Source organism: Streptomyces sp. NPDC002884 (assembly GCF_040295245.1).
Lineage (GTDB): Bacteria > Actinomycetota > Actinomycetes > Streptomycetales > Streptomycetaceae > Streptomyces.
Genome location: NZ_JBEOVB010000008.1, coordinates 226,203 through 283,299, shown reverse-complemented (window position 1 = coordinate 283,299; position 57,097 = coordinate 226,203). Strand labels below are relative to the sequence as shown.

At 68.5% G+C, this 57,097-nt stretch carries 54 protein-coding genes and 2 tRNA genes (2 of these 56 only partly in view); 29 read left to right on the top strand and 27 right to left on the bottom strand.

Annotated elements, in window-relative coordinates; translation table 11 throughout:
- Positions 1–15: the 5' portion of a class E sortase gene (locus ABT070_RS19635; RefSeq protein WP_351762209.1), read on the bottom strand. Its footprint begins 663 nt before the window's first position; the window shows 15 of its 678 coding nt (coding positions 1–15); it begins with the start codon at positions 13–15; the stop codon falls past the left edge of the window.
- Between the two features lie 33 nt (positions 16–48).
- Positions 49–756, bottom strand: coding sequence for a DUF881 domain-containing protein (locus tag ABT070_RS19630; RefSeq protein ID WP_451101129.1), 708 nt, complete (start codon positions 754–756; stop codon positions 49–51).
- Between the two features lie 317 nt (positions 757–1,073).
- Between ABT070_RS19630 and crgA the strand changes: the two genes are divergently transcribed.
- On the top strand, positions 1,074–1,328 hold the full coding sequence (crgA, locus tag ABT070_RS19625; RefSeq protein WP_054242100.1) for a cell division protein CrgA: 255 nt from the start codon (positions 1,074–1,076) through the stop codon (positions 1,326–1,328).
- 242 nt (positions 1,329–1,570) lie between these two features.
- Here crgA and ABT070_RS19620 read toward each other — a convergent pair whose 3' ends face one another.
- Together ABT070_RS19620 and ABT070_RS19615 are read right to left on the bottom strand one after the other, a co-directional pair.
- A complete protein-coding gene (locus tag ABT070_RS19620) occupies positions 1,571–2,461 on the bottom strand; it encodes a rhomboid family intramembrane serine protease (RefSeq protein WP_351762027.1) in 891 nt (296 codons plus the stop codon).
- A gap of 153 nt (positions 2,462–2,614) precedes the next feature.
- Positions 2,615–3,148, bottom strand: a complete 534-nt coding sequence (locus tag ABT070_RS19615) for a peptidylprolyl isomerase (protein WP_351762024.1) — start codon at positions 3,146–3,148, stop codon at positions 2,615–2,617.
- A gap of 332 nt (positions 3,149–3,480) precedes the next feature.
- Between ABT070_RS19615 and ABT070_RS19610 the strand changes: the two genes are divergently transcribed.
- Positions 3,481–4,185: a DUF5324 family protein gene (locus ABT070_RS19610; RefSeq protein WP_351762021.1), complete on the top strand. Its 705-nt coding sequence runs from the start codon at positions 3,481–3,483 to the stop codon at positions 4,183–4,185.
- A 77-nt stretch (positions 4,186–4,262) separates the two neighbouring features.
- Here ABT070_RS19610 and ABT070_RS19605 read toward each other — a convergent pair.
- Positions 4,263–4,335 (bottom strand) — tRNA-Ala (locus ABT070_RS19605).
- Positions 4,336–4,515: 180 nt separating this feature from the next.
- Between ABT070_RS19605 and ABT070_RS19600 the strand changes: the two genes are divergently transcribed.
- Entirely contained in the window at positions 4,516–5,064 is a 549-nt protein-coding gene (locus ABT070_RS19600) for a helix-turn-helix domain-containing protein (RefSeq protein WP_020130633.1), read from the top strand.
- A gap of 158 nt (positions 5,065–5,222) precedes the next feature.
- Positions 5,223–7,457, top strand: a complete 2,235-nt coding sequence (locus ABT070_RS19595) for a serine/threonine-protein kinase (RefSeq protein WP_351762018.1) — start codon at positions 5,223–5,225, stop codon at positions 7,455–7,457.
- Here the strand turns inward: ABT070_RS19595 and ABT070_RS19590 are convergent.
- Together ABT070_RS19590 and ABT070_RS19585 are read right to left on the bottom strand one after the other, a co-directional pair.
- Positions 7,421–8,842, bottom strand: a complete 1,422-nt coding sequence (locus ABT070_RS19590; protein WP_351762015.1) for a hypothetical protein — start codon at positions 8,840–8,842, stop codon at positions 7,421–7,423. The two genes, ABT070_RS19595 and ABT070_RS19590, sit on opposite strands and share 37 nt — an antisense overlap.
- A 182-nt stretch (positions 8,843–9,024) precedes the next feature.
- Positions 9,025–9,153 carry a DLW-39 family protein gene (locus tag ABT070_RS19585; protein ID WP_003999697.1) on the bottom strand — a complete coding sequence of 43 codons (129 nt, stop codon included), beginning with the start codon at positions 9,151–9,153 and terminating at the stop codon, positions 9,025–9,027.
- Positions 9,154–9,502: 349 nt separating this feature from the next.
- Here ABT070_RS19585 and ABT070_RS19580 point away from each other — a divergent pair, with 349 nt between their 5' ends.
- A complete protein-coding gene (locus ABT070_RS19580; protein WP_351762012.1) occupies positions 9,503–9,868 on the top strand; it encodes a DUF6344 domain-containing protein in 366 nt (121 codons plus the stop codon).
- Positions 9,869–10,073: 205 nt separating this feature from the next.
- Here ABT070_RS19580 and ABT070_RS19575 read toward each other — a convergent pair whose 3' ends face one another.
- From ABT070_RS19575 to ABT070_RS19560, 4 genes are all read right to left on the bottom strand, one after another.
- Entirely contained in the window at positions 10,074–10,871 is a 798-nt protein-coding gene (locus tag ABT070_RS19575; RefSeq protein WP_351762009.1) for a maleylpyruvate isomerase family mycothiol-dependent enzyme, read from the bottom strand.
- 446 nt (positions 10,872–11,317) lie between these two features.
- A complete protein-coding gene (locus tag ABT070_RS19570) occupies positions 11,318–12,361 on the bottom strand; it encodes a helix-turn-helix domain-containing protein (protein WP_351762006.1) in 1,044 nt (347 codons plus the stop codon).
- On the bottom strand, positions 12,358–13,026 hold the full coding sequence (locus ABT070_RS19565; protein ID WP_351762004.1) for a hypothetical protein: 669 nt from the start codon (positions 13,024–13,026) through the stop codon (positions 12,358–12,360). Before ABT070_RS19565 ends, ABT070_RS19570 begins: the two co-directional genes overlap by 4 nt.
- An 852-nt stretch (positions 13,027–13,878) precedes the next feature.
- A complete protein-coding gene (locus tag ABT070_RS19560) occupies positions 13,879–14,013 on the bottom strand; it encodes a hypothetical protein (RefSeq protein WP_351762001.1) in 135 nt (44 codons plus the stop codon).
- A gap of 221 nt (positions 14,014–14,234) precedes the next feature.
- Here ABT070_RS19560 and ABT070_RS19555 point away from each other — a divergent pair, with 221 nt between their 5' ends.
- The 14 genes from ABT070_RS19555 (at position 14,235) to ABT070_RS19490 (ending at position 25,182) form a co-directional block, all read left to right on the top strand.
- Positions 14,235–14,480, top strand: a complete 246-nt coding sequence (locus ABT070_RS19555; protein WP_351761998.1) for a hypothetical protein — start codon at positions 14,235–14,237, stop codon at positions 14,478–14,480.
- A 274-nt stretch (positions 14,481–14,754) separates the two neighbouring features.
- A complete protein-coding gene (locus tag ABT070_RS19550; protein WP_351761996.1) occupies positions 14,755–15,606 on the top strand; it encodes a helix-turn-helix domain-containing protein in 852 nt (283 codons plus the stop codon).
- Positions 15,607–15,703: 97 nt separating this feature from the next.
- Positions 15,704–16,105: an ATP-binding protein gene (locus ABT070_RS19545; RefSeq protein ID WP_351761993.1), complete on the top strand. Its 402-nt coding sequence runs from the start codon at positions 15,704–15,706 to the stop codon at positions 16,103–16,105.
- Between the two features lie 175 nt (positions 16,106–16,280).
- Positions 16,281–17,132 (top strand): sigma factor-like helix-turn-helix DNA-binding protein, encoded by an 852-nt coding sequence (locus ABT070_RS19540; protein WP_351761991.1) that lies wholly within the window; start codon positions 16,281–16,283, stop codon positions 17,130–17,132.
- Positions 17,129–17,950, top strand: coding sequence for an integrase (locus ABT070_RS19535; protein WP_351761989.1), 822 nt, complete (start codon positions 17,129–17,131; stop codon positions 17,948–17,950). The genes ABT070_RS19540 and ABT070_RS19535 overlap by 4 nt, the downstream gene beginning before the upstream one ends.
- Before the next feature lie 1,293 nt (positions 17,951–19,243).
- The gene (locus tag ABT070_RS19530) at positions 19,244–19,591 is read left to right on the top strand and encodes an SCO3933 family regulatory protein (protein WP_054239926.1); all 348 of its coding nucleotides are present in this window, start codon (positions 19,244–19,246) and stop codon (positions 19,589–19,591) included.
- Positions 19,592–19,596: 5 nt separating this feature from the next.
- A complete protein-coding gene (locus ABT070_RS19525; RefSeq protein WP_351761985.1) occupies positions 19,597–20,961 on the top strand; it encodes an FtsK/SpoIIIE domain-containing protein in 1,365 nt (454 codons plus the stop codon).
- 87 nt (positions 20,962–21,048) lie between these two features.
- Positions 21,049–21,762, top strand: a complete 714-nt coding sequence (locus ABT070_RS19520; protein ID WP_351761983.1) for a DUF2637 domain-containing protein — start codon at positions 21,049–21,051, stop codon at positions 21,760–21,762.
- A gap of 15 nt (positions 21,763–21,777) precedes the next feature.
- On the top strand, positions 21,778–21,957 hold the full coding sequence (locus tag ABT070_RS19515; RefSeq protein ID WP_030795965.1) for a mobile element transfer protein: 180 nt from the start codon (positions 21,778–21,780) through the stop codon (positions 21,955–21,957).
- A 15-nt stretch (positions 21,958–21,972) separates the two neighbouring features.
- Positions 21,973–22,128, top strand: a complete 156-nt coding sequence (locus ABT070_RS19510) for a hypothetical protein (RefSeq protein ID WP_167795700.1) — start codon at positions 21,973–21,975, stop codon at positions 22,126–22,128.
- A 24-nt stretch (positions 22,129–22,152) separates the two neighbouring features.
- Entirely contained in the window at positions 22,153–22,455 is a 303-nt protein-coding gene (locus ABT070_RS19505) for a SpdD protein (RefSeq protein WP_351761981.1), read from the top strand.
- Complete coding sequence (gene repSA / locus ABT070_RS19500) at positions 22,452–23,840, top strand: replication initiator protein RepSA (protein WP_351761978.1); 1,389 nt, start codon at positions 22,452–22,454, stop codon at positions 23,838–23,840. The genes ABT070_RS19505 and repSA overlap by 4 nt, the downstream gene beginning before the upstream one ends.
- Positions 23,837–24,025: a helix-turn-helix domain-containing protein gene (locus tag ABT070_RS19495; protein ID WP_351761975.1), complete on the top strand. Its 189-nt coding sequence runs from the start codon at positions 23,837–23,839 to the stop codon at positions 24,023–24,025. The genes repSA and ABT070_RS19495 overlap by 4 nt, the downstream gene beginning before the upstream one ends.
- Positions 24,025–25,182, top strand: coding sequence for a tyrosine-type recombinase/integrase (locus ABT070_RS19490; protein ID WP_351761972.1), 1,158 nt, complete (start codon positions 24,025–24,027; stop codon positions 25,180–25,182). The genes ABT070_RS19495 and ABT070_RS19490 overlap by 1 nt, the downstream gene beginning before the upstream one ends.
- A 78-nt stretch (positions 25,183–25,260) precedes the next feature.
- On the opposite strand, the gene ABT070_RS19485 is transcribed toward ABT070_RS19490, so the two are convergent.
- The 9 genes from ABT070_RS19485 to dnaA form a co-directional block, all read right to left on the bottom strand.
- A tRNA-Ile gene (locus ABT070_RS19485) sits at positions 25,261–25,337 on the bottom strand.
- Between the two features lie 123 nt (positions 25,338–25,460).
- On the bottom strand, positions 25,461–26,258 hold the full coding sequence (locus ABT070_RS19480; protein WP_351761970.1) for a DUF3566 domain-containing protein: 798 nt from the start codon (positions 26,256–26,258) through the stop codon (positions 25,461–25,463).
- An 18-nt stretch (positions 26,259–26,276) separates the two neighbouring features.
- The gene (gene gyrA, locus ABT070_RS19475; protein WP_351761968.1) at positions 26,277–28,871 is read right to left on the bottom strand and encodes a DNA gyrase subunit A; all 2,595 of its coding nucleotides are present in this window, start codon (positions 28,869–28,871) and stop codon (positions 26,277–26,279) included.
- 42 nt (positions 28,872–28,913) lie between these two features.
- Positions 28,914–30,998, bottom strand: a complete 2,085-nt coding sequence (gene gyrB, locus ABT070_RS19470; protein ID WP_351761965.1) for a DNA topoisomerase (ATP-hydrolyzing) subunit B — start codon at positions 30,996–30,998, stop codon at positions 28,914–28,916.
- 374 nt (positions 30,999–31,372) lie between these two features.
- Complete coding sequence (locus ABT070_RS19465; RefSeq protein ID WP_351761964.1) at positions 31,373–31,909, bottom strand: DciA family protein; 537 nt, start codon at positions 31,907–31,909, stop codon at positions 31,373–31,375.
- Positions 31,906–33,027 carry a DNA replication/repair protein RecF gene (gene recF, locus ABT070_RS19460; RefSeq protein ID WP_351761961.1) on the bottom strand — a complete coding sequence of 374 codons (1,122 nt, stop codon included), beginning with the start codon at positions 33,025–33,027 and terminating at the stop codon, positions 31,906–31,908. Before recF ends, ABT070_RS19465 begins: the two co-directional genes overlap by 4 nt.
- 52 nt (positions 33,028–33,079) lie before the next feature.
- Positions 33,080–33,955: a phosphogluconate dehydrogenase (NAD(+)-dependent, decarboxylating) gene (gnd, locus tag ABT070_RS19455; protein WP_351761959.1), complete on the bottom strand. Its 876-nt coding sequence runs from the start codon at positions 33,953–33,955 to the stop codon at positions 33,080–33,082.
- Between the two features lie 203 nt (positions 33,956–34,158).
- The gene (dnaN, locus tag ABT070_RS19450) at positions 34,159–35,289 is read right to left on the bottom strand and encodes a DNA polymerase III subunit beta (RefSeq protein WP_351761957.1); all 1,131 of its coding nucleotides are present in this window, start codon (positions 35,287–35,289) and stop codon (positions 34,159–34,161) included.
- Positions 35,290–36,545: 1,256 nt separating this feature from the next.
- Entirely contained in the window at positions 36,546–38,558 is a 2,013-nt protein-coding gene (dnaA, locus tag ABT070_RS19445; RefSeq protein WP_351761954.1) for a chromosomal replication initiator protein DnaA, read from the bottom strand.
- Positions 38,559–38,935: 377 nt separating this feature from the next.
- On the opposite strand from dnaA, the gene rpmH reads away from it, so the two are divergent.
- From rpmH to ABT070_RS19400, 9 genes are all read left to right on the top strand, one after another.
- The gene (rpmH, locus tag ABT070_RS19440) at positions 38,936–39,073 is read left to right on the top strand and encodes a 50S ribosomal protein L34 (RefSeq protein ID WP_020130646.1); all 138 of its coding nucleotides are present in this window, start codon (positions 38,936–38,938) and stop codon (positions 39,071–39,073) included.
- 21 nt (positions 39,074–39,094) lie between these two features.
- Positions 39,095–39,466: a ribonuclease P protein component gene (gene rnpA / locus ABT070_RS19435; protein WP_078615780.1), complete on the top strand. Its 372-nt coding sequence runs from the start codon at positions 39,095–39,097 to the stop codon at positions 39,464–39,466.
- A complete protein-coding gene (yidD, locus tag ABT070_RS19430; RefSeq protein ID WP_171398265.1) occupies positions 39,463–39,822 on the top strand; it encodes a membrane protein insertion efficiency factor YidD in 360 nt (119 codons plus the stop codon). Before rnpA ends, yidD begins: the two co-directional genes overlap by 4 nt.
- 3 nt (positions 39,823–39,825) lie before the next feature.
- The gene (gene yidC, locus ABT070_RS19425) at positions 39,826–41,109 is read left to right on the top strand and encodes a membrane protein insertase YidC (RefSeq protein WP_351761949.1); all 1,284 of its coding nucleotides are present in this window, start codon (positions 39,826–39,828) and stop codon (positions 41,107–41,109) included.
- 15 nt (positions 41,110–41,124) lie between these two features.
- On the top strand, positions 41,125–41,637 hold the full coding sequence (locus tag ABT070_RS19420; RefSeq protein ID WP_351761946.1) for a Jag family protein: 513 nt from the start codon (positions 41,125–41,127) through the stop codon (positions 41,635–41,637).
- A 118-nt stretch (positions 41,638–41,755) separates the two neighbouring features.
- The gene (rsmG, locus tag ABT070_RS19415) at positions 41,756–42,472 is read left to right on the top strand and encodes a 16S rRNA (guanine(527)-N(7))-methyltransferase RsmG (protein WP_351761944.1); all 717 of its coding nucleotides are present in this window, start codon (positions 41,756–41,758) and stop codon (positions 42,470–42,472) included.
- A 250-nt stretch (positions 42,473–42,722) separates the two neighbouring features.
- Positions 42,723–43,796: an AAA family ATPase gene (locus ABT070_RS19410; protein ID WP_171402114.1), complete on the top strand. Its 1,074-nt coding sequence runs from the start codon at positions 42,723–42,725 to the stop codon at positions 43,794–43,796.
- Complete coding sequence (locus tag ABT070_RS19405; protein WP_351761941.1) at positions 43,793–44,893, top strand: ParB/RepB/Spo0J family partition protein; 1,101 nt, start codon at positions 43,793–43,795, stop codon at positions 44,891–44,893. The genes ABT070_RS19410 and ABT070_RS19405 overlap by 4 nt, the downstream gene beginning before the upstream one ends.
- A 328-nt stretch (positions 44,894–45,221) precedes the next feature.
- The gene (locus ABT070_RS19400) at positions 45,222–45,839 is read left to right on the top strand and encodes a GNAT family N-acetyltransferase (protein WP_351761938.1); all 618 of its coding nucleotides are present in this window, start codon (positions 45,222–45,224) and stop codon (positions 45,837–45,839) included.
- 90 nt (positions 45,840–45,929) lie between these two features.
- Here the strand turns inward: ABT070_RS19400 and trxA are convergent, their stop codons facing one another.
- The 7 genes from trxA to ABT070_RS19365 form a co-directional block, all read right to left on the bottom strand.
- Positions 45,930–46,262 (bottom strand): thioredoxin, encoded by a 333-nt coding sequence (gene trxA, locus ABT070_RS19395; RefSeq protein ID WP_351761935.1) that lies wholly within the window; start codon positions 46,260–46,262, stop codon positions 45,930–45,932.
- 41 nt (positions 46,263–46,303) lie between these two features.
- Positions 46,304–47,272: a thioredoxin-disulfide reductase gene (gene trxB, locus ABT070_RS19390; RefSeq protein WP_351761933.1), complete on the bottom strand. Its 969-nt coding sequence runs from the start codon at positions 47,270–47,272 to the stop codon at positions 46,304–46,306.
- A 177-nt stretch (positions 47,273–47,449) separates the two neighbouring features.
- Positions 47,450–48,361 carry an anti-sigma factor family protein gene (locus tag ABT070_RS19385; RefSeq protein ID WP_351761931.1) on the bottom strand — a complete coding sequence of 304 codons (912 nt, stop codon included), beginning with the start codon at positions 48,359–48,361 and terminating at the stop codon, positions 47,450–47,452.
- Positions 48,358–49,083 (bottom strand): RNA polymerase sigma factor SigM, encoded by a 726-nt coding sequence (gene sigM / locus ABT070_RS19380; RefSeq protein ID WP_351761928.1) that lies wholly within the window; start codon positions 49,081–49,083, stop codon positions 48,358–48,360. The genes ABT070_RS19385 and sigM overlap by 4 nt, the downstream gene beginning before the upstream one ends.
- Positions 49,084–49,103: 20 nt before the next feature.
- On the bottom strand, positions 49,104–50,792 hold the full coding sequence (locus tag ABT070_RS19375) for a protein kinase family protein (RefSeq protein WP_351761925.1): 1,689 nt from the start codon (positions 50,790–50,792) through the stop codon (positions 49,104–49,106).
- A 138-nt stretch (positions 50,793–50,930) separates the two neighbouring features.
- Positions 50,931–53,204, bottom strand: a complete 2,274-nt coding sequence (gene murJ, locus ABT070_RS19370) for a murein biosynthesis integral membrane protein MurJ (protein ID WP_351761922.1) — start codon at positions 53,202–53,204, stop codon at positions 50,931–50,933.
- A gap of 44 nt (positions 53,205–53,248) precedes the next feature.
- Positions 53,249–55,681, bottom strand: a complete 2,433-nt coding sequence (locus ABT070_RS19365) for a DUF6049 family protein (protein ID WP_351761919.1) — start codon at positions 55,679–55,681, stop codon at positions 53,249–53,251.
- Between the two features lie 258 nt (positions 55,682–55,939).
- On the opposite strand from ABT070_RS19365, the gene ABT070_RS19360 reads away from it, so the two are divergent.
- Positions 55,940–57,097: the 5' portion of a CCA tRNA nucleotidyltransferase gene (locus ABT070_RS19360; protein WP_351761917.1), read on the top strand. The gene runs 309 nt beyond the window's last position; 1,158 of the gene's 1,467 nt are visible here — the first part of the coding sequence; its start codon is at positions 55,940–55,942; its stop codon lies beyond the right edge, outside the window.

Sequence of the window (57,097 nt, the reverse complement as noted above, 5' to 3'; positions counted from 1 at the left end):
GACGATCACCCGCACCGACACAGGCGCCCCCCGGCGGCCGCTGCTCCACTACTCCACAGGCTTGGCGTAGTGCAGATCCACTGTGCCCGAGTAGCCGGGCAGAGTCACCGCCCCGTCCTCGGTGACTTTCCAGCCGAGGCCGTAGACGTTCACGTAGACCATGTAGTTCTGGATCGCCGGAGCTTCGGCGAGCGCCTGCTGCAGCTTCTCCGGGTCGCCGACCGCCTGGATCTTGTACGGCGGAGAGTAGACACGGCCCTGGAGGATCAGGGTGTTGCCGACACAGCGCACGGCGCTGGTGGAGATCAGCCGCTGGTCCATGACCTTGATGCCCTGGGCACCGCCCTGCCAGAGCGCGTTCACCACGGCCTGGAGGTCCTGCTGGTGGATGACCAGGTAGTCGGGCTGCGGCTCCGGGTAGCCGGGGAGCTTCGCGGTGGCGTTCGGCGGGGCGTCGTTGAGGGTGACCGTGATGGCCTTGCCCTTGACCTTCTGGGTCCCGGCGTTCTTCTCCAGTCCCGCGAGCTTGTCGTCCTGGGCCTGGGTGCTGCCGTCGTCGGCCTCGGCCAGCGATTCCACGTCGTCGCGCAGGACCCCGTTCGTCTCGTCCAGCTCGCCGTTCTTCTGGCTGCGCTCCTGGATGAGGTCGGAGAGCTTCAGCAGCGAGGCGTCCGTACGGATGTTGGTGCCCTTGGCCGTGTTGAAGCTGGTGAAGAAGAGAAGGCCGGCGAGGGCGAAGACACCCACCGTGAGCACCCGTACGGGCCGGAATCCGCCCCGCCGGTCGGACGAGGAGACGGACGGCCCGGCCTCGGAAGAAGCCGGGGAACCGACCGGGGACGGCTCGGGCGCGGGGTCGGGAGCGGAAACACGGTCGGGATCGGGGGCGGAACCCGTTGTACCCGTGCGGGGGGAGTCGGCAGAATTGCTCAACGTACCCTTATCTCCTTCGGCGCCGTAGAAGCACTACGCTAACGGACGCCCGGGGGAGTCCCTCAGTCCCCTAGCACGCAGCCCCCGAGCCCGATCCAGCACCTGCGCGGCCACGCAGCGCATCGACAGGAGAGACCCTCGTGCCGAAGTCACGTATCCGCAAGAAGGCCGACTACACGCCGCCCCCGGCGAAGCAGGCGACCGCCATCAAGCTGAACAGCCGTGCCTGGGTCGCGCCGGTCATGCTGGCCATGTTCCTCATCGGGCTCGCCTGGATCGTGGTCTTCTACGTCACAGACGGCTCTCTGCCCATCGACAAGCTGGACAACTGGAACATCGTCGTGGGCTTCGGGTTCATCGCGGCCGGGTTCGGCGTCTCCACCCAGTGGAAGTAGCTCTGCCCAGGGCTATCCCCTGAGTTATCCACAGCAGTTTTCCACATGGGGAAAAGAAAGACGATCTGTGGATAACTCATCGAAGGTTGACGCCGGTGTGACGTAACTACCGGCTGTCACCTTCACTCGAAAGACTGTTCGCCCCCTGCCTGACCTGTGCAAACGCAGGTCGATGGCAGGGGGCGCAGCTGTTCCCGCACGTTGTGCACAAGATTCGCCACAGACTGTGGACAACGGCGTGCTCAGGTGAGCTGGAGGGTCCTCAGGAGCGTCGCCACGACGACGATCACCAGCACCACCGCGCAGGTCCCGAACTGGACGAGGGCCCGGCGCTCGCGGGGGGCGTGGACCATACCGATGCCCATGACGACACCGGCGACCAGGCCGCCGATGTGGGCCTGCCAGGAGATACCGCCCCACCCGAACGTGATGACCAGGTTGATCACCAACAGGGCGATGATCGGCCGCATGTCCTGTCGCAGCCGGCGCATGAGGACCGCCGTCGCGCCGAACAGACCGAAGATCGCGCCCGAGGCGCCCAGGGTCGCGGTGGACGGCGAGCCGGCCAGATAGCACAGGGCGCTGCCCGCCAGGCCGGAGACCATGTAGAGCGACAGATAGCGGGCCCGGCCGAGCGCCTGTTCCAGCGGGCCGCCGAGCCACCACAGGCTCAGCATGTTGAAGGCGAGGTGCCAGGGAGCCTCGTGCGCGAACATCGAGGTGACCATGCGGTACCACTCGCCCTCGGCCACGCCCTCCGTCGGGTTGAAGGGGGCCGGGGGCCACTGGCCGATCAGCACCAGGCTGTCCAGCAGCGAGGACCGCACCTGCACGGCGAGGAACACCGCCACGTTGATCCCGATGAGGATCTTGGTGAGCAGCCGGGGATCGGCGGTGACGACACCCCCCGCGAGCGTGCGGGGCTGCGAGGCGCCGGGCGCGTGACCGGTGCCGGAGCCCTCGCGGACGCAGTTGGGGCACTGGAAACCGACCGAGGCGCTGACCATGCACTCCGGGCAGATCGGGCGCTCGCAGCGGGTGCAGCGAATGCCGGTCTCCCGGTCGGGATGGCGGTAGCAGACGGGCAGACCGCTCTGCGCGTCGTCCTGCCGGCTGCCAGGCGCCTGGTCCATGGGCTCCCCCAAGTAAGTCGTCCGAGTCGTCGTTCTCGGAGTGTCCGAGTATCCGAGTGTTCGAGGAGTCGGCGTAGTCGGAAAGGAACCGCCCTGCTCATCCTTACGGACGAGCAGGGCGTTTGGTTCCCGATGGTTCGCCGGGGCGTCGCCTCAGCTTTTGCGGCTCTCGACGACGACCGACTCGATGACGACGTCCTTCAGCGGACGGTCGGTGCGCGGGTTGGTCTGGGTGGCCACGATGGCGTCCACCACCTTCTGGCCGGCCGGGTCGACGACCTCACCGAAGATGGTGTGCTTGCGGGTCAGCCAGGCCGTGGGGGAGACGGTGATGAAGAACTGCGAGCCGTTGGTACCCGGGCCGGCGTTCGCCATGGCCAGCAGGTAGGGCCTGTCGAAGCGCAGGTCCGGGTGGAACTCGTCCTCGAACTGGTAGCCGGGGCCGCCGGTCCCGTTGCCCAGCGGATCGCCGCCCTGGATCATGAATCCGCTGATCACCCGGTGGAAGACCGTGCCGTCGTACAGCTTCTCCGTGGACCGCACGCCGGTCTCCGGGTTGACCCACTCACGCCCGCCGGTGGCGAGGTCGACGAAGTTCTTGACCGTCTTCGGGGCGTGGTCCGGGAACAGCCGGATCTCGATGTCGCCGTGGTTGGTCTTCAGGGTGGCGTACAGGTGCTCGGCCACGGTCTGCCTTCCGTTGTCTCTCTGTGACCCCCAGATCCTCGCACGGCCCGGGCCACGCACAGCCCGACGGCTCGTTCCGGCATCGGATCCGACAACAGGGGTACAGAAAAGCATCCGACTCGTCCGGGACGGGAGCGGGCGACGCCGATCCGTGGCATCGTCGGCTTTGTCGCCCTGTCGACCCTCTATTGCTATTGCCCCCGATCCGTCCCCTATCGCATGTGATCAGCACCCGTATGCCCGTCCACGCATGCCGGGACGGCCATTGACAGGCATGATCCGTAAAAGGGTGGAAAGTCGAAATACCGTACGCCACCGAGGAGGAGGAACCCGTGACCCGCATCGACAGCGTGCGCGCCGCGACCGGCTCGGCGAAGGACAGCGTGCTGCACGCCGCGGAAGTGGTGGCGCCCTACGCCGACACGGCCAAGGAACGGGCCGCGCTCTACGCGCATGAGGCCCGTGTACGGCTCGCGCCCAAGGTGTCGCTGGCCGCAGAACAGGCCCGCGTGCAGTACGACGCCCACGTCGCCCCGCGTCTGGAGCAGGCGAAGACACATGTCCCGCCGAAGGTAGACCTGGCCGCGCAGGAAGCGGCCGCCCGCACCCGGCTGGTCGCACGACAGGCCGCCGACTACTCCCGGCCGAGGATCGAGCAGGCGGTGGCCGCGGCCGGGCCCGTGAAGGACGAGGCCGCGGCCCGAGGTGTCGCCGCGCTGGCCGCTCTGCGCGGCCAGGTGACGCCGAAGGAGATCGAGAAGCTGACGCGCAAGCACCGGCGGCGGGCCAAGGCGGGCAAGCTCGCCAAGGCGCTGATCGTCCTCGGTGCCGTCGCCGGCGGTGCCTACGCGGCCTGGAAGTGGTGGGACAAGCAGGCGAACCCGGACTGGCTGGTCGAGCCGCCGGCGGCCACGGAGGTACCCGCCTCGGGCGGCCTGGCCTCGGTGGACGGCAGCGGCGACCCGTCGGTCCTCGACCCCGAGGTACAGGCCAAGGAAGCCGAGGAGGAGGCCGCGAACCGCGACGACCGCAGCTGAGCGGCCGACCTGCGCCCGTATCTCACCAAAAAGACCCCGCCCACCTGCGAAAACGCAGGTGGGCGGGGTCTTGTAGGTGGAGCCTAGGGGAGTCGAACCCCTGACATCTGCCATGCAAAGACAGCGCTCTACCAACTGAGCTAAGGCCCCGCAAGAGACGTCCGGCCGGAAAACCTCGTACCGGCGGGCGCCGCAGACCAGAGTACCGGGTCACCCGGGGTATCTCGCAAAAAGATTGGGGGTCCCCGCGGATGACCACTCTCCGTAAGATGCTCGGACGCGGTTCGCTGGAGCGAACCGCGGTTTCTGGGGAAGCGATGGGGAGACGCAATGGACGCCGCACAGCAGGAAGCGACCGCGAGAGCGCGGGAACTCCAGCGGAACTGGTACGGGGAGCCGCTGGGGGCGCTCTTCCGTAAGCTCATCGACGATCTTGGCCTCAACCAGGCTCGTCTCGCTGGGGTACTGGGACTCTCGGCGCCGATGCTGTCGCAGCTGATGAGCGGTCAGCGGGCGAAGATCGGCAACCCGGCGGTGGTGCAGCGGGTGCAGCTGCTCCAGGAGTTGGCGGCACAGGTCGCGGACGGCAGCGTCAGCGCCGCCGAGGCGACCGAGCGCATGGACGAGATCAAGCGGTCGCAGGGGGGCTCGGTGCTCAGCAACACCACACAGACGACGAGCGGTTCGGGAGCGCCCACGGTCAAGCGGGTCGTCCGCGAGATCCAGTCCCTGCTGCGCTCGGTGGCCGCCGCCGGCGACATCATCGACGCCGCCGACACTCTCGCCCCGACCCACCCGGAACTGGCAGAGTTCCTCCGGGTGTACGGCGCCGGACGTACCTCCGACGCGGTCACGCACTACCAGTCCCACCAGAACTGAGCCCTCGGCCCGGTCGCCGAAGGGGGTTCGGCAGCCGGGCGGTCGGCGGTTCGGGGGGCATCACGACACAGCGGGGCACACGGGGGTCGTATCGCTCATCGCGGGGGAAGCAGAGGGGGAGACCCGAGCGGGACCAGGGGGAGGAGCGACGCACAGCCATGGGTGAGGTCTTCGCCGGACGGTACGAACTGGCCGACCCGATCGGTCGCGGAGGGGTCGGCGCGGTCTGGCGTGCCTGGGACCACCGCCGCCGCCGCTACGTGGCCGCCAAGGTGCTCCAGCAGAGCGACGCGCACGCGCTGCTGCGTTTCGTCCGCGAGCAGGCGCTGCGGATCGACCACCCGCATGTGCTCGCGCCCGCCAGCTGGGCCGCCGACGACGACAAGGTCCTGTTCACCATGGACCTGGTGGCCGGCGGTTCGCTGGTCCATCTCGTCGGCGACTACGGCCCGCTGCCCCCGGTCTTCGTGTGCACACTGCTCGACCAGCTGCTCTCCGGACTCACCGCGGTCCACGCGGAGGGTGTCGTGCACCGCGACATCAAACCCGCCAACATCCTGCTGGAAGCCACCGGTACGGCCCGGCCGCGCCTCAGGCTCTCCGACTTCGGCATCGCCATGCGGCTGGGCGAACCCCGGCTGACCGAGACCAACCTCGTGGTCGGAACGCCCGGTTACCTCGCGCCCGAGCAGATGATGGGCGCCGAACCCGACTTCCCCGCCGACCTGTTCGCCGTCGGCCTGGTCGCGCTGTATCTGCTGGAGGGCGCCAAGCCGGACGCCAAGGCACTCGTCCAGTACTTCGCCGAGCACGGCACCCCGGGCGCCCCCAAGAGCGTTCCCGAGCCGTTGTGGCAGGTCGTCGCCACCCTGCTCCAGCCGGACCCGCAGGCGCGCTTCCGTACGGCCACGGGGGCGCGCAAGGCGCTCGCGGCGGCGACCGAGCTCCTCCCCGAACCCGGCCCGGACGACGAGCTGATCGAGATCTTCGACCAACTCGGCCCCCTGCCCCCGGGTTTCGGCCCCGACGGACCGCCGAAGCGGCCGAGGCCCCCCAACTCCCCGACCGCCCGCCCGCACACCGCCCCCGAAGAGGGCGGCCCAGCTGCCACACCCCACCCGCCCCTCCCACACCCCACCTCCGACCCGGCCCACCCGAGCACCACACCCGCCCCGGCCGACCGGGACCGGGGCCTGACTTCCGGTCCGGGGGGTCCGGGCACCGCTTCCGTTGCGGGAGGCATGAGCACCGCTGCCCGCCAGGAAGGCCCGGTCATCACTCCCAGCCCGGGAGGCTCAGGTACCGCTCCCGGCCCGGAAGGCCTGGGCGTCACTCCGGCTCCCGGTGGCCTGGGCTCCCCACCTCACCCGGGCCGCCCGCACACGCCTCCCGAGGCGGCCGGTCTCGGCGCCGCACCCCACTCGGGCCCACCGGACAGCGCGCCCCGGCCGGACGGACGGGGAACCGTTTCGCCACCCGCCCGCCCGGGAGTGGCCCCGGGTGCCGTCCCCGCGGGCAGCGGATACCTGCCCTCAGGTCCAGCGGCGTCGGCCGCCGCTGCCCACCCGGGCACAGACAGCCTGCCCTCCTGGCCGGACGGAGCGCCTGATCCGTCCCGTCCAGGCACGGAAACGGGCACTGGTGAGGGCACCGGTACTGACACTGGCACGGGCACCGGTACAGGCACTGGTACGGGCACCGGTACAAGCGTGGGGGCGGAGACCGACCCGGGCTCGGGCACGGACGGCGGTGCAGGTACCGGCGCCGGCGTAGGTACTGGCGCCGGTGCCGGTGCCGAATCGGGGTGGTCGGCGTGGTCGGGCAGGGATGCCGTACCGTCCGCGCCAGGGCACGCCCCGGGCTCCCGCCCGGGCTCCGTACCGAACGATCCACGGCAGCACCCGGACTCGGTGCCTACCGATCCGCGTCGGCCCACGCACCCGACGCCGCGGTCGGCCACCTCCGCCCCGGCGCCCTCTCCCTCCATGTCGGACACCGGCAGCTTCCATCTGCCGCCCCCGCAGCCGGCGTTCGGCCCCCTCTCCGACCCCGTACCGCCGGAGCCCTCCGTTCCCGGTCCCCCCGCCTACGCGCCGACGCCCGCTCCCATGACCGCGCCCCCGTACGAGCCCACGTTCGTACTGCCCACCCGGGGACAGCACGGTGACGTGTCGACCGCCTCGTACACCGCTCACGACCCTCAGAACCCTCACGCCCCGCAAGCACCGCAGGTCCCGCCTTCCCCGCAGGTCGTCTCGGCGCACGGCCGTCGCCGAGGGCATCGCGCCGCCCGCCGGGGGCGTCCCGGTCCGCCTGCCAAGGTCGCTCTGCCGCTGCTGTTGCTCGCTCTGGCCTGCTACGCCGTGGGGTTCTGGGCGTTGACGCGCATCTGAGCCGCGGCCCGGCGCCGGGCGGTCAGCGTCCATACCCCGAGCACCATCAGCAGCGCGCTTCCGGTGCCGATGCCACCCACGGCGACCGCCTTCATCGCCGGGTCGCCACCCGGCGAACCGCCGCCCGACGTGTCGGCGCCCGCCACGCCCACGCCCGCCGAGGGCTCGGGGTCGGGCGCGCCCACGTCGAAGAACCCGCGCGGCGCCGACTGCCGCGCGTACCCCGGAGCGGCCTCGGTGCTGCCCCCGAGACGGACACGCAGGGTCAGCCCGTAGGGCCCCTCGCCGAAACTCTCCGCGACCTGCGCGGCGAGGTGCACCACGAGGTAGTACGAGCCGGCGAACCGCAGCGACTTCGTCGGGTCGGTCGGGGCGTACCGGTTGACGTACCGGACCGGTGGGACCGGTGGCAGCGAGGCCGACTTCTGGCTGCCGCCGTAACCGGTGCCGGTCTCCTTGACCGAGGCGCGCACCGGGTTGTAGAGCGTCAGGTCCAGGGCGTCGACCACGTACCCGGAGTTCTTGTCCGCGCTGCCCAGGTCGACGGTGGCGGACAGCTGCCGCCCCCAGTCGACGGGCACCTTGTAGAAGAGGGTCTGCCCGGGGACGATCTCGTCGCTCCGGACGCCCTGCTCCACGGCGGCCGCCTCGGCGAAGCCGGCCCCGCCCCGGACGGGGACCGGCTCGTCCCCGGGCGGCGTGGGCGTAGCGGAGTCCCAGGCCTCGGGCACGCTCGTGGCGGCCGCCTTCGCCAGGGGCGATTCGGAGACGGGCGCGAGCTCCAGGTCCCAGGGCCGGTCGGCGGAGAGGTCCGTCTCCTCTTCACCGGTATTGGTACCGGTAGTGCTGCCGGTGCCGGTGCCCGTGTGCTCGACGACGACGTAGTACGTACCGGCCTTCTGGCACAGCCCCTTGCCCGGCAGGAGTTCACGCGCTCCCCAGGCGGTGAGCGGCTGCGGGCTCCTGGCGGTTCCGACGGTCACGGAGTCGGAGGAGCACGTGGTGCTGTCGGCGTCCTGCACGGAGACGCTGATCCCGTCCCCGGCCGGGAGCGTGGCTCCCGCGCGCGGGATCGCCGTGACGGAGACGTACACGTTCGACGTGCCGTCGAGTTCGAGGCGGTAGTAGGCCTTGTCCTCGGCCTGGAGGGAACTCCGGTACGTCGCGCCGGGTTCCAGACGTGCGGCGCCGGTGGTGCCCGTCGCGGCGGGGGCGCTGCGGACGTCGTCGGCGAAGGCGTACGAAGGGACGTCCGGCTCGGCCACGGCGACCTGTAAGGGCGGCACCGCCGACGCCACGCACAACACCGCTCCTACGACGGCACTCCGCTCGACCGCCCGCCACACGGCCGCTCCGCGCCCCGTACGCCCCGTACGCCGGGTCATCGACCCCGCCCCCTCGCCTTCGACCGAACGTGGGCCATCCTCCCCCGCACGCGCGCGTGCCACCCCCGCATTCCGTACGAGCGTCCGAAAAACCCGCCTGTAACCGGGAGCCCGGGGATCCGCAACACAAAACCCCGACCGCAAGCGGCGGCCGGGGTCTGTTCAGTCTTCGGTATCGATACTCACGAACCCGTGGGCACGGAGTCAGTCGCCTCCGTCCACAGATCCTGCTCGGCGCGATCCGCCTGGATCTGGCGGTACACGAGGAGCCCGCCGATGGCGGCCAGTGCGACCAGGAGAAGCTTCTTCACCGCGCGACCTCGTCTTTCCTTGACGTAGGGGACCTCTGGCGCCCGACTATACACACCGACCGATACCGATCGGTGACCTGCGTCCGCCCCTCAACTCCCGCCCTCGGCAGCGCAGTAGAAGCGGATCACACCACTCCGATCGGAGGGTGATCACACCCGCACGGACGGTGACGTTTGCCCGTCCTCATCCCATCTGATCCTCACTTCTCCGCTTTTAGGGCCCCTTGCGCCCATCCGGGTGGTGTTCATCAGAACAACGCCACGCCGCGAGCGTCGGTCCACCACTTCGCGCCGCCCATACACATCATGAGGAAAGTACGCAAATCGCCCAACCCGAAAGTGAGGGGCCATGCCCGAGAACCGGGTCATGAAGCTGTGGACCGCCATCGTCACCGCCTTCCTCGCGCTGTGCACGGCGCTCGGACTCATCACGACGACCGCCGGCACGGCGGCGGCGCTGACCGCTCCGACACGCAGCAGCGAGAGCGTGGCCACCACGGACACGACGGCGTGGCCGGCGGTCGCGGCTCCCTGGGTCTGGGCCCAAGCCCGCTCCCTGCCCCCCACGATGAAGCAGCGCATCCGTGCCGAGGCGCACGGCAAGTCGCCCAGCTGCCGCCACCGCGGCCTCCCGGACACGGAAGCGGCCGAGCACACCACGGCCTCCTGTGACTCCGCGGACCCGGCCGAGCCGGCCATCCCGCTCCAGCGCTGAGCCCCCCGGCACACCACGTGCCGCTTCCCCCGACGTGACGGCGAACTTGCGTACAGCCCGCACGAGCAGGCCCGGCAGCTCCCCCAGGAGCCACCGGGCCTTCGCCGTGCCCCCACCGCCCCACACAGCCGTGGTGTCAGCCACTGGTGTCAGACGCCGCACGCAGTCCTGACAAGGCTTGCTTCGCCGCTCGCCGGCACCCGTCCTACTCCTCCGGCTCCCAAGCGCGGAGCAGGTCGAACAAACCCGCGTCTCCCTCGATCTGCAGGGAGTCCGCCGTGATGCGGTCGTACACGAAGAGGACCAGCTCACTGGCCGTGCCGTGGACGGAGACGCCGGCCGCGTTCAGGCCCTCGTCGACAGCGGCGACAGGCGTCGTGCCGGGCGCGGGTATACGGGTGGAGCGTGCGCCGTCGCCGTCGACCGTGAGGCGCCAGGAGTGGCCCTCGGTGGCGTGGAAGTCGAAGGCAGTGGGCTTGTGCGGCCAGGCACTCGTCGTCGCGACGCAGGTGAACAGGAACTCCTCGACACCGTCGAGTGCCACCTCAGCCGGCAGCGGCTCCGGGGCACCCACGGTGACCTGGGCGTCGTAGGTGTGCACCGCGATCTGCTGGAGCTGGTGCCGGGCGACGGCACCACAGGTCTGCGGCGACTGGGACGCGCCCCACCACGTCCAGCAGCCGCGATCCGGGCCGGCCTCCCGCAGCGCGTCCACCAACTCCTGCGTCGACGCGGCCAACCAGGCCGGCACGGCCTCGCGCTCCCGAGGCACGGCCGGGGCGCCCTCCGCTGCGGACTTGGCCGGAGCAGGCCCTGCGGCGACGGTGGCGGCCCAGGCGCGGCGCCCCTCGCCGATGTGCTGCGCCAGATCGAACAGCGTCCACTCGGGGCAGGTCGGCACCTGCACGTCGAGGCCGGGCGCGGAGGCGACCACGGCGCGGAAGGCGCTCGACCGTTCGTCGATCAGTCGCAACAGAACGGGGAACGTAAGGGTCGTTGTCACATGGACTCCCTATCACCGTGTTCCGACAATCGGACAGCGATTTTCACAGCCGAGCACGGGGCGCGGGAGGAAAGGTCGCTCAGGCGATCCTGCGGCACAGCCAGACCAGCTCCTGGAGGCCCCCTCATCGGCTGACTGGCTGATCGCAGCCGTTCGCGGCCGTTGACGTCAGCCGTGGATGCCAAAGACCCCCAACCATGATCGGTTGGGGGTCTTTGTGGTGCTGGTGGGGCTAACAGGATTTGAACCTGTGGCCTCATCCTTATCAGGTCGATCACCACGGGGGCTCGACGCCGACCAACCCAGTCTGCGCTTGGTTCGTTCGTCCGCCGACGTCCGCCGCCGACCGCCGCGGACCGCCGCGGTTGGTGTCAGCTGGTGGTGTCAGCCTTCATCTCGGTTCTTGACAGGGCTGAAGCGCCTCGCAGCCCGGCCTGAGGTGACGATCAAAGTGCACGCAAGCGTCGAAGCTTCGGGACAAAGATCGTGTTCTGCGCGGCTTCAGAGAAGCCAGCCATCTGGGCAATCTCTTCGGGCGTGAGCCCCTTGTCCGCCATAGCCTCACCAATGGACTGAGCCAGTGCCGGCGTCTCCGGCGGCAGCTCATCGCTCAGAGGCTCACGCGTTCGCCAGCCTCGGCTGCTGAGCTGCTTGTACAGGTACTCACGCTTACTCGGTGTAATGGTGTTTAGCCTGTAGGCATGCTCAATGAGAGCTTGCATGGAGGTCCCCCACTCGCGCTTCAAGTCATGCAAGCGCCCCAGGTTGAGGTTCCTCAACTGCGGACGAATCACTTCTTCGGGCATCAAGAACTCGGCAGCGAACCGGTTTGCTTGATCCTCCATGTCAGGGGTGACCTCGTAGGCATGCAGACAAAGATGGCCCAACTCATGCCCCAAGGTGAGGCGGAGCCTATCGGTCGGGGCCAGCAGGTTGATCATGACGACTGGGTAGTCATCTACCCATTGTGAAAGGCCATCGACACGAGACGTTCCGAAGTCCTCAGCCAGGATCATGCAGCCCGCTGCTTCCATCCATCGCGCAACTGATCGCACGGGGCCGATGGGCATCCGCCACTGCATACGTACCATCCGGGCAGCGTCAGCAGGGTCCGTCTCTACTGGGTCGAAGCGCGGCACCTGCTGACTGGCCTTTAGTGAGATCTCCTCCATCAGATGCCGTACATGCATCCGGTACATGTTGAGCCGGGCCTCAAGCTGTCGCCAGGTAGTGGCTTTGGCAGTAGCCCTACGCCTCATATGTGCGTCAACTGCCATAGCCCCTCGAACCGCCACTGCCATCCTCAGGAAGGCTTCAGTCACCCCGAGGGCCCCAGCCAGGCGCGCCAGAACATCGCTCTCCGGCTCCCGCATACCGTTCTCGTACCGGGACAGGGCGGCTTGCGTCACGCCAGCCGCTGTCGCCAACTGTTCCTGGGTCAGTCCTTGTGCCCGGCGAGCAGTAGTGATCGCTTCGCCGAGGGCGGTCATGTACCCACTTCTCCCTTGGTGTCGCCAGAACCCGTTGCGGGCAGATCAATGATGGGCAATGCAGGCTCGGGCTCGGTGGGACGAATCGGGCGCGCAGGCACTCCAGCCATGCCAGTGTCCGCCTCTGGCAACGTGATGAGCCAGATCACGTCCTCTTCGCCGTCACGCAACGACAGAACCGCATCTCCCATGGAACGCGCGTCAGCATCCCACTCGTAGCCCGCGATCAGGCGAACCTCTTCCAAACCAGGGAACGCCTCCTGCACTCCCTGAGCGTAAAACTCGAGTGCAGTCTGCGTAGCGTAACTGCTGACCTTGCCGTCAAGACGGTGCCGCTTCACGCGCAAGCGATAGTTGACACCGACCGTGATCTCCCGCGTCGGCTCACGATCACTGAGCCCGATTCCAGAGTGACCGTCGAACTCGGCACAAACGTGCCTCCAGAGACGGTCGTGGATCCAGTTCGCCAGGCCGCGTTCGCTGCTGTCAGACACCCACGAGAGGTGACTCTCACGGTACGCAGCGAGGTCCTCGCGAGTCCTGGCGACAGCACGGGCCAGGCCAGCGATGACCTTGTCGCCCAGGCCAGACAAGACATCCCCTGGATCCAGATAGGATTTCATGCCGGAAAATATACCGCCCACCCTGACCTGCATGTCCAGCATTTGCCGAGTTGATCATGGCGAATCGTGCAGCTGATCGACCGTACAAGGCACCACTGACAAGCTCCCGAAGATCGGTCCGGCGGTGCCCAAGTCGGCCGCTGCGCTTCCGTACGCGGCCAGCAGTGAAACTTTGGGCTGGAGCCCCTGGGGCGTTAGTGATCATGGCCCGTCTGCGGCAGGGTCCACCCGCCAGACCCGATCCGGAACCCGCCTGAAGCTCAGCCCACGACAGTCAGCCACGACGGCGGGTGCGCCGACTGATCAGGCGCGCGTGTGCTTCGCTACACCCCAACCGGCCTCAGCCACGCTAGAGGCACTTGGCGTCGACAGGAGCAAGCCACGACGGCGGAGGCGTGGCCGGGAGGCGCTAGTCCGCGGCTTCAAGCGGGTAGACACTGACGGTTGCTGGTCACCTACCAGGCTTGAGACCTGGCGCACGACGCGTATCAACGGAAATGACATCAGATTCTCCGACGACTGACCGAGCAAGCGCGCCGGCGCTGTTCTTGGACTTCCCCGCCCTGTCAGGCACCCGTGACATGTAGACGAACCCCACGACGACCATGATCACCAGAGCGGACAGGCCGGCCGTGGTGGTCACAGTGCCACTCATTTCCCCAAGAGTGCATATGCCCGCCGCCGCAAGGCCGGCGAGTGTTCCGCCTGCGATCACGACAGTGAGACATGAGGCTCGATCCGCCCGTGTACCCGGCGAGCTCTCGGTGCTGAGCTCAAGCCCTTGGAACGCGATCGCCACCTTTTGCAACGTCCCGTCAACCTGCATTTGCGGTGACGGGTCAGATGGTGCTTCGTCCCGGAGGTCATCGGACTGCCGGCCCTGGCCACTGGCGCTCACTTCGCGACCTCTACAGCCGCAACAATGATCTTCAATGGCGTCGCCTCTTCTCCTGGGCGTTCTTCCGAGAGGTCTTCATCACTAACGATCAAGAATTCTTCGGAATGCCAAAGATCGACGTGGGGATCCATACCTGCCTCCAGTTGGCCCCTTATGTCATATTTTGCATTTTTCTCGGAGGCCCTGCATCCTGAGTGCGGTCATCTGATGACCATCGGATGTGCGGCTATTGACCATACGATGTATGCATGATCGCCATACGTCGGGGTACTATTACGTAGCTGGGTAAGCGGATCGAGGGAGTCGCAAGCCTTCATCCTGAAGCCCACAGAGATCATCGAAGGAGGCTGTGATGGCCACTGAGTCGCGAAGTCCAACAGACGACAAGGTCACGAAGCTGCACCGCCTAACCGTGAACCTCACGGAGCGGGCGCATGAGGCACTGGAGATCACAGCCAGCCTTACCCGCCGATCCAAGACGGACACGGTCAACCGGGCACTGATCGTTAACCAGTGGCTCGAAGAGCTGACCCACAACGGCGGATCCATCTACGTTGAGGAAAAGCCAGGCGAGCTCCAGAAGATCAAGATCGTCTAGCATCGCTCAACAGGTTTCGTGGTAGCCGCGAGATCCCGCCGGGGTCGGGCCAGTTCTATTCCTCAGGGGCCGCAGCTTGCTGCGGCCCCTTGGGTTTGACCCTGGGCGCCGAAGGCGCGGAAGGGCCAAACCCAAGGGGCCAGCCCGCGCTTGCGCGGGCCCTTGATGAGGTAGAGAAACCTGTAACAGGTGACCCTCTCTTGGTGTCTGATACTGACGATCATCCCCGTTCAGGCATCCAGCCTCAGCTGCGCCGTGGTGTAGAACCCTGGGTATGGGGAGTGAGCGGCGGGAGCGCATGAAGACGCTCGGGGCACGTCTTCGGGGTCTCCGTGCGGAGGCCGGCCTGACAGGTGCCGTCTTGGCACAGCGGGCCGGCGTGGGACAACCGACCGTGTCCAAGGTCGAGAACGGGCGCATGGTTCCCAGCCTCGACGTCCTGCGGCGCTTGGCGCTTGCCCTCGAACTCGACGAGCCGATCACCCGTGAGGTGCGCGACCTCCTGGCCGCCATCGAGGCTGCGTCAGACACCGACGAGACAAGCGGCAGCAACGCACCAGCCGGGACGACCCTCGACAACGCGGTCCGGTCCGCACGGCTGGTGCGCTCGTTCCAATGCGTAGTCCTGCCCGCCATGATCCAGAGCGCGGAATACGCCCGCCACGTCTTCGACAGCGCGCCAAGCATGACCCCTGAAACTGTCGGTCGTGCCGTGGCTGCCCGAGTGGAACGGCAGAGCCTCCTGTATGAGCCTGGGCGAGAATCGGTATTCGTCCTGACGGAAGCCGTGTTGCGGACCTGGCCCGGGAATCCCTCCCTGATGCTCGCCCAGCTCGACAGGCTGCTGGCCGTCGAGAGTCTGAGCACGGTACGCCTCGGGGTCATCCCCTGGCGCCGGGCTGTACCGGTCATGCCTCGTAACGGGTTCACTCTGTGCGACCGGCGAATCGTTGTGGTTGAGACCTTCCGTGGCGAGCGACTGTTGGACGACTCCGCCGAGATCGCCGCGCACGAGGAGACCTTCGCCCGGTTCGAAGACGCCGCGATCTTCGGGGGCGACGCACGGGAGCTCCTGCTCCGGGTGATGCAGGAGTTCCGGGAGTTGGAGGACTTCACCACTCGTTAGAGGAATAATTCCTCTACATGCCTGGCTCATCGGTTGCATGCAGGAATACTCTGCTCGCTGTGTCGTCTAGCCCCCTAGACACAGAGGGAGTGTTCTCATGCTCAAACAGTGGTGCCGCATGTTCCCCGGCCTGGCCTGGCAGGTGGCCGAAGCCCGTCACTTCGTCGCCGCCTTGCTCGAGGAGGAGCAATCGAACCTCATTGAAGACGCCGTCCTGGTGGTCGGCGAGCTCGCGGCCAACGCTGTCCAACACTCACGGAGCGGCTGGTATCGCGGGTGGTTCCTCGTGGTCATCGGCTTCAGTGACGACCTGGTGCGTATCGAGGTGATCGACCAGGGCGGCGACGAGGAGCCCATGCTTCGCAGCGTGACCAGCCCCGTAGAGGAAGGCGGCCGCGGGCTGATGATCATCGCCGCCTGCGCCAAGGACTGGGGAGTGAAGGACAGGCCTTCCGGAGCACGCTGCATCTGGGCCGATCTTGCTCGGGTGGGCGCGTGAGAGCGGCCTTCTCGGCAGTACTGCGCGGATGCTTCACGGGCGGTGGAGGGTGAGCCCTCGTGGCGTGCCCCGGCGGCGGGCCAGGTTCTACGTGGTTGGGGTGCATTCGGGACGGCGACTCCCGCCGATTCCGTCTAGGGCCCTAGACTCCTGGGTACTTCTAGGAGGTGTGGTCATGTCGGACGAGTTGCAGCGGATCACGGCGATCGATGATCCGTACCTGCTCCTGCGCGAGGTCACGACCCGGTTGGCTGACGCGCAGCAAGAGGTGACCGAACTCGCCCGGCTCCGTCGGCGCGTCGTTCAGGATCTCCATGCGCAAGGGCTCTCGTATGCTCAGATCGCCGAAAAGGCTGGCCTGAGCCGCGGGCGTATCCACCAGATCCGCCACACTGGGCCGGCGCCCGAGGGTGCGTTCCTCGGACGCGGTTCGGTCACTGTCGCAACTCCACTGCGACGGGACGACGAACGCGGGCGCACGGTCGTCGCAGTGGACGACGTGAGTTCCGGCAAGCGGCTGGAAGACCTCGCGCGCTCCTACGGGCTCGAAGTCACCTCGGAGCACGTGCCGGTGAGCGGGGACCTGGACCTCAACCGTGACGGCCTGATTGTCGTCTGTGGTCCGCGCATGTCTCAGCAGATGTGGGACACCTACGCCCAGGATCCCGTACTCCAATGGGAGCGCGTGGAAGGCGGTCCCTGGACGGTCGTCGACCAACGAACCGGCACCGTCCACCGGTCGGGACAGGACGGCGATCCCACCCGCTCCTACGACGTCGGATACGTCGGCAGACTGCCGCGCCCCGACGGCAACGGCTCACTGCTTGCCATCGCCGGCATCCACACGCAAGGCTCCCTCGGCGTAGTGCAACTGCTCGCCTCCGACCTCAACGCGCTCTGGGGCCAGGTGGGTGACAGTCGCTTCTCCACGCTGGTCGGCGTCGAGTACGACCCGGAGACCAGCGAACCGCAGTCCGTCGAGCTACTCACTCCTCTCTACCGGCACGACGAGGAGACGTCGGCGTGAGAGTCACCCTCGCCTCGCTGCCCGCTGAACCAGGGCAGGAGAACGAGGATTTCGCCGCCGCCGCTCCCGGCGCTGCCGTGCTCCTGGACGGCGCGGGCGTGGCTGGGGCAGAGACGGGATGTACGCATGGCGTCGCTTGGTTCTCCGCCACGCTGGGCGGGCTGCTGCTGAGCACGATCACGGCGCATCCCGCCCGGCCGCTGGCAGACTGCCTGGCAGACACGATCACGACCGTCCGATCCCTCCACGAAGACAGTTGCGACCTGACCTATCGGGCCAGTCCCACCAGTACAGTCGTCGCGGTCCGGGCTGGTGCGAAAGCTCTCGAATACCTGGTACTCGGTGACTCGTCGCTACTTCTAACCGACAAGGCGGACGAAATCGTCGTCGTCACCGACCGGCGCCTAGACGAGGTCGGCAAGCGACTGCGGGGGCGGGTCGATGCCTTGCCCACCGGCTCACCCGAACACGCAGTGGCTCTGGCCGAGTACCGGGAGGCCCTAACCGGCTTCCGCAACCGGCCGGGCGGCTTCTGGATCGCCGGACCAGAGCCGCAAGCAGCGCACGAGTCGCTTACCGGGTCGGTGCCGCTGGAATCGCTAGCGTCCGTGACGTTGCTGAGCGATGGCGCCGCGCGACTTGTCGATCGCTTCGAACTAGCTACTTGGCAAGGGGCATCGGCTTTGCTCGACTCTTCCGGGCCGGACGAACTGATCCGCCGCGTACGAGAAGCCGAGACTGACGACCCCGACGGTCGGCGCTGGCCACGCGGTAAGAGACGGGACGACGCAACCATCCTTCACTGCGCGCTGCACTAGCCCTCGCCAAGCCCCCGAGCCGTTGTGACTGGCGTCACATTTCACGTGGTCCAGTCATGCGCCTCGCTCTACGGGCTTCAGGGTGCCTGATTGCGCGGTTTGGATCTGACCTGCGGTTCCGCGATTCAGATCCTCACAATTATCGGTTGTCAATCCAACCCCGAAAACAATGCCACCTTTAAGCCGGGTCGCACGCCTCGACTGGACGCCCTATCAGGCGATCCCCGAGTGATACCTTATTCCTTGCTCCCAAGTTGGCTGCCTCCGTGTCGTGAGGCCCGGCTATGAAAGGGGGTGAAGAACGGATGACCGCTGGAGAAGAGCCCAACGAGGGCTTGAGGCCGGCGGAGCGGCAGCGTCAAAGCCTCGGAGCACGTATCAGATGTGCCCTGAAGCCTGTGGTCTTGGTCGCACAGCTCATCTACTACGCGCTCTGCGTGTGGCGGGAGCTGTAGGTACCTGACCTCGAACAACGCAAAGGGGCCCCGCCTGGCAGGGCGGAGCCCCCGTCAGTCCACTCCGTTTGATGGGCCCTGCCGCTGAGCTAGCAACCCGTGGCGGGGCCCACCCCTCATGTGAACTGCTAACCGATACGGTAGCACGTTAGTAAATCCAATTAAGCAATACTCGACGTAATTGACCGGCGCCCCCTTAGCGTCACATCACAACACAGGTGATTGCGCCCCGGAATAAGCATCACCGATAGCTAAGCCCACAAACGTCCACCGTAAACAAGCAGCGAAACCATCAGACGTTTACGCACGCAGATTAGACTGCGGATTAGACGCCAAAATTTAGCTATTGCGGCACACGCATCGCCCGGCAAGCCATCACGGCAGGTCAGAGCCGGTGCGGGGCACTCAAGCCAAGCCTGCGAACCACATCACCCCTGCTCCTACGCAGTGGCTGAGGGCCAACGTTGCCGAGCGTCCCGCCATCGTGAGAGTACGACGTTCCTCGGCGGTAATTAAGCGTTCAACGGACTCCTGACCTGCGGTTTCTCAGGATGCGCAGAGGTAGCAGCGTCAAGGGCATGCGGGAACTTCACGGCCGGACTGCACACCACCTCGCCAGCCGGCCCTACACGAGAGCAGTCGCCGGTAGCAGCGCGCGCGAGTCACGCCTCACCGCCAACCTGCCTACCCCCCTAGACAGTTGGCGGACTTCCGGTCTACTGTCGTCGTTAACCCCCCTAGACAGGCAAGGCGGGGCCGCCCTCTTGCTGTCTAGGGGGGTACTCAGTTCGATGCGGCGCGCTGGGTAAGTCGCCGCCGACCAAGTGAGGTTCACGAAATGCGTGTCATTCCCGTAGACGTCTCCGCTGCGACGCTCCTCGTCACCAAGCTGCCCGAGGTCAAGGTGAAGGACCGTCAGACCGGTGAGATCGCCGTCGACCCGGTCACCAACGACCGGCTCATGGTGCTGGAGCTGGTGTTCATCGCGGCGGGCGGTTCAGACATGATCAAGGTCACCGTTCCCGAGAAGGGCATCGGTGAGGGCCTGGTGATGGGAGCTCCGGTCATCCTGCCCGGCCTCATTGCCCGGCCGTGGGAGAGCGAGTTCGGCGGACGGATGCGTCACGGCATCGCCTACCGGGCGGACGCCGTCATGGTCAACGCTCCGGCTCCGGTGCAGGGCTGAACGCCATGACGGACACCGTCTGGACGCTGGCCCTGTGCCTGCTGGCACTCGCCGCCCTGCTGGTCCTGCGCCGTCGCGCACCGGTCGCGTTCTGGTGGCTGGTCGGCTACCCCTTCGTCGCGCTGCGCGTGCTCACCACCTACCGGGCCACGATGGACGCGTGCGGCCTGACGGTCCCGGCCTCGGCCGTCCGTCGGGCCACGGCCCGGATGATCGGGCGGGAGGCGGCCCCCGTTCCGCCTCGGCGGTCGCTGCCGTGGCCGACCGGGTCCGGGCTCGTGATGCGGCTGCGCATGGCGACCGGGCAGGCACCCGAGGACTTCTTGGCCTCGGCCGACCGGCTGCGCCACGCTTGGGCCGCGCACGCCGTACACATCCGTCCGACCAAGCCGGGCTGGCTCGAACTGCGCCTGATCGGCTGGGACGTTCTCTCTGACGTGCAGCCCGCACGGCGGTGGAAGCAGCGCGGGCCGCTCACCCTTCCGCTGGCGCTTCGGGATGACGGACGGTGGCACGTACGGGACTTCCGCGCCGTGCCGCATGAACTCATCCTCGGAGCGACGCAGTCAGGCAAGTCCGTGTACCTGCGGAACCTGGTGTGCGGCCTGGCCCGGCAACGGGTCGTACTCGTCGGGGTCGACTGCAAATGGGGCGTAGAACTGGCCCCGTTCGCACCTCGGTTGTCTGCGCTCGCCGACACTCCGGACCGGGCGAACGAACTTCTTGACGTCTTGCTGGAAGAGATGGAGGCACGGTTCCGTCTGATCGGTCTGTCGTCCGCTGCGGGCCCGGACGCCGTGCTCACCTCGGACGTGTGGGGGCTGCCGGATGCGGTACGGCCGGTGCCGGTCGTGGTCGTCGTCGACGAGGTCGCGGAACTCTTCCTCGCCGCGAGCCGCGACGATGAGAAGCGACGCGACGCCATGGTCACCAAGCTGATCCGCATCGCCCAGCTTGGCCGTGCGGCCGGCATCTACCTCGAAGTGTGCGGGCAGCGCTTCGGCTCCGAACTCGGCAAGGGCGCGACCATGCTCCGCGCCCAGCTCACCGGCCGCATCTGCCACCGCGTCAATGACGAGTCCTCGGCGAACATGGCGCTCGCCGACATCGCCCCGGAAGCGGCCCTCGCCGCCACCTCCATCCCGGCCGAACGGCCCGGCGTCGCCATCGTCGGCGACTCCTCCGGCGGTTGGTCCCGCGCCCGCTCACCGCACCTGTCCCTCGACGAGGCGGCGGCCATCTGCCGCGACACGGCCGCACTGGTGCCGGAACTGCCCCGCCTCGACTCCTTCCGGCCCGTCGTCGCCGTGGAGTCCTCCAAGGCGTTCGTCCCGGCCGGCGTGCCTACCGCCCGCCCGGTGACCGAGTAGCCGCACCACCCTCCCCACGGTCGGCGTGACCGCCTCGCGCCAACTCCCTACCCCTCCCATGCCTCGAACAGGAAGGAACCCGAGCCGATGCGCGCCCAGTTGGCCCGTGTGGACGCCGTGATCGTCCAAGCCGTCATCGCGGGCGCCCTGTCCTTCTCGCACCTCCACGACCTCGCCGACGCGGCCGGACAAGGCGGCTGGAAGGCATGGGCCTATCCCGTCTCCGTCGACCTGCTGCTCGTCGCCGCCTGGCGCCGGATGCGCGAACAGCAGCGCGCCGGACAACCGTCCGGGGGACCGCGGCTGTGGTTCCTCATCGCCCTGGCCGCATCCCTCGGGGCCAACATCGCCACCGCCGGGCTCCTCGACCTGGACGACGTCCCCGCGTCGCTCCGCGTCGTGGTGGCCGGCTGGCCCGCCGTCGCCTTCTTCGGCGGAACCCTGCTCGCCCACACACCGCGCACTCCGGACGCACCGACGGCCACGGCTACGCCCGAGACGGACACCGAACCGGCCCACGTCCCGGCTGCGGTCGACGTTCCCGAACGTGACGCGCTTCCGGCCCTGGTCACCGGCCCGGACTCGGATTCGGAGCCGGCCGCAACCCCCGATCCAGTCGCAGCTGTCCCCGCCCTGACGCCTGCCCCGGCTGTCACCCTCCCGCCCGCCCTCGTCGACCGCGCCCAAGCCCTGGCCGAAGAACACCGCGCCACCACCGGTCTCGCCGCCGACCCTGACGCCGTCCGCGTCCGCCTTGGCCTGCCCCCGTCCATGACGCCCGCTGTCGCCGCCCACCTCTGAGAAGGGACGAACACCGTGAACCCGCGCTTCCGCAACGTCCGCCGCATCGGCCCCGTACAGGTCGCCTCCTACATCGCCCGCGGCCGCAACCGCCACCTCGCCGCCTGCACCGCGCCCCGCTGCGACTTCTCCACCGAGTACGACAGCCGCGCCGCCGCCGAACTCGCCGCCCGCACCCACCGCTGCAAGGCCTGAGAAGGAGATCCCGCCATGGACGTCCCGCTGTGGTTCGCCGTGCTCGTCGTCGCCGTCCTCGGCATCCAGCTCGCCCGCCCGCCGTGGTGGCTGGTCGCCCTGCTCCTCCTCGGCGGCTACCTCGTCGCCAACAGCGTCCTCGCCCCCGCCGTCGCCACGCTCCTCGACTGACCGCCCTCAGAAGGGATCACCCGCGTGTTCACGCCGAAGTACCCGCCGCAGGTCACCGCCCCGGTCCCCACCACCACAACCGTCTACACCCCGGCTCCTTACGTCCCGGCTCCCGCCCCGGTTCCGGCCGCACCGCCTTCCACCCGGCCGACGGTTCAGCTCACGCCCGGAAGCGCGCTCGCCCTCGTCGCCGGTGGCAGCGCCGCCGTCCTGGTCGTCGGCGCGGTTCTGGTCTCCATGCTCCTCGCGGTCGCCGTCACCGCCGCCTCGGTGGCTGTCTGCGCGGTCGTCATCCGCTCCATCCTGCTGAAGGGGAACAGGGCGTGACCGACTCCGCCACCATGGCGGGCCTGGACCCGGCCACCCTCGCCGACGTGCTGAGGCTGGCCGGGTCCCCCGGCTTCGACCGCATCCAAGACCAGATCCGCCGCACTGGCGGCTGCACCGACCCGATCCACCTGCAAGGCACCACTGTTACCCGCGACAAGGCCACCGGACAGGTCCTTCACACCTACAGCACCGACACCGAACCCGGTGGCCGACTCCGAATCGCCTGTGGCAACCGCCGTGCCTCCCGCTGTCCTTCCTGCGCCTGGACCTACGCGGGCGACACCTACCACCTCATCCGCGCCGGACTCGTCGGCGACCCCGCCAAGGGCACCCCGCACACCATCCGCGATCACCCCCGCGTCTTCGCCACCCTGACCGCCCCGTCCTTCGGCCCGGTCCACAACCGCCCCGGAAACCGGCCCTGCCGCTGCGGAACCCGCCACACCGAGGACGCCCCCGAACTCGGCACCCCCCTCGACCCGGACACCTACGACTACGTCGGCGCCGTGCTGTGGAACAACCACGCATCCGACCTGTGGCGCTACTTCACGATCTACCTCCGCCGCGAGATCGCCAAGAGGGCCGGCCTCACACAACGCGAGTGCGCAGAGGCCTGCCAGGTGTCCTACGGCAAGGTCGCTGAGTACCAGAAACGCGGTGCCGTGCACTTCCATGCAGTGATCCGCTTGGACGGGTTGTACGAGCAGGCTCCGCCGCCCGCCTGGGCCACCCTCGACCTGCTCACCGAAGCGATCCAAGCCGCCGCCGCCCGCGTCGCGGTCGACGTCAACCCGGCCGGTGACCAGCCCGCCCGAACCCTGCGCTGGGGCACCCAACTCGACGTACAGCCGATCGGTGCCTTCGGCGACGGCGAAGAGATCACCGAAAAAGCCGTCGCCTCCTACGTCGCGAAGTACGCCACGAAAGCAGCCGAGACCACCGGGACCGTCGACCGCCGCGTCGGCAACAAAGAGGCCCTGGTCCTGCTCGACGTGCCCGAACATCCCGCCCGGTTGATCGCGGCCTGCCTCGACCTCCACTCGCTTTACCCGGAACGGAAGCTCCGGGACTGGGCTCACATGCTCGGCTTTCGCGGCCACTTCTCCACCAAATCGCGCCGGTACTCGACCACCCTCAGCTCCCTCCGCCAGGCCCGCGCCAACTACCGCGCCGCCCAGCAGCGCGAAGCCCTCGGTCTGCCTGACCCCAAAGCCTCGGAGGCAACCACTCTGACCCTCGCCCACTGGTCCTACGCCGGTCACGGCCACACCCCCGGGGAATCCTGGCTCGCCGCCAACATCCGCCGGGATATCGAACTCAATCGCGAAACCGCCCGCGAAGCTCTGCGCGACCAACCCGCCCCGGAAGGAGCCGCAGCATGACCACCGCCGCCCCCGAACTGCTCACCGTGCCGGAGGTCATGACCCGGCTCAAGGTCGGCCGCACCAAGGTCTACGACCTCATCCGCACTCGCCGCCTGGTCTCCATCAAGGTGGATGGATGCCGTCGCATCCCGGACGACGCCGTACGCGACTTCGTCCGCCACCAGATGGGGGAGGCCGCCTGATGGCTAAGAAACGGCCCAACGGCGGGGGCACGATCTCAAGGCGGGCGGACGGCCGCTATATGGGACGGGCGTACGTCACCGACACGGACGGCAACCGTGTCCGGAAGACCGTGTACGGGGTCACGTGGGACGACGCCAACGAAAAGCTCGGCAAGCTCCAGGACCAGGAGCGCAACGGCGTCCCGGTTCCGTCCCGTTCCTGGTCGCTCGGCGAGTGGCTGAACTACTGGCTTGAGCACATCGTGGAGCCGGAATGCGAGCACAACACGTACGTGAAGTACGAGTCCAAGGTCAGGCTCTACCTGCTGCCCCACCTCGGCAAGAAGCCCTTGATCAAGCTCACCCCGGCCCAGCTCCGTGCCTTCATGGCCGTGTTGAAGCGGGAGAAGGTCGGCGCGGCCACCCGCTTCGAGGTGCTCCGCGTCCTCCGCAACGCGCTCAACCGGGCCATGCGTGAGGAGCTGCTGACGCGCAACGTCGCCCTCCTGGTCGACATGCCCAAGGTCTCCAAGGACAAGGGCACGGCGTGGAACGCACGCGAGGCGATCGCCTTCCTTCGCTCCGTCCGGGCTCACCGCCTCTACGCGGCCTGCGTCCTGGTCCTGGTGCTCGGTCTCCGCCGCAGTGAGGTCCTCGGGCTCCGCTGGCAGGACATCGACTTCGAGGCCGGCCGGTTCACCCCGGTCAAGCAGGTGCAGCGAGAGAAGGGCGTCGGCCTGGTCCTCAAGGACCTCAAGACCGAGTCCTCACAGGCAGTGCTTCCGCTGCCCGAGTTCTGCGCCCGCGTCCTCGAGGAACGGCGGGAGCTCCAGGAGCTGGAACAGAAGATCGCCGGTGCCCACTGGGCCCAGCAGGACGGCCAAGACCTGATCTTCTCCTCGGAGCACGGCGGCATGATCGACCCCACGGGCTTCTCCCGCACCTTCGATCGCCTCGTGAAGCGGGCCCGCGTGCGGCGCATCACGGTCCGTCTCGCCCGCCACACCTGCGGCACCCTCCTGGCCTTCCTGAAGGTGCATCCCAAGGTCGCTCAGGCGATCCTCCGGCACAGCCAGATCAGCATGACCATGGACGTCTACACGCACGTCGTGGGGGACAGCGAGAGGGAGGCTGTGACGATGCTCGCAGAGCTGCTGGAGGACCCGCTCATCGGCTGACCGCAGCCGTCCGCCCCCGTTGGTGTCAACCATGGGTGTCAAAAGACCCCCGGACCTATGGTCCGGGGGTCTTTTGGCTGGTGGGGCTAACAGGATTTGAACCTGTGGCCTCATCCTTATCAGGGATGCGCTCTAACCAACTGAGCTATAGCCCCGCCGCGCTCTGCGGTGTGTGTCCCGCGCGCTGACTCCTGAAGATTAGCGCACGACGCGGGCAGTCCCAAAATCGATAGTCGCGGGACGCACAGCAGGGTTTGGAACCGCTACGACCGCAGAGGTCACTCGTCCTCGGCCAGCGTCAGCTCGACGCCGCCGACGAAGCCCGCGGACAGGTTGTAGATGAACGCGCCGAGCGTCGCGAGCGCGGTCGCGAGGACCACGTCGATGACCGCGATGATCGCCGTGAACATCAGGACGTGGGAGAGCGACAGGAACGACTGGAGGTCGAAGCCGTTCGACTCGTTCGAGCCGGTCGCCTCCGAGACCGCGCCGCCGACCGTCGAGAAGACGCCCATCGCGTCCATGACCATCCACAGCACGGCCGCCGCGACGATCGTGCAGATGCCCAGGGCGATGGAGAGCAGGAAGCTGACCTTCATCACCGACCAGGGGTCGGCCTTCGCCACGCGCAGCCGCGCCTTGCGCACGCGGGGCGTGGTGCGGGCGCCGGTCCGCGGACGCCGTACAGCGCCGGCGCCGACCGCGGCCGGCGCCGCGGGCGCCTGCGTCGGGTAGGCCTGCGGCGGGTGGTAGGGCCCGGCGGGCTGCTGCTGCGGCTGCCGCTCGCCGGGGAGCGGCGATGCCTCCTGCTTGGCCTGCGTGCCTCTGGTGTCCGTCACGGTTCCCCCCTGGGTTCCCTTCGATCCTTGTGTGTCGGTCGAGGGTGAGGGCGAGTCGGCCGCAGGGGGCTTGATGGCCTTCAACTGGGTCGTGTGGGTGTCCGCCGCACGCCCGTCGGCGCCCCCCGCGCCCCGCGCGTCGGTCGTACGCGCGTCCCCCGCCGGCGCGGCGGAGCCACGGCCGCCGCCGTTCTTTCCCGTACCGGCAGACGTACCGGCGCCCGTGGCTCCGCTCACGATGACTCACTCCTCGTGCTACTCGGACGAGGGCGACTCACCCTCGTCCGTGCCGGTGGTCGTGGCTGCCTCGGCGGGCTCGTCCACGGCGACCTCGCCGTCGACCTCCTCCGCCTCGCGCCCCGCCTCGGCGTTACGTGCGATACCGACGACGGCATCGCGCTTGCCCAGGTTGATCAGTTGGACGCCCATGGTGTCACGGCCCGTCTCCCTGACCTCGTTGACTCGCGTACGAATCACACCGCCGGACAGCGTGATGGCGAGGATCTCGTCGGTCTCCTCGACCACCAGCGCGCCGACGAGCGAGCCGCGATCCTCGACGATCTTGGCAGCCTTGATACCCAGGCCGCCGCGACCCTGGACGCGGTACTCGTCGACGGCGGTCCGCTTCGCGTACCCGCCGTCTGTGGCAGTGAACACGAACGTACCGGGTCGAACAACATTCATCGAGAGCAGCTGGTCTCCCTCACGGAAGCTCATGCCCTTGACACCCGAGGTGGCACGGCCCATGGGCCGCAGGGATTCGTCCGTGGCGGTGAACCGGATCGACTGCGCCTTCTTGCTGATCAGAAGCAGATCGTCGTCGGCCGAAACGAGTTCGGCTCCGATCAGTTCGTCGTCGGAACCGTCCTCCGTCTCACGGAGGTTGATCGCGATGACACCACCGGCACGCGGCGAATCGTAATCCTTCAGAGGCGTCTTCTTGACCAGTCCGCCCTTGGTGGCCAGAACCAGGTAGGGCGCCGCCTCGTAGTCGCGGATCGCGAGGATCTCGGCGATCGCCTCGTCCGGCTGGAAGGCGAGCAGGTTCGCGACGTGCTGGCCACGCGCGTCGCGGCCGGCGTCGGGCAGCTCGTACGCCTTCGCCCGGTACACACGGCCCTTGTTGGTGAAGAACAGCAGCCAGTGGTGCGTGGTGGAGACGAAGAAGTGGTCGACGATGTCGTCTTCCTTGAGCTTCGCCCCGCGCACCCCCTTGCCGCCGCGCTTCTGGGAGCGGTAGTCGTCCGCCTTCGTGCGCTTGACGTAGCCACCGCGCGAGATGGTGACGACGATGTCCTCCTCGGCGATCAGGTCCTCGATGGACATGTCGCCGTCGTAGGGCACCAGCATCGTCTTGCGGTCGTCGCCGTACTTCTCGACGATCGCGGCCAGTTCCTCGCTCACGATGCCGCGCTGGCGGACCGGCGAGGCCAGGATCGCGTTGTACTCGGTGATCTTCGCCTGGAGCTCGTCGTGCTCCTGGATGATCTTCTGGCGCTCCAGGGCGGCCAGTCGGCGCAGCTGCATCTCGAGGATGGCGTTGGCCTGGATCTCGTCGATCTCCAGGAGCGCCATCAGGCCCGTGCGCGCGATGTCGACGGTGTCGCTGCGCCGGATCAGCGCGATGACCTCGTCGATGGCGTCCAGGGCCTTCAGCAGGCCGCGCAGGATGTGCGCCCGCTCCTCGGCCTTGCGCAGCCGGAAGCGCGTACGGCGGACGATGACCTCGATCTGGTGCGTCACCCAGTGGCGGATGAACGCGTCGAGGGACAGGGTGCGCGGGACGCCGTCGACCAGGGCGAGCATGTTCGCGCCGAAGTTCGACTGCAGGTCCGTGTGCTTGTAGAGGTTGTTCAGGACGACCTTGGCGACCGCGTCCCGCTTCAGGACGATGACCAGGCGCTGGCCGGTGCGCGACGACGTCTCGTCACGGACGTCCGCGATACCGCCGACCTTGCCGTCCTTCACCAGGTCGGCGATCTTCTGCGCGAGGTTGTCGGGGTTGACCTGGTAGGGCAGTTCCGTGACCACCAGGCACTGGCGGTTCTGGATCTCCTCGACCGCGACGACCGCCCGCATGGTGATGGAGCCGCGGCCCGTGCGGTATGCCTCCTCGATGCCCTTGCGCCCGACGACGAGCGCGCCGGTCGGGAAGTCGGGGCCCTTGATGCGCTCGATGAGGGCGTCCAGCAGCTCCTCGTGCGAGGCTTCCGGGTTCTCCAGGTACCACTGGGCGCCGGCCGCGACCTCGCGCAGGTTGTGCGAGGGGATGTTGGTCGCCATGCCGACCGCGATACCGGCCGAGCCGTTGATCAGCAGGTTCGGGAAGCGGGCCGGCAGGACGGTCGGCTCCTGGGAGCGGCCGTCGTAGTTGTCCGTGAAGTCGACGGTCTCCTCGTCGATGTCGCGGACCATCTCCATGGACAGCGGCATCATCTTGCACTCGGTGTACCGCATGGCGGCCGCCGGGTCGTTGCCGGGAGAGCCGAAGTTGCCGTTGGAGTCCACCAGCGGCATCCGCATCGACCAGTGCTGCGCGAGGCGGACCAGCGCGTCGTAGATCGAGGAGTCGCCGTGCGGGTGGTAGTTGCCCATGACGTCGCCGACGACGCGGGCACACTTGTAGAAGCCCTTCTCGGGCCGGTAGCCGCCGTCGTACATGGCGTACAGGACGCGGCGGTGGACGGGCTTGAGGCCGTCCCGCACGTCCGGCAGCGCACGGGAGACGATGACGGACATCGCGTAGTCGAGGTACGAGCGCTGCATCTCCGTCTCGAGCCCGACGGGCTCGATGCGCATCACGACGTCGCCGCCCTCTTCAGGGGTGACGGGAGTGTTCTCGTCGGTCATTGCTGGTGAGGATCCTTTCTGATGCGGTCAGCTGAGACCGACTCAGATGTCGAGGAAACGGACGTCCTTGGCGTTGCGCTGGATGAAGGCGCGACGCGCTTCGACGTCCTCGCCCATCAGGACCGAGAACAGGTCGTCGGCCTGGGCGGCGTCGTCGAGGGTGACCTGGCCGAGGACCCGGTGCTCCTGGTCCATGGTGGTGATGCGCAGCTCCTCGGCGTTCATCTCGCCGAGGCCCTTGAAGCGCTGGATCGAGTCCTCGCGCACGCGCTTGCCGCGCTGGCGGCCCATCTCGAGCAGCGCGTCGCGCTCCCGGTCGGAGTACGCGTACTCGATGTCCTCCCGGCCCCACTTGATCTTGTAGAGCGGGGGGCGGGAGAGGAACACGTGCCCGGCCTCGACCAGCGGCCGCATGAAGCGGAACAGGAAGGTCAGCAGCAGGGTGTTGATGTGCTGGCCGTCGACGTCGGCGTCCGCCATCAGGATGATCTTGTGATAGCGGAGCTTGGAGATGTCGAAGTCCTCGTGCACACCGGTGCCGAAGGCGGAGATCAGCGCCTGGATCTCCTGGTTCTGCAGGATCTTGTCGATCCGCGCCTTCTCGACGTTGAGGATCTTGCCCCGGATCGGGAGGATCGCCTGGTACTGCGGGTTGCGGCCGGACTTGGCCGAACCGCCGGCGGAGTCACCCTCGACGATGAAGATCTCGCACTTGATGGGGTCGTTCGACTGACAGTCGGAGAGCTTGCCCGGCAGGGACGCCGACTCCAGCAGGCCCTTGCGGCGGGTCAGGTCGCGGGCCTTGCGGGCCGCCACGCGCGCGGTGGCCGCCTGGATGCCCTTGCGGACGATGTCCGCCGCCTCCACCGGGTTGCGGTCCAGCCAGTCGTTGAGGTGCTCGTAGACCGCCTTCTGGACGAAGGTCTTCGCCTCCGTGTTGCCCAGCTTGGTCTTCGTCTGGCCCTCGAACTGGGGCTCGCTCAGCTTGACGGAGATGATCGCGGTCAGACCCTCGCGGATGTCGTCACCCGTGAGGTTGTCGTCCTTCTCGCGCAGCAGCTTCTTGTCACGCGCGTACTTGTTGACCAGGTTCGTCAGCGCCGAACGGAAGCCCTCTTCGTGCGTACCGCCCTCATGCGTGTGGATGATGTTGGCGAAGGAGTACACGCCCTCGCTGTAACCGCTGTTCCACTGCATGGCGACTTCGAGGGAGAGGCTCTTCTCCCTGTCCTCCGCCTCGAGGTCGATCACCGTCGGGTGCACCGCTTCGCCCTTGCGGGAGTTGAGGTACTTCACGAAGTCGACGATGCCGCCCTCGTAGTGGTACGTGACGGTCTTGACCTCGTCCTTCTCGTCCGCACCCGCCTCGTCCGCCCCGGCGGTGGCCTTCGCCGACTCGCGCTCGTCGGTGAGTTTGATCGTCAGACCCTTGTTGAGGAACGCCATCTCCTGGAAGCGCCGCGAGAGCGTCTCGAAGGAGTACTCCGTGGTCTCGAAGATGTCGGCGTCGGCCCAGAAGGTGACCGACGTGCCCGTCTCCTCCGTGGCCTCCTGCTTGACGAGCGGGGCCGTCGGGACGCCCATCTTGTAGTCCTGCGTCCAGCGGTGGCCGTCGGTCCTGACCTCGACCGCCACCTTGCTCGACAGGGCGTTCACGACCGAGACGCCGACGCCGTGCAGACCACCGGAGACCGCGTAGCCGCCGCCGCCGAACTTGCCGCCCGCGTGCAGCACGGTCAGCACGACCTCGAGGGCCGGCTTGCCCTCGGACGCCACGATGCCCACCGGGATACCGCGCCCGTTGTCGATGACGCGGACACCGCCGTCGGGGAGGATCGTGATGTCGATGGTGTCCGCGTGGCCGGCCAGCGCCTCGTCGACCGAGTTGTCGACGACCTCGTACACGAGGTGGTGCAGGCCGCGCTCGCCGGTCGAACCGATGTACATACCGGGTCGCTTACGGACCGCGTCCAGACCCTCGAGGACGGTAATGGCGCTGGCGTCGTACGAGGTGGTGACCTCGCTGGTCGAGGCGGCTGCCCCGCCGCTCGCGCCGGCGTCGGTGGACGGGATGTTCTCGTTGGGGTTGCCGGAATCGGCCACGAAGCGCCCTTTCTGGCACAGCACCAGCCAGGCTCGTCGGCAGGTTGCCGGAGCGGCTGCGGCATGTTGCGTTGGTAAGCCTTAATCAGCGTTGCTCAGCTTCTCCCGGGCGGTCCCCACGTTCGGGGCGGGATTGGCTTCCAGTCTACCGGTAGCACTGACACTGATGGGGGTTTGCCGGTACCTGAGTCCGCATGTGCCGCCCTCAACCGGTCTCTTCCGGGTCCCGATATACGGAAGGGGGCTCCAAGAGGCTCACGGAGGCACTCAGCGCTTCCGGGCGTCAACCCTTGGCTACTTGGGAGTCACGTCCGGATTCGCACCCGCACGCAGGCACACGACACAAAGGCCGGGCGGTCCCCACGGGACCTTCCCGGCCTTGAAAAGCGTGACGCACGTCACCCGTAGGTATCGCCGGGACCCGTGCTCCCAGGGGCCCTGAGGGGGCCGTAGCGCCGCACGGGACCGCTGGGACCGAGCACCTTGATCAGCACCACCGCCCCATGACCCAGGTCCTCGTTGAGGCGGGCGACCAACGTCGGCGCGAGCAGCCGCAGGTTCGTCGCCCAGGCCGTCGAGTCACAGCGCACGATCAGCGTCCGCTCGTCCTCGTCGTACTTCTCGGGCACGCAGTGCTTGGCCACGTCCTCGCCGACGATCTGCGGCCACCGGCCCATCACACCGCCCACCGCCGCCGGCGCCTCCCACCCGCGCTCGGTGAGCAGCCGGTTGATCGCCGCGCCCAGCGCCATCGGGTCGCGGCCGTCGGCGCGCGCGCCGGAGCGCAGGCCGCCCCCACGCCGTGCCTGCTTCTTCTGCTGCGCCGCGTCCCCACGCGCGCGTGCCTGTTCGCGGGCCGCCTTGAGCGCCACCCGCGCGAGGTCGACGCCGGACGGCTCGGGGCCCCGCTTCTCGGCGGGCTCGTCGGCGGTCATACGCGCTCCACCGTCCCCTCGGCCACGGCATACCTGGCACCCGCCAGCACATGCGGTACGTCGTCGTCGACCGCCGCCGTCACCAGTACCTGCTCGCCGGGCGCCACCAGCTCGGCCAGCCGTTCCCGCCGACGGACGTCCAGCTCGGCGAAGACGTCGTCCAGGACCAGCACCGGCTCGTTGCCCTCGGCCCGCAGCAGGTCGTACGAGGCCAGCCGCAGCGCCAGCGCGTACGACCAGGACTCGCCGTGGGAGGCGTACCCCTTGGCGGGCAGCTGACCGAGTCTGAGAACCACGTCGTCGCGATGCGGGCCCGCCAGGGTCACGCCCCGCTCGATCTCCTGCTTGCGGACGTCCGCGAGCGCGGCCATCAGCTGCCCGTAAAGGTCCTCACGCGTGTGTGCCTCACCGGGCGCGGACGGCTTGTACTCCAGGGCCACAGGACCGCCGCCGGGCGCCAGCTGCTCGTACGCCTTGTCGGCGAGCGGCTGGATCGCGGCGATCAGGTCGAGGCGCTGGGCGAGCAGCTCGGCGCCCACGCGCGCGAGGTGCTGGTCCCACACGTCGAGGGTCGACAGGTCCATGGAGCGGCCACCGTGCCGTCGCGCGAGCGCGGCCGACTTCAGGAGCGTGTTGCGCTGCTTGAGCACCCGCTCGTAATCCGAGCGCACACCCGCCATCCGCGGGGAGCGCGCGGTGATCAGCTCGTCGAGGAAGCGGCGCCGCTCACCGGGATCGCCCTTGATCAGCGCGAGGTCCTCGGGCGCGAACAGCACGGTCCGTACGATGCCCAGCACGTCACGGGGCCTGACCTGCGAGGACCTGTTGATGCGGGCACGGTTGGCCTTGCCGGGATTCAGCTCCAGCTCGACCAGCTGCTGCCGCTCGCCCTGTCTGATCTGCGCCCGGACGATCGCGCGGTCGGCGCCCATGCGGACCAGGGGCGCGTCCGAGGCGACCCGGTGGCTGCCGAGGGTGGCGAGGTAGCCGACGGCCTCGACGAGGTTCGTCTTGCCCTGCCCGTTGGGGCCCACGAACGAGGTGACGCCCGGGTCGAGCGGAACCTCGACCCGGGCGTACGAGCGGAAGTCGGCCAGCGACAGATGCGTGACGTGCATGGTCGTTCGCCGACCTCCCCCAGCGTTGTGGATCGCGGGGCGACCCTGTGGACTACTTCTTCTCGACCGCGTGGCCGCCGAACTGGTTGCGCAGCGCGGCGATCATCTTCATCTGCGGCGAGTCCTCCTGGCGGGAGGCGAACCGCGCGAACAGCGACGCCGTGATGGCGGGCAGCGGTACGGCGTTGTCGATGGCGGCCTCGACCGTCCAACGGCCCTCGCCGGAGTCCTGCGCGAAGCCGCGCAGCTTGTCGAGGTGCTCGTCCTCGTCGAGGGCGTTGACGGCCAGGTCGAGCAGCCAGGACCGGATGACCGTGCCCTCCTGCCAGGAGCGGAAGACCTCGCGCACGTCCGTGACGGAGTCGACCTTCTCCAGCAGCTCCCAGCCCTCGGCGTAGGCCTGCATCATGGCGTACTCGATGCCGTTGTGGACCATCTTCGCGAAGTGGCCGGCGCCGACCTTGCCGGCGTGCACCGCGCCGAAGTCGCCCTCGGGCTTGAGCGCGTCGAAGACGGGCTGCACCTTGGCCACGTGCTCCGCGTCGCCGCCGTACATCAGCGCGTAGCCGTTCTCCAGGCCCCAGACGCCGCCGGAGACTCCGCAGTCCACGAAGCCGATGCCCTTGGCCGCCAGCTCCTCGGCGTGCTTCTCGTCGTCCGTCCAGCGGGAGTTGCCGCCGTCCACGACGACGTCGCCCGGCTCCAGCAGCTCGGCGAGCTCGTCCACGGTCGACTGGGTGGCGGCGCCTGCCGGGACCATCACCCAGACCACGCGCGGGCCCTTGAGCTTGCCCACGAGCTCTTGGAGGCTGTGGACATCGGCGAGGTCCGGGTTGCGGTCGTATCCGACGACGGTGTGGCCGGCGCGGCGGATGCGCTCGCGCATGTTGCCGCCCATCTTGCCGAGGCCGATGAGACCGAGCTCCATCAGTTGTTCCTTAGGTCGCTGTGTGGCGTGTGGGGCACTCTCGTACCCATGTCCGAGCCTAAACCCGGACGGTCACGCACACCTGTGGGCATACGCGCTCAGACGTACGACCCCACCTGGGGGTTCACCGATGGCTTCTCCCCAGGGACCGCCCCGGTCGTCCACGGCCTGTGGACGACCGGTCGGATCACACGGCGCCGGCGTCAGCCGCTGAGGCGCACCGGCATGATCAGGTACTTGTAGGCCTCGTCCGCCTCCGCGTCCAGCGCCGGCTTGCCGCTGAGCAGCGCAGGCTTCGTGGACGTCGTGAAGGACAGCTGGGCGACCGGGGAGTCGATGGCGCTCAGCCCGTCCAGCAGGAAGGTCGGGTTGAAGGCGATCGAGATGTCGTCGCCCTCGAGCTGGGCGTCGACCCGCTCCACAGCCTGTGCGTCGTCGCTGGAGCCGGCCTCCAGGATGAGCACGCCCTGCTCGAAGCTGAGCCGCACCGGGGTGTTGCGCTCGGCGACCAGGGCCACCCGCTTGACGGCCTCCACGAAGGGGGCGGTCTCGATCACGGCGACGGAGTTGAACTCGGTCGGGAACAGCGTGCGGTACTTCGGGAGGTCGCCCTCCAGGAGGCGGGTCGTCGTACGCCGTCCCGCGCCCTCGAAACCGATCAGGCCCTCGCCCGAGCCGGATCCGGACAGCGCCAGGATGACGCTGTCGCCGCTCGTGAGCGCCTTGGCGGTGTCCAGGAGCGTCTTGGCGGGCACCAGGGCGACCGCGGAGGCCTCCGGGTTCTCCGGCTTCCACAGGAACTCGCGGACCGCGAAGCGGTAGCGGTCGGTGGAGGCCAGCGTGACCGTGTCGCCCTCGATCTCGATGCGCACACCGGTGAGCACCGGCAGCGTGTCGTCACGGCCGGCCGCGATGGCGACCTGGGCGGCGGCGGAGGCGAAGACCTCGCCGGGGACCGTGCCCGTCGCGTTCGGCATCTGCGGCAGGGACGGGTACTCCTCCACAGGCAGTGTGTGGAGGGTGAAGCGCGAGGAGCCGCAGACCACCGTCGCCCGTACACCGTCTGTGGAGATCTCCACCGGGCGGTTGGGCAGGGCGCGGCAGATGTCCGCGAGCAGCCGGCCGGAGACGAGGACCGTGCCCTCCTCCTCGACCTCGGTGTCCACGGAAACCCGCGCGGACACCTCGTAGTCGAAGCTGGACAGGCTCAGCTGGCCGTTCTCCGCCTTCAGCAGCAGGCCGGCGAGGACAGGCGCCGGCGGACGGGCCGGGAGGCTGCGTGCCGCCCAGGCCACGGCCTCCGCGAGTACGTCGCGTTCCACCCGGATCTTCACTCTTGCCGCCTCCTGCTGTTGCCGGCGCTTCTCGCCCTGCCTGGCCTTCGTCGTCTGTCTCGGTGTGGTCGGCCCCGGTGAGGGGCAGGACCAACGGGGACCAGTCTGACGCACCGCACTGACAGTCGGTGCCCCTCGGGGTCAAGTCGTGACGAGGGGCAGTCGGGCACCGAGGAGCGAGTTGTGCACAGGACCCCCTTCTAAACGGATTTCTCGCTCTCTCTAGTCGGGAGTAGTAGTAGGGGCTGTGGATACGGTGGATAACCCTGTTTTCGCAGGTCAGAGGCCAAATTTTATCCACTGGCCCTGTGGGCGGAGGCGGTGGACAACTAGGGCCTTCTGTGGAGAACAGAAAGTTCTGCACACACCGTGCACAGGCTGAGGCGAGTTCTCCCCAGCGGCGTCCCCAGGTTTACCCACGTTTCCCACAGGCCAACCCGGCACCTTCGTGTGACGCCTTTCACTCGACTCGGTGAGGAGGCGCGTCGTGTTGCCGAACAGTGGACAGACATGTGGAGAAGCCCGAGATCGCTGGGGACAACGGGCCCCAGCTTGTGGGTTGCCGGTGGACAACTTCGTGCACAGCCTGTGGATCATTTTTTTGTCCACACCCTGTGGACATCCTTCGTCCACGAATCCACAGCCAGGTGACCTGGTCCGATGGTCCCGCACCGGGAGCGCCTGTGGACACAGTCTGGACAACTTCCCGGTCCCCAGGGTGTGGACGGGAAAAAGTCGCCGAATCTGTGGAGAGTGGCCGTAACCCGGCCGGTAATCGAACAACGGGTGAGCGGTGGAGGGCCGTTGCCGACCGCGGTTCGGTCGGGGCCGGGTGCCGTTCGGCGCGGATTCGGCGCGGATCGGCGGCGGACTCGGGGCGGGACCGGCCTCGGATCCGCGCCGAATCCACCTCGGATCGGCCCGGATCGGCGCTGGAGCAGCCGGGGATCGCCTCGGATCGGGCCCGCGGTCAAGCCGATCAAGCCCGGGTTCGGCCGACGTAGGACCGCGTCTCCGCCCTCCCTGCACCCGGTCCTGTAGTCCCCCGCCTCCCGACCCCCCGCCCACTGCCGCCTCGCGTCCCCCGCCCGCTGCCGCCTCCCGTCCTCGGACCGCGCCGCTGCGGCCTCGCGCCCCGTCCCGGTGCCCCGGTGTCCCCGTGTCCGGCCCGGGAACGGCGGAGGGCGCCCCCGGATCTCCCTCCGGGGGCGCCCTCTGTGGCGTCGGTGACGTCTGTGACGCGTTCTGCGGTGCCGTCAGCCGTTCTTGATGCGGTTGGTCAGCTCGGTCACCTGGTTGTAGATCGAGCGCCGCTCCGCCATCAGATTGCGGATCTTGCGGTCCGCGTGCATGACCGTCGTGTGGTCACGGCCGCCGAACAGCGCGCCGATCTTCGGCAGCGAAAGGTCCGTCAGCTCGCGGCACAGGTACATGGCGATCTGCCGGGCCGTCACCAGCGCCCGCCCGCGCGAGGTGCCGCACAGGTCCTCGACCGTCAGCCCGAAGTAGTCGGCGGTGGCGCCCATGATGGCCGTCGAGGTGATCTCGGGGGCGGAGTCCTCGCCACCGGGGATCAGGTCCTTCAGGACGATCTCCGTCAGGCCCAGGTCCACCGGCTGCCGGTTGAGCGACGCGAACGCCGTCACCCGGATCAGCGCGCCCTCCAGCTCGCGGATGTTGCGCGAGATCCGGGACGCGATGAACTCCAGCACCTCCGGCGGGGCGTTCAGCTGCTCCTGTACCGCCTTCTTGCGGAGGATCGCGATCCGCGTCTCCAGCTCGGGCGGCTGCACATCGGTGATCAGGCCCCACTCGAAACGGTTCCGCAGCCGGTCCTCCAGCGTGACCAGCTGCTTGGGCGGCCGGTCGCTGGACAGCACGATCTGCTTGTTGGCGTTGTGGAGCGTGTTGAAGGTGTGGAAGAACTCCTCCTGCGTCGACTCCTTGTCCGCGAGGAACTGGATGTCGTCGACGAGCAGGATGTCCATCTCGCGGTACCGCTTGCGGAAGCTGTCGCCCTTGCCGTCGCGGATGGAGTTGATGAACTCGTTGGTGAACTCCTCGGAGCTCACGTAGCGCACGCGCGTGCCCGGGTAGAGGCTCCGCGCGTAGTGCCCGATGGCGTGCAGCAGGTGCGTCTTGCCGAGACCCGACTCCCCGTAGATGAACAGCGGGTTGTAGGCCTTCGCGGGGGCCTCGGCGACGGCGACGGCGGCCGCGTGCGCGAACCGGTTGGAGGCGCCGATGACGAACGTGTCGAAGAGGTACTTCGGGTTGAGGCGTGCCGTCGGCTCACCGGGGCCGGGCGTCGGCGAGGACGGCTTGGCCGACTGCCCGGGCCCACCGGAGCCGGGCTGGCCGGGGCCGCCGCGGTGCGGATGACCGGGGCCCGCCGACGGGTCGGACAGCTCCCGCCGGCCGGTGTCGCGCTGGTCGTAGTCGGAGCGCGAAGGCTCGTACTCCGAGCGCTTCTGCCGGTACGGCGACGGGTCGTACGGCGGCCGCTCCATCGACTGGGGACGGTAGTCCTGCGACGGCGGGCCGTAGGAGTCCTGCTGGGGCGGGGCGCCGTACGGGGCCTGCGACGCGGGCCCGCCGTACGAGTCCTGCGACGAGGGCGACGCGTAGGGGTCGCGCTCCGGGAAGCCGAGCCGCTGCTGCTGCCAGCTGTGCTCGTCCTGCTGCGGCCGGGGCCAGGCGCCGGGTTCGGGGCGCTGGTACTCCGACGGGTACGCGGGCCGCGCGGTGGGCATCTGGTCCGGGCGCGAGCCGGGGAGCTGGTCGCCGGGCGTCGGGGGCAACTGCTCGGCGCGGTGCCGGCCGTAGCCCTCGTACTGGCCTTCGTGCGACTTGTCGTAGCCGGTGTCGTACCGGCCGTCGCCCTGACCTTCGTACCGGCTGTCCTGCCCGTCGTAGGGGCCGGCGGGGAGCTCGGCCTCCTCGTAGCGCGACTGCTGCTGCGCGGGGGGCGCCTGCGAGGCCGGGGGTTCGCCGACGGAGTCGTCGACGGTGATCGCGATGCGGATCGGTCGCCCGCACTCACGGCTCAGCGTCTCGCTGACGATCGGGGCCAGGCGGCCTTCGAGGACGCCCTTCGCGAACTCGTTCGGTACGGCGAGCAGGGCGGTGTCGGCGACCAGCGCCAGCGGCTGGCAGCGCCGGATCCAGTGTTCGTCCTTCACCTCGACACCCTGGCCGCGGCCCTCCCCGAGGAGCTGCTCCAGTACTCGTGGCCACACTGCGGCAAGATCGGCAGGCACGTCAGCCACAGGGCACGCTCTCTCGTGGGTCCCACGAACGTGTTGTTGCGGGACGGTCGGGATTCATATCGGGTGGGGGCAGGGACAAAGGAACGAATCGGAGTTCAGCCACGGTAGTCAGGGCGACGGCTACGGTTCAAGTTGTTGTCCCCAGGCTGTGGATAGTGTCTCCCGTGACCGCCGGTTTGACCGAATGGCGCAGCCGCGCGTACCGTAACCAGGTCGAGTTGTCGATGGCTGCTGCCGCCTGCCTCCGATGGGCACAGATCACGTCAGGTGATCGGGAAGCGGTGCACTCGGGCGTTTAACCGCGAGCTACCTCGTGGGCGCACGGTGACAGCCAGGACGGCACCCCGCCACCACCGATTGATTTCTGGAGCCCCCGAGTGAGCAAGCGCACCTTCCAGCCGAACAACCGTCGTCGTGCCAAGACCCACGGCTTCCGCCTGCGGATGCGCACCCGTGCCGGTCGCGCGATTCTCGCGAACCGCCGCAGCAAGGGTCGCACCAACCTGTCCGCCTGAGTCTGATCAGGTCACGACGTCGTGCTGCCTACCGAGCATCGGCTGAGGCGGCGCGAGGACTTCGCGACCGCGGTACGACGAGGTCGTCGGGCCGGCCGCCCGACCCTCGTGGTCCATCTTCGAAGCGGTGCCACGGACCCGCACGCGCCTGGGGAGAGCGCTCCCCCGACGCGTGCGGGTTTCGTCGTGAGCAAAGCCGTGGGCGGCGCGGTCGTACGCAACAAGGTGAAGCGCAGACTGCGTCATCTGATGCGCGACCGAGTCACTCTGTTCCCCCCCGGTAGCCTGGTAGTCGTACGGGCGTTGCCCGGGGCGGGCGACGCCGACCACGCACAGCTGGCCCAAGACCTGGATGCCGCCCTTCAACGGCTACTGGGAGGGGGCGCGCGATGAAGTACCCGCTGCTGGCTCTGATCAAGCTCTACCAGTGGACGATCAGTCCACTGCTCGGGCCGGTGTGCAAGTACTACCCGTCGTGCTCTCACTACGGCTTCACGGCCATCGACCGGCACGGCGCGATCAAGGGAACGGCACTTACCGCCTGGCGAATCCTGCGGTGCAATCCGTGGTCGCTCGGCGGCGTGGACCATGTTCCGCCGCGCAAGCGCCCGCGGTGGCACGAAATGTTGCGTGACGCCTGGCGTGCACGCAGGGGCGGGACCTCCGCCGCCGAAACGGCCACCGAAGAGAACCTTCCTTCTCCTTCGAGCCCGGCCGCAGAGACACCGTCCCATGCCCAAGGAGCATGATTAGTGGACACGATTGCCAGCCTCTTCAGCTTCATCACGACACCTGTCTCCTGGGTCATCGTCCAGTTCCACAAGGTGTACGGGTCCATCTTCGGCCCTGACACCGGGTGGGCCTGGGGCCTGTCCATCGTGTCCCTGGTGATTCTGATTCGTATCTGCCTGATCCCGCTCTTCGTGAAGCAGATCAAGGCGACGCGGGCCATGCAGACGCTGCAGCCCGAGATGAAGAAGATCCAGGAGCGCTACAAGAACGACAAGCAGCGTCAGTCCGAAGAGATGATGAAGCTGTACAAGGAGACGGGCACCAACCCGCTCTCCTCGTGCCTTCCCATCCTGGCGCAGTCCCCGTTCTTCTTCGCCCTCTACCACGTGCTCAACGGCATCGCCAACGGTGAAACCATTGGCGTGATCAACGAGAGCCTTCTGGCGAGCGCGCAGAAGGCGCACATCTTCGGTGCCCCGTTGGCCGCGAAGTTCACGGACAGCGCCTCGGACCTGGTGTCGTTCGACGCCTCGCTGACCAACGTCCGTATCGTCACCGCGATCATGATCGTCATGATGTCGGCGTCGCAGTTCTTCACGCAGCGCCAGCTCATGACGAAGAACGTCGACACCTCGGTGAAGACACCGTTCATGCAGCAGCAGAAGATGCTGATGTACGTCTTCCCCGTCATGTTCGCCGTCTTCGGCATCAACTTCCCCGTCGGTGTCCTCGTCTACTGGCTGACCACCAACGTGTGGACCATGGGCCAGCAGATGTACGTGATCCGCAACAACCCGACCCCGGGTTCCAAGGCTCAGGCCGCGTACCTGGAGCGTCTGTACAAGCACGTCACGCACCACGGCAAGACCCGCAGCCGCGGCGAGCGGGCCATCGTCAAGGCCATCGTGGCCAAGGGCCGCGAGCGCAACGACGCCGAGCGCAAGTTCATCAACGGTCTGACCAAGGTGGGCTTCGCCGCCCAGGCCGACGGCACCGTGATCAAGGGCGAGGCCCAGGCCGCGACCCTGGCCGAGGACGGCACGCCGACAAGCGCGGCCGCCGCCAAGCGGCAGCAGCCCAAGCGGCAGTCCAAGTCCCAGCGCCAGTCCACGGCCGCGGCGAAGGACGCCGGCGAGACCATCTCGCTGAGCAAGTCCGACGAACCGGAGGACGCCAAGCCCTCCGGAGCCGCCGGTACGGCCAAGCAGGCCGGTCCCAAGCCCAGTGGCGGAGGCCGCAGCAAGGCCCAGTCCGGGCAGCGCAAGGGCGGCCCGCAGCGCCCCAAGTCCCCGTCCAAGAAGTAAGAAGGAGCCCATCCCGTGACGGAAGGCACCACCTCCGCCGCCGCCGAGGGTGCAGACACCCTGACCCACCTGGAGCAGGAGGGCGAGATCGCGGCGGACTACCTCGAGGGTCTGTTGGACATTGCCGATCTCGACGGCGACATCGACATGGACGTCGAGGCCGACCGCGCCTCTGTGTCGATCATCAGCGACTCAGGCCCTCGTGACCTGCTGAAGCTGGTCGGCCGGGACGGCGAGGTGCTGGAGGCGCTCCAGGAACTCACGCGCCTGGCCGTGCACCGGGAGACCGGCGACCGCAGCCGGCTGATGCTGGACATCGCGGGCTACCGTGCCCAGAAGCGTGCCGAGCTCTCCGAGCTGGGTGCCAAGGCCGCGGCCGACGCGAAGAACAGCGGTGAGCCGGTCAAGCTGCAGCCGATGACGCCCTTCGAGCGCAAGGTCGTCCACGACGCGGTCAAGGTCGCCGGGCTGCGCAGCGAGTCCGAGGGCGAGGAGCCGCAGCGCTTCGTCGTCGTCCTGCCCAACTGATTCGGTACGTACGTGTCCCCGGCCCCGTCTGTTGCGCAGACGGGGCCGATCTTTGTCAGCCCGGTAGTTTCGGTGGTCGGCGCTCGCAGCGCTGATGCGGTACGGAAGGACGGTCCCCGTGACGGAGGCAGCGGAGCTCCCCCCTGCGCCTGAGGTGGCACGACAGGTATTCGGTGATCGCTTCAGTGATGCGGTCCGATACGTCGAGCTCCTGGCCGAGGCAGGCGTGCAGCGTGGGCTCATCGGCCCACGAGAGGTACCCCGCCTCTGGGAGAGGCATATGTTGAACTGCGCGGTGCTCTCCGAGGTCGTGCCCGAGGGCGTGACCGTCTGCGACGTCGGTTCGGGTGCCGGACTGCCCGGCATTCCCCTGGCGCTCGTGCGGGAGGACCTGAAGATCACCCTGCTGGAGCCGCTCCTGCGGCGGACCAACTTCCTCACCGAGGTCGTCGAGCTCCTCGGCCTGGACCATGTGACGGTCGCGCGTGGTCGTGCCGAGGAGGTCATGGGCACGATGCCGTCGGTGCATGTGGTGACCGCTCGTGCGGTGGCACCTCTGGACCGTCTGGCGACCTGGGGCATCCCGCTGCTGCGCCCTTACGGCGAGATGCTCGCCCTCAAGGGCGACGCCGCCGAGGAAGAGCTGAAGAGCGCGTCCACCGCACTGAGCAAGCTCGGAGCCGTGGGCACCTCGATCCTGCATGTGGGTGAGGGCGTGGTGGATCCGCTGTCCACGGTGGTGCGGGTCGAGGTCGGTGAGAGCCCGGGTGGTGTGAGGTTCGCCGCAAAGCGTGCCAAGGCCGCACGTACAAGTCGCACGCGGCGGCGCCGCTGAGACGTACTCCACACAAGCTGCCAAACCTACGCATCACGGAGTGTCGCGAGGGGTCCGGCCGCCGTCGCTGTGCATCGTGTTTCACGTGAAACGTCGCTCTCTGCTCCACGGCATCATCAGCCGCGGCCGCGCCGCAGCCGAACCCCGCGACCGCAAGCCTCTCGGTTCACTCGATGAGAGACGGGAGTTGTCCACAGAGGTGGATTTCTCCACAGAACAACAGGCCTCACTGGTTCACCACCCCGAAGCCATGGGAGGCTCTGTTCATTGCGAGCCTGAAGTCGAGGAGAGTGAATCCTTGCGGTCCGACGCCAACATCGCGGGACCGATGACCGATCCGGTCCCCGGTCCCCGTACCGAGTCCTTTGGGGAGGATGTTTCACGTGAAACACCGCCCCCGATGGACGACACCCCGATCGGTCGTGCTGCCCAACTCGCGGTGGAGGCTCTGGGCCGCGCCGGCGAGGGCCTGCCACGTCCCGAGCAGACCCGTGTGATCGTCGTTGCCAACCAGAAGGGCGGGGTGGGCAAGACGACGACGACCGTCAACCTTGCCGCGTCTCTGGCCCTGCACGGTGGCCGGGTTCTGGTGGTCGACCTCGACCCCCAGGGCAACGCGTCCACCGCCCTGGGAATCGACCACCATGCCGAGGTTCCGTCCATCTATGACGTGCTGGTCGACAGTCGCCCGCTCGCGGAAGTCGTTCAGCCCGTTCCTGATGTGGAAGGCCTCTTCTGCGCTCCCGCCACGATCGATCTCGCCGGCGCGGAGATCGAGTTGGTGTCCCTGGTAGCGCGCGAGAGCCGCCTCCAGCGAGCGATTCAGGCCTACGAGCAGCCGCTGGACTACATTCTCATCGACTGCCCGCCGTCACTCGGCCTGTTGACCGTCAACGCGATGGTGGCCGGTGCCGAGGTCCTCATCCCCATCCAGTGCGAGTACTACGCGCTGGAAGGGCTGGGGCAGTTGCTGCGCAACGTCGATCTCGTGCGGGGACACCTCAATCCCGCCCTGCATGTGTCGACCATTCTGCTCACCATGTACGACGGCCGGACGCGCCTCGCGTCGCAGGTCGCGGAGGAGGTGCGCACCCACTTCGTGGAAGAGGTGCTGCGGACGAGCATTCCCCGCTCGGTCCGTATCTCCGAGGCGCCGAGCTATGGACAGACGGTGCTGACCTACGATCCGGGATCGAGCGGTGCTCTCTCGTACCTTGAGGCAGCACGAGAGCTGGCGCTGAGAGGTGTCGGGGTCAGCTACGACGCGACACACGCCCATATCGGCGCCCAGAACAACGCGAACATGGTGGAGGGCATTCAGTGAGTGAGCGACGGAGGGGGCTGGGCCGCGGTCTTGGCGCACTGATCCCTGCTGCCCCGACGGAGAAGACGCCGGCGCAGTCCGCGGTGGGAGGCGGAGGATCCATGTCCCCCGCAGCCGCACCGGTTCTGACGTCGGACCGCGGGGTGGCCGCGGCGAAGGTAGCCGCGCTGCTGCCTGTTTCACGTGAAACAGAGGAGCTGTCGGCAACCAGCTCCGTGGAGACGCCCGCGCCGCCCATCGGCGCCCACTTCGCCGAGATTCCCCTCGACCACATCGCGCCGAACCCGCGTCAGCCTCGTGAGGTCTTCGACGAGGACGCGCTGCACGAGCTCGTCACCTCCATCAAGGAGGTCGGACTGCTCCAGCCGGTCGTCGTACGCCAGCTGGGCCCCGCGCGCTACGAGCTCATCATGGGCGAGCGGCGTTTCCGGGCCTGCCGCGAGGCCGGCCTGGAGGCGATCCCGGCGATCGTGCGGGCCACGGACGACGAGAAGCTCCTCCTGGACGCCCTTCTGGAGAACCTCCACCGGGCCCAGCTGAACCCGCTGGAAGAGGCAGCCGCCTACGACCAGTTGCTGAAGGACTTCAACTGCACGCACGACCAGCTGGCGGACCGCATCGGTCGATCCCGTCCGCAGGTCTCCAACACGCTGCGTCTGCTGAAGCTCTCGCCGGCGGTTCAGCGCCGGGTCGCGGCCGGAGTGCTCTCCGCCGGTCACGCCCGGGCACTGCTCTCGGTCGACGACTCGGAGGAGCAGGACCGGCTGGCTCACCGCATCGTGGCCGAGGGACTTTCGGTACGGGCCGTCGAGGAGATCGTGACCCTCATGGGCTCGCGTCCGCAGACGGCTCAGCGTGCCAAGGGGCCGAGGGCCGGCGGGCGGGTCTCTCCGGCGCTGACGGACCTCGCGACCCGGCTCTCCGACCGCTTCGAAACCCGGGTGAAGGTCGACCTGGGACAGAAGAAGGGCAAGATCACCGTCGAGTTCGCTTCCATGGAGGACCTGGAGCGCATCCTCGATTCGCTCGCGCCCGGCGAAGGCCCCGTCCTGCAGAAGGGCCTCGTGGAGGGCGACGCCGAGGAGTCGGAAGACTGAGCCGTGGCCTGGCCGAGCCTGTGTCGGCCGAGGGGCATGTGAGCGAGCCGTGTCCGGTGTGTACCGGAACACGGCTCGCCCTTTGCTTTCAGGCGGTATCGATGGAATCGCATCCTGGATACGATGCGATGGGGGTTGTGGCGCATCCACCTGGCAGTACCTCGGAGCAGGAGGCGGGGGCCATGCGAACGATGAGCCGGACCGGACTGGTGAGCGCCGGGCTGGGACTGGGCGCGGTCGGCGGATTCGTCGGCAGCCTGCTCAGGGAACGGAGCGCTCTGACAGCCGCTCGCGATGCTGCGAGCGAAGGAAGCGAGGAACAGCCTTCATGGGGCGTCGGCTCGTACCGCTCACGCTGGACAACCTTCAAGACCTTCCCAAACGCTGTCGGGCGTGTGTCTTCTGGGAACTGGACCCCGTCAGCAGTGCGGCCGCGGTAAAGGCGGGCACACCGGCGCTGGAGAAGGAGTCCTGGATCTCCGCTGTCCTGTTGGACTGGGGGTCGTGCGGCCGGGTCGTCTATGTGGACGACGTTCCTGTGGGGTTTGTGCTCTACGCCCCGCCCGCCTACGTTCCCCGCTCGACGGCGTTCTCCACGAGCCCCGTGTCGCCGGACGCCGTGCAGTTGATGACCGCGTTCATCATGCCGGGGTACCAGGGGCAGGGACTTGGCCGTGTGATGGTCCAGACGGTCGCCAAGGATCTGCTGCGACGGGGCTTCAAAGCGATCGAGGCGTTCGGTGACGCACGCTGGAAGGAGCCGGCCTGTGTGCTTCCGGCCGATCACCTGCTGGCGGTGGGCTTCAAGACGGTGCGTCCTCATCCCGCTCATCCCCGGTTGAGGCTGGAGCTGCGGACGACGCTTTCCTGGAAGGAAGACGTGGAGATGGCGCTCGACCGGTTGCTGGGAGCGGTCCAGAAGGAGCCGGCGCTGCGTCCGCTCTGAAGACTTGGGCAAGAACAATGGGCCAGCCCTGAGGGGCTGGCCCATTCGTGTTTCACGTGAAACATCAGCCGTCGGCGGGACGGCTCGGCGTCACTCGGAGATGAAGGTCTCCAGGTCGCGCACGAGCGCGGCCTTCGGCTTGGCACCGACGATGGTCTTGGCGACCTCGCCGTCCTGGTAGACGTTCAGCGTCGGGATCGACATGACGCCGTACTTGGCGGCCGTACCCGGGTTCTCGTCGATGTTGAGCTTGACGATCTCGATCTTGTCGCCGTGCTCGGCCGCGATGGCCTCGAGCGAGGGAGCGATCTGGCGGCACGGGCCGCACCACTCGGCCCAGAAGTCCACCAGGACGGGCTTGTCGCTCTTGAGGACGACCTCTTCGAAGTCGGCGTCGGTCACATTCTTCAGGGTGCCGGCCACAGGGGGCTCCTTAATTCTCTGTGCGGTGGGGCGGGAGGGGGTCAGACGGAGGTCTTCTCGGGCTCGGCCTGCTCCTCGTCCGCGAGGGCGGCGAGGTAGCGCTCGGCGTCGAGAGCGGAGGAGCAGCCGGTGCCGGCCGCGGTGATCGCCTGGCGGTAGGTGTGGTCGACCACGTCGCCGGCGGCGAAGACGCCGGTCACGTTCGTCCGGGTGGAGGGCGCGACGACCTTCAGGTAGCCCTCCTCGTCCAGGTCCAGCTGACCCTTGAAGAGCTCGGTGCGCGGGTCGTGGCCGATCGCGATGAAGAGGCCGGTCACCGGGAGGTCCGAGAGCTCACCCGTCTTGAGGTTGCGCAGCTTCAGCCCGGCCAGCTTCGGGTCCCCCTCGATCTCGGCGACCTCGCTGTCCCAGACGAACTTGATCTTCGGGTCGGCGAAGGCGCGCTCCTGCATCGCCTTGGAGGCGCGCAGGGTGTCCCGGCGGTGGACGATCGTCACGGACTTGGCGAAGCGGGAGAGGAAGGTGGCCTCCTCCATCGCGGTGTCGCCGCCGCCGATCACGGCGATGTCCTGGTCCTTGAAGAAGAAGCCGTCACAGGTGGCGCACCAGGAGACACCGCGGCCGGAGAGGGCGTCCTCGTTCGGCAGGCCGAGCTTGCGGTGCTGGGAGCCGGTGGTCACGATGACGGCCTTGGCCCGGTGGATCGTGCCCGCCGTGTCCGTGACGGTCTTGATCTCACCCGTGAGGTCGACGGAGACGATGTCGTCGGGGATCAGCTCGGCGCCGAAGCGCTCGGCCTGGGCACGCATGTTGTCCATGAGCTCGGGGCCCATGATGCCGTCCTGGAAGCCGGGGAAGTTCTCCACCTCGGTGGTGTTCATCAGAGCGCCGCCCGCGGTGACGGCGCCTTCGAACACGAGCGGCTTCAGCGACGCGCGCGCGGTGTACAGCGCCGCGGTGTAGCCGGCGGGCCCGGAGCCGATGATGATCACGTTACGGACGTCGCTCACGGCTTGTTTCCTCGTCTCTGGACTGCATCGGTTGAGCGGTGGGAGCTACTTGGACTCTCACCCCACCCAACGGATCCTAAGGGGCGTGCATTCCCGGTGTGTCCGGGCACACGAAGGGACGACACCCTAGGGGTTGCAAGGGGGACGCGGCGCAGCAGCGAGACGAGACGTCGGTCGTCAGCGACGCGTGTAGGAGTGCGTCAGCAGAACCTTCGCCGGACCGGACGCCGGATGATCCACACAGGTCTTGTCAACGATGTAGGCGTCGACCCTGGTGCTGTCGGATGCGTCCGGCAGCACCACGAGCAGGGCGTCCGTCCCCTGATAGGTGCCTTCATCGGTGGCGAGGGGCGCATCGCTGCGGCCGATGCCCTGCTGTACGCACGAGGGCACCACGAGCTGCCGCAGGACCTTGGGTGAGGCGGTGCCGGGCGATGCGGCCTCGGATGTTCCCTGGATGCCCAGGCTGTGGGCGCCATGGGAGTCCGCGGCCTTGGCGAGGAGATCGGTGACCTGTCCCTCCAGCCCGCTCGCGGAGAAGGTGTCCGGCGCGGCCGACTGATGAGCCGAACTGCCCGGCCCCCCGCCGTCGGTGAGCGACGACACCAGGACGGACCCGAGTCCCAGAGCCGCAGCGGCGAGAGCCGCTCCCAGGACAGCGATCTTGCGGCGGCCGCCTCGCTTGCGGTCCTTGCGGCCGGGGCCTGTGGCGGCGTGGGCGCGCCCTGCGGGCCGGTCCGTCGCGGTCGTTGTTTCACGTGAAACGTGAAGCGCTTCGGCGTCGGTGGTGACGGCGCCGATCGTCGGTGAGGCGTCTGCGCTCTCCGGCGCCGTGGCGTTCAGCAGCGCTTCGGCGGCGAGTGCGGCGTCGATGCGGTGAGCGACATCGTCCGGCATGCGCGGGGGGCCGGGGAGGGTGCCCAGGAGGCCACGGATCTCCTCGAGGGACGCGTGGACGTCCGCGCAGAGCTCGCAGGCGTCCAGATGCCGACGTACGTCGGCGCTCCGCGGGGGAGCGAGCAGACCCTCGGTGAGGTCGGTGATCTCCGTGACGTCCGGGTGCCCGGTCGTGTCCGTCGTCGAGGTCACGCTCGCCCACCTCCGCCCTTCACAGCAGCTGAATCGCCTGTACCGGCGTTGCCCGGCCCCTCGTCCCGAGGATCCGCTGCCGGTGGGACGGATGTCCCCTGCGCCCGGTTCCGTCCTGCGCCGTTTTCTCTCGCGCCGCCGGTGCCGTCCGGCCGCAGATGAGTGAGGAGCGGCAGGAGTCTGGCTCTGCCCCGGGCGCAGCGGCTCTTCACCGTCCCGGTCGGCACGTCGAGCACGCGGGCGGCCTCGGCGACCGGGTAGCCCTGCATGTCCACGAGGACGAGGGCGGCTCGCTGGTCGGGAGGGAGAGTGCCGAGTGCTTCGAGAAGCTGGCGGTGCAGGTCGTTGCGTTCGGCGGGGGCGGACGCCGACTCGTGCGGCTCCAGCAGCTGCTCCAGCCGCTCGGTGTCGTCGACCGGTGAGGTCTTGCGGGAAGCCGCTTTGCGGGCGCGGTCCAGACAGGCGTTCACCGTGATGCGGTGCAGCCAGGTCGTGACGGCGGACTGGCCGCGGAAGGTGTGGGCGGCCCGGTAGGCGGACACGAGGGCGTCCTGGACGGCGTCAGCGGCCTCCTCGCGGTCTCCCAGCGTGCGCAGGGCCACCGCCCAGAGTCGGTCGCGGTGACGCCGTACGAGCTCACCGAAGGCGTCGGGATCGCCCTCTACGTGGCGGGTGAGGAGGTCCTGGTCGCTCGCTCCGTCATATCCGGCGCTTTCCGCCATCGGACCCCCTCTCCTCGCCTTCAGCTGGTCACTTTGATGTCCGTAACGCGGCCACGATAGGTGCCCTCGTCGGTCAGCGGCAGCTTGGTCAGCCAGACCAAGACGTAGCGGGTCTTGGCGGACTTGGTCGGCTGGAGCGTCACGCTCGTACCGGAGCCCTCGGCAATTTTCGTGTAGCCGTCCAAAGACGTGGGTTCGGAGTCCGCTTCGCTTGAGGCGGCACGGAGTTCGACCGAGGTCTTCCCCACGAAGGTAACGGTCACTTTCCCGACCTGCTGCACTTTGCCGAGATCAAGGATGATGCCGAGGCCCGGCTTCAGGTTTCCGAAGTCGGCGCCCTTGTAGAAGTCCGTCTGCCAGTACGTCGAGGTGCTGTTGTCGTAGGCCTTGCCTATGTCGGCGGGCTTCTCGGACCCGTCTCCCTCAGGGTCGAAGTCCTTGGCATCGGTGATGGTGATCGGGAGGGTGGCGGGCTTCGTCGGGGCTTTGTCGCCGTCGTCCGTCGTCTGGGTCTGGTTCGTGTCGTCGGACTGGCCCTGGTCCATCAGGGCATCGGCCAGCTGCCAGCTGCCCAGGCCGAGGGCGGCGATGAGGAGGGCGGAGACCGCCCACTTCAGCGCCTTGCCGGTGCGGCTCTGCAGCGGGGGCGGCGGGGTGGGGACCTGCTGGGTGACGCCCGGGTGTGCCGCGGGCCGGCCGTAGGTGCCCTGCTGGTACGTCGTGCGCTGGTACTCGGGCGGGGCGGTGAACGCGGGCTCCGGCGGGCGGATGCGGGGCATCTCCCCGATCGCCTTCACCAGCTCCTCCGGCGTCGTGCAGGCGGCGTCGTGCCGGGAGGCGGTCGCGCCGTCGTTGACGAGGGCCCGCATCGACAGCTCCGACAGGCCCCGGTGGACGCCGGCGCGTACCTGGTCGGGGGCGATCAGACCGATGTCCTTGGGCAGCCCCGAGAGGCCGTAGGCGTCGTTCTCGTACGGCCAGCGCTGGGTGAGCGCCGCGTACAGCAGGGCGCCGATCGCTTCCGTGTCGGTGCGCTGAGGAGTCTCGGTGGTGACGCCGCGCAGGGCGGCGTTGACCGCGAGGCCGCGGATGCGCCACTGGCCGGAGGAGGTGCGCAGAACGGCGTTGGGGTTCAGACGCAGATGCGCCAGGCCTTCGCGGTGGGCGGCGGCCATGGCGGAGGCGATCTGACTGACCATCTGGTACGCGTCGTGCGGCTCCAGCGGACCGGCCGCGAGCAACGCGGTCAGCTCGGTGGCGTCGGGCAGCCACTCATGGACCACGTAGACGAGGTCGTTCTCCTCGACCGCGTCCAGTACCTGGACGAAGCGGGGATCCCCGAGCAGCGCGGAGGAGCGGGCGGCTGCCAGCACCGAACGGGCCCGGGTGTGGTCCGCGGGCAGGAGATGGACACCCACGGCACGACGGAGTTTCTCGTCGACCGCGCGCCAACTGCTGAAACCGTCCAGACGGGTGACGCACTCTTCGAGGCGATAGCGCCTGGCGAGCTTGTGACCGCTGTGCAGTTCCGGCGGTGAGGCCTTCCCGGGACTTTCCGTCCCGCCGCTCCCCTGTGCCTCGTCGCTGTCCGTGTCCTGCTCCCGGTTCTTGACCACCCCGTCGGCCGTGGACTGGTCCGCTTGTGCGGTCAGCGGCTTGTCGCCGCTGTTGTCTGCCACGTCGACGGCAGCTGTGCTCCGTTCCGCCACCGTCGTTCCTGCCTCCCCATTCAGTGCGCGCCGTCCGACCTCGTGCGCGCCGTACGACGCCGAACCCAATTGTGCCCACAGTCCGCCGCTATGCACGACACGCGGCGGCGGACGATGGTTGTGCGCCTACCCCGTGTCTCAGCGACCCAGGCGTCCGCGGACCATACCGACGAGCGAATTGAGCTCCTCGATGCGCATGCGGCGGGCGGCGACGAAGAAGATGCCGAACAACAGGACCCCGCCGGCCAGCAGCGCGGCGAAGGAACCGAGGACGCCCTGACCCAGGCTGTGGCCGACTCCGTAGCAGGCCGCGCCGCTGATGAGGGCGGCCGGAACGGATGCGATGCACAGTCGGGCGTAGGTCCGCAGGACATGGGAGCCGTCGAGGTCACCGCCGAGCCGCTTGCGGAGCCTGTTCCAGGCGACGCCGACGCCGATCGCGTACGCCAGGCCGTAGGAGGCCGCCATGCCGACCACGGCCCAGCGGGCGGGGAGGACGAAGTAACAGATCGCCGAGGCGCTCGCGTTGACCGCGGCCACGATGACGGTGTTGTAGAAGGGGGTCCGGGTGTCCTCGTAGGCGTAGAAGGCACGCAGGACGACGTACTGCACGGAGTAGGGGATCAGGCCGAGGCCGAAGGCCATCAGCATGAAGCCCATGTTCGTGGCCTCGCTGGTGCCGGACGAACCGAAGATCAGCGTGCACATCGGGATGCCGAGTGCGAGGAAGCCGAAGGCGATCGGGACGATCGCGACGGCCGTGGTGCGCAGGCCCTGGGAGATGTCGTCGCGGACCGCGCCGGCGTCACCCTCGGCCGCCGAGCGGGAGATGCGGGGCAGCAGGGCGGCCATCAGGGAGACGGTGATGATGGCCTGCGGCAGTCCCCAGATCAGCTGGGCGTTGGCGTAGGCGGAGAAGCCGGTGCCGTCGACCGGCGAGTCCTTGCCCGCCGACGTGGACAGCTGGGTGACGACCAGCGCGCCGGCCTGGTTGGCCAGGACGAACAGGACGGTCCACTTGGCGAGGGTCGCCGCCTTGCCGAGGCCGTGGCCCTTCCAGTCGAAGCGCAGCCGCATCCGGAAACCGGTCTCGCGCAGGTACGGGATCATGGCGAGGGCCTGCACGACGAGGCCGAGCAGGACCCCGATGCCGAGGAGCCGCTCGCCCTCCGGCGGGATGGTGGTGACCTTCATGCCGGAGTCGGCGGCAGTGCCGTAGACCCAGATGAACATGCCCAGCGTGACGATGATGACGATGTTGTTGAGGACCGGCGTCCACATCATCGCGCCGAACTTGCCGCGCGCGTTGAGGATCTGCCCCATCACCACGTGGACGCCCATGAAGAAGATCGAGGGCAGGAAGTAGCGGACGAAGGTGATGCCGACCTCGTTGGCCGCCGGGTCGCTGGCGACCGAGTCGGACAGGAGGCGGATCAGGACGGGCGCCGCGGCGACCGCGGCGACCGTGAGGAGGCCCAGCGCCACCATGACCAGCGTGAGCAGGCGGTTGGCGTAAGCCTCGCCGCCGTCCTCGTCCTCCTTCATGGCCCGTACGAGCTGGGGCACGAAGACCGAGTTGAGGCCGCCGCCGACGGTCAGGATGTAGATCATCGTGGGCAGCTGGTAGGCGACCTGGAAGGTGTCGCCGAGCAGGCCGACGCCCAGCGCCGAGACGATCAGCGCGGAGCGGACGAAGCCGGTGAGGCGGGACACCATCGTGCCCGCCGCCATGACGGCGCTGGACTTCAGCAGGCTTCCGGCGCGCCCGCCCTTCTTCGCGGCGGGAGCGGCCGCGGCGGGGGGCGCGGCCGGCGTGGCGGTGAGGTTCATGGTCTGGTCCGCCGCGGACGACGACGCCACCGGAGCCTGGTACGCCGGTACCGCTCCCTGCCCGCCCGGAGCGGGCGCCGGGCCGGGCACCGACGGGGACTCCGCGGAGCGGGTGCCCCCCTGCTGCTGGTCCCGGAAGAGGTGGGCGAAGGCGTCCGGCTGGTGCTGCTCCTCGCCGGAGTGCGTCACGAGGTCGTCCACGCCCACGAACTGCGTCGTACGGGGATCGTCGCCGTACGGCAGGTACTGCGTGGGGCCCTCCGGCTCGGGCGCCGGGGTCTGGGCCCACACATGCGGGTCGGGGGCGTACGGGGACTGCGGGGGCCGGCCGTACAGCGGCTGTTGCGGCTGATGCATGCCCGGCGGCGGCGGGGGGTGCGCGGCGCGGTCGTAGAGCGCCTCGGCGACCGGGTCCTGCGCGCTGAGGTCCTGAGCCCGGTAGGGGTCCTGGTCGTAGGCGTCCTGGAGGTACATGTCCGCCGGGTGCTGCGGCGGCACCTGGCCATGCTCGGGCGGCGGGCCCTCGGGGTGGCCCGAGCCGCCCGCGGCCTGGCCGCGGTCACCGTCGTACGGCGCGTTCATGGTTACCCCACCTCATCGTCCCGGGCCCACCGGCCACGACATCCTCAACGGTCCACTCTCTCACCCGTGCCGGACGGGTCGGCGCTTTCCACTGCGGTGTCCGGCGTCTCGTCACTCGGCTGCTCCGGGTCGGCTGCCCCTGCTCGGCGGCCGGACTCTTTCTCGGGACGGTTCTCGTGGCCCCCGGCGTTCTCCGGGCCGTCGGCGGGCCGGCTTGCCTCGTCGGCACCGTCCTCGCCGTCCTCGCCGTCCTCGGCGTCTTCCTCGGTTCCTTCGGCTTCTTCTGCATCACGGGCCGCAGCACGCTTGCGCTGGGTGTACATGCGGAAGCCTGCCAGCACGAGCAGCAGGACGCCGCCGCCGATGACCAGCATCACCGTGGCCGTGATCTCGGTGACCCGCACGTCGAAGGCGACCTCTTCGCCGTACTTCTGGCCGTCCTCGGTGTACAGCTGGGCGACCACCGTCGTCTGGCCGTTGACCTTGGCGGACGTGGTGAACTTCACCGTCGTGGTGTGCCCGCCGGAGACCGTCACGCGCTGCTCGGCGTAGGCCTCGTCGGAGATCTCTAGACGGGTCGGGTTCTTCGAGGTGAGCCGCAGGACCAGGTGGTCGACGCCCTGCACCAGGTTGTTCTGCACGGTCACCGGGATCGTGGCACTTCGCCCGGAGAGCTTGGTCTCCGACTTGTCGATCAGCTTGACCTGGCCGGTGAGGGTGTCGAGATAGGCCTGCACACCCTGGCGGAACGAGCTCGCGGCGGTGCTCCTGCCCCGCCAGGACGTGGACATCTCACGGTTCATGGCCCGCCCGAAGGGGGTCACCACCCGTGCCTCGTTGGCGAGGATCACCTTGAAGTTGTCGAGCTTGTCCTGCGTGTACGCGATCTGCTCGAAGGCCGACCGGGGCAGCTCCTGCTTGCGCAGTGAGGACGGGTACGCCGACTTCGACGGCACCTTGGTGGTCGCGCCCGGGTCGGGTTTGGCCTTGGCGGCCGCCGCGAGCTGCTGGGACTGCGACCAGGTACCGCCCTGGAGCGTCGTGACGGCCTCGGCCAGCGACCGGGCCTGGCTCGCGGTCGGCATGCGCTGCGGGGCGACGACGACGCTGCGCTGCTTGCCCGTCTGCAGGTTCAGGGCCAGGCTCTGCGCCAGGAACTCCTGCACGGCGAGCGTGGACGTGGAGGCCTTCGTCAGATCGCCCTTGAACGCCGTGGAGAGCCGCGCGTCCGCGACGACCGCCGTGTTGCCGCCGCCGATGGGCCGGGCCGCGGAGGGGGTGTAGGTGAGATCCCCGTTCTCCGTCAGGCTGTCGCTGCGCGCGATCACCTTGTCGGCGCCTGCCGAGGTGGCGACCTTGACGATCGACGGGTCGACGGCGCCGTCCACGGGCCAGGCGAAGTCGGTGTTCGGGGTCACATGGAGCACGGTCTCCACTGTGGTGGCGGCCACGTCGGTGGCCGCCTTGAGCTGGCTCAGCGAGCCGGCGACGCCGGTGCCGTTGTGGGCGAGCGAGGCGAGGTCGGGATCGGCGAACGGCAGCGCGACGACCTCCTTGCCGAGCACCGCGTCCTGCAGATCGTCGAGCCACTGCTTGGCGACCGCCTGGTGGGTGCCGGCCGTGGTGGTGTCCCCGTCGCCCCGGATCCGGTAGCTGCCGGTCATGGCGTCGACGGACGCCAGCAGGTCCGGGTCGATCACCCAGGTGACGTCGAGCTCCTTGCCCAGGCTCAGCAGCTGCTCGAGGCGGCCTCCGGGCGAGAGCTCCTTGGCCAGGTCGTCGTTGAGGAAGACCGGCGTCTGCTGGGCGTTCGACCCGGTCTCGGCCGACATGTGGACGGTGGAGACCAGCGGCCACAGCACCGTCGTCCTGGACGGGGTGTCCGCCTCCTCGGGCTGCCACGGCAGGAAGGTCCGCTGGACGCCCAGCACCTGCTCCCACGGCTGCGCGGACGTCTCACCCTCGAGGGAGACACCGAGCGGGTAGACGCCGTCGTCGTCCAGGTCGAGCTTGGAGACGGGGACGGAGATGCTGAAGTGCTCGGACACGCCCGGTGTGAGCTTGGCGAACTCGGTTACGTACTTGCCGCCCACCTCGGAGCCGTCGTTGCCGGAGAGGGCGTCCGCGCGCCTGGCGGCACTGTCGATCGCCGAGCGGGTGGTCAGCGCGGAACCCACCTGCAGGCCCACGTGGGCGTCGGTGACCGCCTGCTTGCCGTTGTTGGTGACCGTGCCGGAGACCGTCAGGGTGTCCCCGTCGCTGGGAGCGGCGGGACTGAGCGAATCGACGGTGACAGCCACCGTGCCGGCGTCGGAGGCCTCCTTGGCGGAGGTCTGGACGGCGGCCTGCGCGGGGGCGGCGGGCAGCTGGAGCAGACCGGCCAGCAGGGGCGCCCCGGCGAGCAGTGCGCCGGTGCGCCGCAGCCACCGGCGGGCAGGTGAGGGAGTCATCCCCGGAAAGTCTGCCGCCTCGGCCACGCGTTCGCCCGTCCCTCGTCGTCGTCAGTGGTCGTCGGAATGTGCGTCCACGCATGGTAACGATGCGCGCTGAGGGGAAGTGCCGCGGACTGCTTCACAAGATCGTGGAAGACGGTCGGATCGTCCGCTATCCATGCCTATGGAGGTGAATGGCCAGGTAGACAGTAAGGCGCTGTCTTGCCCGGCTATCGTGAGGGATGTCCGCTCACCCCAAATCGAGGAGCCCTGGGTGGGCCGGGCCACGTACCCTCTTCTGTTGTGCCGAACGCCAACGAAGACAATCTCAGCGTCCTGAGCCAGGTGCAGCACCGCGCGGTCAGTGAACTGCTGCGGGTCGCCCCTGTCGCCGACGACCTCGCCCGCCGCTTCCAGGAGGCCGGGTTCTCTCTCGCCCTGGTCGGCGGCTCGGTCCGGGACGCGCTGCTCGGCCGGCTCGGCAACGACCTGGACTTCACGACGGACGCCCGACCCGAGGACGTCCTGAAGATCGTCCGGCCATGGGCGGACGCCGTGTGGGAGGTCGGGATCGCGTTCGGCACCGTCGGGGTCCAGAAGGACGCCCGCGTCGGAGACGTTGATCGGTGCTTCCAGATCGAGGTCACCACCTACCGGTCGGAGGCCTACGACCGCACCTCGCGTAAGCCCGAGGTGTCGTACGGCGACTCCATCGAGCAGGATCTCGTCCGGCGGGACTTCACCGTGAACGCCATGGCCGTCGCGCTTCCCGAGAAGGAGTTCATCGACCCGCACGGTGGCCTCGAGGACCTCGCTGCGCGCGTGCTGCGCACCCCGGGTACGCCGGAGGAGTCCTTCTCGGACGACCCGCTGCGCATGATGCGTGCCGCCCGCTTCGCCGCTCAGCTCGACTTCGAGGTCGACTCCGAGGTCGTCACGGCGATGAAGGAGATGTCCGGCCGTATCGAGATCGTCTCGGCCGAGCGGGTACGGGACGAGCTGAACAAGCTGATCCTGTCCGCGCACCCGCGCAAGGGGCTGGCGCTGCTGGTCGACACCGGCATCGCCGACCATGTGCTGCCCGATCTGCCCGCCCTGCGGCTGGAGAGCGACGAGCACCACCGGCACAAGGACGTCTACGAGCACACCCTGATCGTCCTCGAGCAGGCGATCGCCCTGGAGGAGGACGGCCCCGACCTCACGCTGCGGCTGGCCGCCCTGCTGCACGACATCGGCAAGCCGCGCACCCGTCGCTTCGAGAACGACGGCCGCGTCTCGTTCCACCACCACGAGGTGGTCGGAATGAAGATGACGAAGAAGCGCATGACGGCTCTGAAGTACTCCAACGAGCTGGTGAAGGACGTCTCCCGACTGGTCGAACTCCACCTGCGCTTCCACGGGTATGGCACCGGCGAGTGGACGGACTCCGCGGTGCGTCGCTATGTGCGGGACGCGGGACCG

What these genes read in the sequence shown, in the direction of transcription:
- ABT070_RS19620 (WP_351762027.1), bottom strand. Translation starts at nt 2,461, where the DNA reads ATGGACCAGGCGCCTGGCAGCCGGCAGGACGACGCGCAGAGCGGTCTG.
- ABT070_RS19600 (WP_020130633.1), top strand. Translation starts at nt 4,516, where the DNA reads ATGGACGCCGCACAGCAGGAAGCGACCGCGAGAGCGCGGGAACTCCAG.
- ABT070_RS19595 (WP_351762018.1), top strand. Translation starts at nt 5,223, where the DNA reads ATGGGTGAGGTCTTCGCCGGACGGTACGAACTGGCCGACCCGATCGGT.
- ABT070_RS19590 (WP_351762015.1), bottom strand. Translation starts at nt 8,842, where the DNA reads ATGACCCGGCGTACGGGGCGTACGGGGCGCGGAGCGGCCGTGTGGCGG.
- ABT070_RS19580 (WP_351762012.1), top strand. Translation starts at nt 9,503, where the DNA reads ATGCCCGAGAACCGGGTCATGAAGCTGTGGACCGCCATCGTCACCGCC.
- ABT070_RS19570 (WP_351762006.1), bottom strand. Translation starts at nt 12,361, where the DNA reads ATGACCGCCCTCGGCGAAGCGATCACTACTGCTCGCCGGGCACAAGGA.
- ABT070_RS19565 (WP_351762004.1), bottom strand. Translation starts at nt 13,026, where the DNA reads ATGCTGGACATGCAGGTCAGGGTGGGCGGTATATTTTCCGGCATGAAA.
- ABT070_RS19560 (WP_351762001.1), bottom strand. Translation starts at nt 14,013, where the DNA reads ATGGATCCCCACGTCGATCTTTGGCATTCCGAAGAATTCTTGATCGTT.
- ABT070_RS19555 (WP_351761998.1), top strand. Translation starts at nt 14,235, where the DNA reads ATGGCCACTGAGTCGCGAAGTCCAACAGACGACAAGGTCACGAAGCTG.
- ABT070_RS19550 (WP_351761996.1), top strand. Translation starts at nt 14,755, where the DNA reads ATGGGGAGTGAGCGGCGGGAGCGCATGAAGACGCTCGGGGCACGTCTT.
- ABT070_RS19545 (WP_351761993.1), top strand. Translation starts at nt 15,704, where the DNA reads ATGCTCAAACAGTGGTGCCGCATGTTCCCCGGCCTGGCCTGGCAGGTG.
- ABT070_RS19540 (WP_351761991.1), top strand. Translation starts at nt 16,281, where the DNA reads ATGTCGGACGAGTTGCAGCGGATCACGGCGATCGATGATCCGTACCTG.
- ABT070_RS19530 (WP_054239926.1), top strand. Translation starts at nt 19,244, where the DNA reads ATGCGTGTCATTCCCGTAGACGTCTCCGCTGCGACGCTCCTCGTCACC.
- ABT070_RS19525 (WP_351761985.1), top strand. Translation starts at nt 19,597, where the DNA reads ATGACGGACACCGTCTGGACGCTGGCCCTGTGCCTGCTGGCACTCGCC.
- ABT070_RS19520 (WP_351761983.1), top strand. Translation starts at nt 21,049, where the DNA reads ATGCGCGCCCAGTTGGCCCGTGTGGACGCCGTGATCGTCCAAGCCGTC.
- ABT070_RS19510 (WP_167795700.1), top strand. Translation starts at nt 21,973, where the DNA reads ATGGACGTCCCGCTGTGGTTCGCCGTGCTCGTCGTCGCCGTCCTCGGC.
- ABT070_RS19495 (WP_351761975.1), top strand. Translation starts at nt 23,837, where the DNA reads ATGACCACCGCCGCCCCCGAACTGCTCACCGTGCCGGAGGTCATGACC.
- ABT070_RS19490 (WP_351761972.1), top strand. Translation starts at nt 24,025, where the DNA reads ATGGCTAAGAAACGGCCCAACGGCGGGGGCACGATCTCAAGGCGGGCG.
- gyrA (WP_351761968.1), bottom strand. Translation starts at nt 28,871, where the DNA reads ATGACCGACGAGAACACTCCCGTCACCCCTGAAGAGGGCGGCGACGTC.
- ABT070_RS19465 (WP_351761964.1), bottom strand. Translation starts at nt 31,909, where the DNA reads ATGACCGCCGACGAGCCCGCCGAGAAGCGGGGCCCCGAGCCGTCCGGC.
- recF (WP_351761961.1), bottom strand. Translation starts at nt 33,027, where the DNA reads ATGCACGTCACGCATCTGTCGCTGGCCGACTTCCGCTCGTACGCCCGG.
- gnd (WP_351761959.1), bottom strand. Translation starts at nt 33,955, where the DNA reads ATGGAGCTCGGTCTCATCGGCCTCGGCAAGATGGGCGGCAACATGCGC.
- yidD (WP_171398265.1), top strand. Translation starts at nt 39,463, where the DNA reads ATGAAGTACCCGCTGCTGGCTCTGATCAAGCTCTACCAGTGGACGATC.
- ABT070_RS19410 (WP_171402114.1), top strand. Translation starts at nt 42,723, where the DNA reads ATGGGAGGCTCTGTTCATTGCGAGCCTGAAGTCGAGGAGAGTGAATCC.
- ABT070_RS19400 (WP_351761938.1), top strand. Translation starts at nt 45,222, where the DNA reads ATGGGGCGTCGGCTCGTACCGCTCACGCTGGACAACCTTCAAGACCTT.
- sigM (WP_351761928.1), bottom strand. Translation starts at nt 49,083, where the DNA reads ATGGCGGAAAGCGCCGGATATGACGGAGCGAGCGACCAGGACCTCCTC.
- murJ (WP_351761922.1), bottom strand. Translation starts at nt 53,204, where the DNA reads ATGAACGCGCCGTACGACGGTGACCGCGGCCAGGCCGCGGGCGGCTCG.